Source organism: Geodermatophilus sp. SYSU D00766 (assembly GCF_054049915.1).
The window spans coordinates 1-50,747 of sequence record NZ_JBJGYI010000035.1; the positions used below are offsets into that span (position 1 = coordinate 1).

Annotated in this window: 45 protein-coding genes; 18 read left to right on the forward strand and 27 right to left on the reverse strand. The window is 75.9% G+C overall.

Translation table 11 applies throughout. The annotated features are described in order from the left end of the window. Positions 1–115: 115 nt before the first annotated feature. Both ACI8AD_RS20025 and ACI8AD_RS20030 read left to right on the forward strand, forming a co-directional pair. On the forward strand, positions 116–796 hold the full coding sequence (locus tag ACI8AD_RS20025; protein ID WP_456872281.1) for a hypothetical protein: 681 nt from the start codon (positions 116–118) through the stop codon (positions 794–796). A gap of 28 nt (positions 797–824) precedes the next feature. Further along, the gene (locus tag ACI8AD_RS20030) at positions 825–1,334 is read left to right on the forward strand and encodes a GNAT family N-acetyltransferase (RefSeq protein WP_456872282.1); all 510 of its coding nucleotides are present in this window, start codon (positions 825–827) and stop codon (positions 1,332–1,334) included. Positions 1,335–1,353: 19 nt separating this feature from the next. Here the strand turns inward: ACI8AD_RS20030 and ACI8AD_RS20035 are convergent, their stop codons facing one another. From ACI8AD_RS20035 to ACI8AD_RS20045, 3 genes are all read right to left on the reverse strand, one after another. Next, positions 1,354–1,815: an ester cyclase gene (locus ACI8AD_RS20035; RefSeq protein WP_456872283.1), complete on the reverse strand. Its 462-nt coding sequence runs from the start codon at positions 1,813–1,815 to the stop codon at positions 1,354–1,356. 152 nt (positions 1,816–1,967) lie between these two features. Continuing rightward, positions 1,968–4,187 (reverse strand): catalase/peroxidase HPI, encoded by a 2,220-nt coding sequence (gene katG / locus ACI8AD_RS20040; protein ID WP_456872284.1) that lies wholly within the window; start codon positions 4,185–4,187, stop codon positions 1,968–1,970. Next, positions 4,184–4,657: a Fur family transcriptional regulator gene (locus ACI8AD_RS20045; RefSeq protein ID WP_456872285.1), complete on the reverse strand. Its 474-nt coding sequence runs from the start codon at positions 4,655–4,657 to the stop codon at positions 4,184–4,186. Before ACI8AD_RS20045 ends, katG begins: the two co-directional genes overlap by 4 nt. A gap of 81 nt (positions 4,658–4,738) precedes the next feature. Between ACI8AD_RS20045 and ACI8AD_RS20050 the strand changes: the two genes are divergently transcribed. Next, on the forward strand, positions 4,739–5,485 hold the full coding sequence (locus ACI8AD_RS20050; protein WP_456872286.1) for an arginase family protein: 747 nt from the start codon (positions 4,739–4,741) through the stop codon (positions 5,483–5,485). Between the two features lie 26 nt (positions 5,486–5,511). On the opposite strand, the gene dapB is transcribed toward ACI8AD_RS20050, so the two are convergent. The 4 genes from dapB to ACI8AD_RS20070 are packed head-to-tail and all read right to left on the reverse strand — an operon-like array spanning position 5,512 to position 9,533. Further along, entirely contained in the window at positions 5,512–6,315 is an 804-nt protein-coding gene (gene dapB / locus ACI8AD_RS20055) for a 4-hydroxy-tetrahydrodipicolinate reductase (RefSeq protein WP_456872287.1), read from the reverse strand. A gap of 11 nt (positions 6,316–6,326) precedes the next feature. After that, on the reverse strand, positions 6,327–7,226 hold the full coding sequence (locus tag ACI8AD_RS20060; protein ID WP_456872288.1) for a carbohydrate ABC transporter permease: 900 nt from the start codon (positions 7,224–7,226) through the stop codon (positions 6,327–6,329). 14 nt (positions 7,227–7,240) lie between these two features. Then, complete coding sequence (locus tag ACI8AD_RS20065; RefSeq protein ID WP_456872289.1) at positions 7,241–8,191, reverse strand: carbohydrate ABC transporter permease; 951 nt, start codon at positions 8,189–8,191, stop codon at positions 7,241–7,243. Positions 8,192–8,204: 13 nt separating this feature from the next. Further along, the gene (locus ACI8AD_RS20070; RefSeq protein ID WP_456872290.1) at positions 8,205–9,533 is read right to left on the reverse strand and encodes a substrate-binding domain-containing protein; all 1,329 of its coding nucleotides are present in this window, start codon (positions 9,531–9,533) and stop codon (positions 8,205–8,207) included. 241 nt (positions 9,534–9,774) lie between these two features. Here ACI8AD_RS20070 and ACI8AD_RS20075 point away from each other — a divergent pair, with 241 nt between their 5' ends. Further along, positions 9,775–11,646, forward strand: a complete 1,872-nt coding sequence (locus ACI8AD_RS20075) for a glycoside hydrolase family 2 protein (protein WP_456872291.1) — start codon at positions 9,775–9,777, stop codon at positions 11,644–11,646. Between the two features lie 37 nt (positions 11,647–11,683). After that, positions 11,684–12,877: an NAD(P)/FAD-dependent oxidoreductase gene (locus ACI8AD_RS20080; protein ID WP_456872292.1), complete on the forward strand. Its 1,194-nt coding sequence runs from the start codon at positions 11,684–11,686 to the stop codon at positions 12,875–12,877. 21 nt (positions 12,878–12,898) lie between these two features. Here the strand turns inward: ACI8AD_RS20080 and ACI8AD_RS20085 are convergent, their stop codons facing one another. After that, positions 12,899–13,651 carry an SDR family oxidoreductase gene (locus ACI8AD_RS20085; protein WP_456872293.1) on the reverse strand — a complete coding sequence of 251 codons (753 nt, stop codon included), beginning with the start codon at positions 13,649–13,651 and terminating at the stop codon, positions 12,899–12,901. A 150-nt stretch (positions 13,652–13,801) separates the two neighbouring features. Beyond that, the gene (bla, locus tag ACI8AD_RS20090) at positions 13,802–14,716 is read right to left on the reverse strand and encodes a class A beta-lactamase (RefSeq protein WP_456872325.1); all 915 of its coding nucleotides are present in this window, start codon (positions 14,714–14,716) and stop codon (positions 13,802–13,804) included. Between the two features lie 242 nt (positions 14,717–14,958). Between bla and ACI8AD_RS20095 the strand changes: the two genes are divergently transcribed. After that, positions 14,959–15,969, forward strand: a complete 1,011-nt coding sequence (locus ACI8AD_RS20095; protein ID WP_456872294.1) for an aldo/keto reductase — start codon at positions 14,959–14,961, stop codon at positions 15,967–15,969. A 19-nt stretch (positions 15,970–15,988) separates the two neighbouring features. Then, positions 15,989–16,888, forward strand: coding sequence for an LLM class flavin-dependent oxidoreductase (locus ACI8AD_RS20100; protein ID WP_456872295.1), 900 nt, complete (start codon positions 15,989–15,991; stop codon positions 16,886–16,888). 21 nt (positions 16,889–16,909) lie between these two features. On the opposite strand, the gene ACI8AD_RS20105 is transcribed toward ACI8AD_RS20100, so the two are convergent. Next, complete coding sequence (locus tag ACI8AD_RS20105; protein ID WP_456872296.1) at positions 16,910–18,115, reverse strand: MFS transporter; 1,206 nt, start codon at positions 18,113–18,115, stop codon at positions 16,910–16,912. A gap of 29 nt (positions 18,116–18,144) precedes the next feature. After that, positions 18,145–18,708 (reverse strand): TetR/AcrR family transcriptional regulator, encoded by a 564-nt coding sequence (locus ACI8AD_RS20110; RefSeq protein ID WP_456872297.1) that lies wholly within the window; start codon positions 18,706–18,708, stop codon positions 18,145–18,147. 194 nt (positions 18,709–18,902) lie between these two features. On the opposite strand from ACI8AD_RS20110, the gene ACI8AD_RS20115 reads away from it, so the two are divergent. The 3 genes from ACI8AD_RS20115 to amaB all read left to right on the forward strand — a co-directional run bounded on the left by ACI8AD_RS20115 (position 18,903) and on the right by amaB (position 22,351). Next, positions 18,903–19,544 (forward strand): isochorismatase family cysteine hydrolase, encoded by a 642-nt coding sequence (locus ACI8AD_RS20115; protein ID WP_456872298.1) that lies wholly within the window; start codon positions 18,903–18,905, stop codon positions 19,542–19,544. A gap of 76 nt (positions 19,545–19,620) precedes the next feature. After that, positions 19,621–20,787 (forward strand): NAD(P)/FAD-dependent oxidoreductase, encoded by a 1,167-nt coding sequence (locus tag ACI8AD_RS20120; protein WP_456872299.1) that lies wholly within the window; start codon positions 19,621–19,623, stop codon positions 20,785–20,787. Between the two features lie 34 nt (positions 20,788–20,821). Beyond that, entirely contained in the window at positions 20,822–22,351 is a 1,530-nt protein-coding gene (gene amaB / locus ACI8AD_RS20125) for an L-piperidine-6-carboxylate dehydrogenase (RefSeq protein WP_456872300.1), read from the forward strand. Positions 22,352–22,399: 48 nt separating this feature from the next. Here the strand turns inward: amaB and ACI8AD_RS20130 are convergent, their stop codons facing one another. Genes ACI8AD_RS20130 through ACI8AD_RS20140 form a run of 3 tightly spaced genes read right to left on the reverse strand, consistent with a single transcriptional unit; the run spans position 22,400 to position 27,202 of the window. Further along, positions 22,400–23,551, reverse strand: a complete 1,152-nt coding sequence (locus ACI8AD_RS20130; protein WP_456872301.1) for an acyl-CoA dehydrogenase family protein — start codon at positions 23,549–23,551, stop codon at positions 22,400–22,402. A 1-nt stretch (position 23,552) separates the two neighbouring features. After that, positions 23,553–25,547, reverse strand: a complete 1,995-nt coding sequence (locus tag ACI8AD_RS20135) for an ATP-binding protein (RefSeq protein WP_456872302.1) — start codon at positions 25,545–25,547, stop codon at positions 23,553–23,555. A gap of 2 nt (positions 25,548–25,549) precedes the next feature. After that, positions 25,550–27,202 carry a carboxyl transferase domain-containing protein gene (locus ACI8AD_RS20140; protein WP_456872303.1) on the reverse strand — a complete coding sequence of 551 codons (1,653 nt, stop codon included), beginning with the start codon at positions 27,200–27,202 and terminating at the stop codon, positions 25,550–25,552. A 45-nt stretch (positions 27,203–27,247) separates the two neighbouring features. Here ACI8AD_RS20140 and ACI8AD_RS20145 point away from each other — a divergent pair, with 45 nt between their 5' ends. Then, positions 27,248–27,859: an SACE_7040 family transcriptional regulator gene (locus tag ACI8AD_RS20145; RefSeq protein WP_456872304.1), complete on the forward strand. Its 612-nt coding sequence runs from the start codon at positions 27,248–27,250 to the stop codon at positions 27,857–27,859. Positions 27,860–28,083: 224 nt separating this feature from the next. Here ACI8AD_RS20145 and ACI8AD_RS20150 read toward each other — a convergent pair whose 3' ends face one another. The 4 genes from ACI8AD_RS20150 to ACI8AD_RS20165 form a co-directional block, all read right to left on the reverse strand. Beyond that, positions 28,084–29,757, reverse strand: a complete 1,674-nt coding sequence (locus ACI8AD_RS20150) for an AMP-binding protein (protein ID WP_456872305.1) — start codon at positions 29,755–29,757, stop codon at positions 28,084–28,086. A gap of 91 nt (positions 29,758–29,848) precedes the next feature. After that, the gene (locus tag ACI8AD_RS20155; protein WP_456872306.1) at positions 29,849–30,712 is read right to left on the reverse strand and encodes a PhzF family phenazine biosynthesis protein; all 864 of its coding nucleotides are present in this window, start codon (positions 30,710–30,712) and stop codon (positions 29,849–29,851) included. Positions 30,713–30,774: 62 nt separating this feature from the next. Beyond that, positions 30,775–32,961: an MMPL family transporter gene (locus ACI8AD_RS20160; RefSeq protein ID WP_456872307.1), complete on the reverse strand. Its 2,187-nt coding sequence runs from the start codon at positions 32,959–32,961 to the stop codon at positions 30,775–30,777. A gap of 6 nt (positions 32,962–32,967) precedes the next feature. Further along, positions 32,968–33,570: a TetR/AcrR family transcriptional regulator gene (locus ACI8AD_RS20165; protein WP_456872308.1), complete on the reverse strand. Its 603-nt coding sequence runs from the start codon at positions 33,568–33,570 to the stop codon at positions 32,968–32,970. Between the two features lie 131 nt (positions 33,571–33,701). On the opposite strand from ACI8AD_RS20165, the gene ACI8AD_RS20170 reads away from it, so the two are divergent. Together ACI8AD_RS20170 and ACI8AD_RS20175 are read left to right on the forward strand one after the other, a co-directional pair. Beyond that, positions 33,702–34,538, forward strand: a complete 837-nt coding sequence (locus ACI8AD_RS20170) for an HpcH/HpaI aldolase/citrate lyase family protein (protein ID WP_456872309.1) — start codon at positions 33,702–33,704, stop codon at positions 34,536–34,538. 167 nt (positions 34,539–34,705) lie between these two features. Beyond that, complete coding sequence (locus tag ACI8AD_RS20175; protein WP_456872310.1) at positions 34,706–35,902, forward strand: NADH-ubiquinone oxidoreductase-F iron-sulfur binding region domain-containing protein; 1,197 nt, start codon at positions 34,706–34,708, stop codon at positions 35,900–35,902. 72 nt (positions 35,903–35,974) lie between these two features. On the opposite strand, the gene ACI8AD_RS20180 is transcribed toward ACI8AD_RS20175, so the two are convergent. Next, positions 35,975–36,694: a class I SAM-dependent methyltransferase gene (locus ACI8AD_RS20180; protein WP_456872311.1), complete on the reverse strand. Its 720-nt coding sequence runs from the start codon at positions 36,692–36,694 to the stop codon at positions 35,975–35,977. Between the two features lie 94 nt (positions 36,695–36,788). Between ACI8AD_RS20180 and ACI8AD_RS20185 the strand changes: the two genes are divergently transcribed. The 3 genes from ACI8AD_RS20185 (at position 36,789) to ACI8AD_RS20195 (ending at position 40,385) form a co-directional block, all read left to right on the forward strand. Then, entirely contained in the window at positions 36,789–37,802 is a 1,014-nt protein-coding gene (locus ACI8AD_RS20185) for an AAA family ATPase (RefSeq protein ID WP_456872312.1), read from the forward strand. Between the two features lie 24 nt (positions 37,803–37,826). Further along, complete coding sequence (locus ACI8AD_RS20190; RefSeq protein WP_456872313.1) at positions 37,827–38,789, forward strand: vWA domain-containing protein; 963 nt, start codon at positions 37,827–37,829, stop codon at positions 38,787–38,789. A gap of 480 nt (positions 38,790–39,269) precedes the next feature. Then, positions 39,270–40,385 carry a hypothetical protein gene (locus ACI8AD_RS20195; protein WP_456872314.1) on the forward strand — a complete coding sequence of 372 codons (1,116 nt, stop codon included), beginning with the start codon at positions 39,270–39,272 and terminating at the stop codon, positions 40,383–40,385. Between the two features lie 99 nt (positions 40,386–40,484). Here the strand turns inward: ACI8AD_RS20195 and ACI8AD_RS20200 are convergent, their stop codons facing one another. The 3 genes from ACI8AD_RS20200 to ACI8AD_RS20210 all read right to left on the reverse strand — a co-directional run bounded on the left by ACI8AD_RS20200 (position 40,485) and on the right by ACI8AD_RS20210 (position 44,496). Then, the gene (locus tag ACI8AD_RS20200) at positions 40,485–41,987 is read right to left on the reverse strand and encodes a diguanylate cyclase domain-containing protein (protein ID WP_456872315.1); all 1,503 of its coding nucleotides are present in this window, start codon (positions 41,985–41,987) and stop codon (positions 40,485–40,487) included. A gap of 115 nt (positions 41,988–42,102) precedes the next feature. Further along, on the reverse strand, positions 42,103–42,528 hold the full coding sequence (locus ACI8AD_RS20205) for a nuclear transport factor 2 family protein (protein ID WP_456872316.1): 426 nt from the start codon (positions 42,526–42,528) through the stop codon (positions 42,103–42,105). An 18-nt stretch (positions 42,529–42,546) separates the two neighbouring features. Continuing rightward, the gene (locus ACI8AD_RS20210; protein ID WP_456872317.1) at positions 42,547–44,496 is read right to left on the reverse strand and encodes an alpha-amylase family protein; all 1,950 of its coding nucleotides are present in this window, start codon (positions 44,494–44,496) and stop codon (positions 42,547–42,549) included. A gap of 110 nt (positions 44,497–44,606) precedes the next feature. Between ACI8AD_RS20210 and ACI8AD_RS20215 the strand changes: the two genes are divergently transcribed. Continuing rightward, positions 44,607–45,449 (forward strand): patatin-like phospholipase family protein, encoded by an 843-nt coding sequence (locus ACI8AD_RS20215; RefSeq protein ID WP_456872318.1) that lies wholly within the window; start codon positions 44,607–44,609, stop codon positions 45,447–45,449. A gap of 11 nt (positions 45,450–45,460) precedes the next feature. Here the strand turns inward: ACI8AD_RS20215 and ACI8AD_RS20220 are convergent, their stop codons facing one another. From ACI8AD_RS20220 to ACI8AD_RS20230, 3 genes are all read right to left on the reverse strand, one after another. Further along, positions 45,461–46,759, reverse strand: a complete 1,299-nt coding sequence (locus tag ACI8AD_RS20220; RefSeq protein WP_456872319.1) for a PP2C family protein-serine/threonine phosphatase — start codon at positions 46,757–46,759, stop codon at positions 45,461–45,463. Positions 46,760–46,863: 104 nt separating this feature from the next. After that, positions 46,864–47,313: a DUF5313 family protein gene (locus ACI8AD_RS20225; protein ID WP_456872320.1), complete on the reverse strand. Its 450-nt coding sequence runs from the start codon at positions 47,311–47,313 to the stop codon at positions 46,864–46,866. Positions 47,314–47,363: 50 nt separating this feature from the next. Further along, complete coding sequence (locus ACI8AD_RS20230) at positions 47,364–47,858, reverse strand: MarR family winged helix-turn-helix transcriptional regulator (protein WP_456872321.1); 495 nt, start codon at positions 47,856–47,858, stop codon at positions 47,364–47,366. Positions 47,859–47,959: 101 nt separating this feature from the next. Here ACI8AD_RS20230 and ACI8AD_RS20235 point away from each other — a divergent pair, with 101 nt between their 5' ends. Beyond that, positions 47,960–48,322 (forward strand): thioredoxin family protein, encoded by a 363-nt coding sequence (locus tag ACI8AD_RS20235; RefSeq protein WP_456872322.1) that lies wholly within the window; start codon positions 47,960–47,962, stop codon positions 48,320–48,322. Positions 48,323–48,481: 159 nt separating this feature from the next. On the opposite strand, the gene ACI8AD_RS20240 is transcribed toward ACI8AD_RS20235, so the two are convergent. Continuing rightward, a complete protein-coding gene (locus tag ACI8AD_RS20240; RefSeq protein WP_456872323.1) occupies positions 48,482–49,102 on the reverse strand; it encodes a LutC/YkgG family protein in 621 nt (206 codons plus the stop codon). Next, positions 49,099–50,634 (reverse strand): LutB/LldF family L-lactate oxidation iron-sulfur protein, encoded by a 1,536-nt coding sequence (locus ACI8AD_RS20245; RefSeq protein ID WP_456872324.1) that lies wholly within the window; start codon positions 50,632–50,634, stop codon positions 49,099–49,101. The genes ACI8AD_RS20240 and ACI8AD_RS20245 overlap by 4 nt, the downstream gene beginning before the upstream one ends. Positions 50,635–50,747: the final 113 nt, after the last annotated feature.

Genomic DNA, 50,747 nt, shown 5'->3' on the forward strand with positions numbered 1-50,747 from the left:
CGGTTCGGTTGGGGGGCCCGTTTTTTGGGGCGCCGGGGCGGGGGGGGGGGTGCCCGCCCGGCCCCTCCCGCCCTGCCCCCTCCCGCCCTGCCCACGCCACCGAGACGGAGTTCTCGTGACCACCACCAGCCCCTCCCGGGCCCGGGTCCTCGCCGCCCTCGCCCTCACCACCGCCGCCGTCCTGGCTGCCGGCTGCACCGTCGAGGTCTCCGGGCCCGACGACGTCCCCGGCCCCGGTGCACGGGAGGACGGGCCGCTGCTGCGCGCGGACGACGTCGGCCCGGACCACCGGGTGGACCCCGACCCGGCCGCGGACGACGACCTCACCCGGGCCGGCTGCCTGTCCGCCGTCGACGCGCTCGGCGCCGGCGCCACCGAGCGGTGGTCGGTGACGTTCACGACCGACGACGCGCTCGGCGGCGTCGTCGTCGCGCACACCGTCCTCGGCTTCGACGACCCCGCCGCCGCGGCCGGCGCGCTGGACGGCTGGCGGGGGACGGCGACGTCCTGCCACGCTGTCGAGCACGTCGAGCAGGACGCCACCCTGCGCCTCGACGTCACCACGGACACCGAGCCGCACGGGCGGGCGGTCACCGAGGAGGTGAACCTGGTCGCCACCGGTGAGGTGGACTCGGGCCCGGTGGACGTCGGCGTCAGCCAGTGGGTCTCCGTGGCCCGCGTCGAGGACCACCTGTCGGTGGTGCGGGTGCTCGACCTCGTCGACGACGACGCCGCCGACGAGGGCCGGCGCCTGGCGCGGATCGGCGCCGACCGGCTCGACGCCTGGGCCCGCTGACGCCGCCGGCACGCAGGAGGGAGGGAGCGTGGCCCCGCAGCACACGGTCGTCGAACCGCTCACGCTGGACCGCGCCGAGGCGCTGCTCGAGGGGAGCGAGGTCTTCACCCGCCGGTACGGCCGGGACGTGGCGGAGGGGTACCTGCCCTTCCCCGAGGCGCTCCCGGAGACGGTCCGGGTGCTGCGCGGGGGCGCCGACCCGGAGTGGTGGAGCCACCTGGTCGTCGACGGGGCGACCGGCACGGTCGTCGGCCTGGGTGGCTTCACCGGTCCGCCGGTCGACGGCGCCGTCGAGATCGGCTACGGCATCGCCCCGGCCCACCGCGGACGGGGCCACGCCACCGAGGCCGCCTGGCAGTGGGTCGACGCCGCGACCGCCCGCGGCGTGACGCTGGTGCGGGCGCACACGCTGGCCGGGGAGAACGCCTCGACCGCGGTCCTGCGGCGGCTGGGGTTCCGGCGCACCGCCGAGCTGACCGACCCCGAGGCCGGCGCCGTCTGGCGGTGGGAGCTGGCGACCGGCGCGGCGGGGCCCTGACGCTGTCCGGGCCGGGGGCTCAGGCGGCGGCGCCCGGCATCGGCGGCAGCACACCGGCCCGGGTCAGCCAGCCGAGCCAGTCCCCGAGGTGCCAGGCCTCGGACACCGCGTCCCCCGACCAGTGCAGGACGTGGGCGCCCTCGGCGGTGGTGCGGTTGCCGGTCGGCTCCACCCCCGGCAGCAGCGGCGTGGTCCCGGAGAACACGGCCTCGGCCGTCCAGCGGTGCACCGAGGTGTTCCCGTCGACGGCGTGCTCGTGCAGCTGGACGTGGATCTCGGAGAACCCGGCGCGGAACCCGGTGATGAAGTCCCGCACCTCGGTGCGGCCCATGTCGGGGAACGGGGGCCCGTGGTAGACGAGGGTGTCGGCGAAGACCTCGTCCACGGCCGACACGTCGCCCTGCTCCCAGGCGGCGATGAAGCGCGTCATCGCCTCGCGTGCCCGTTCCCTCGAGATCGTCGGACCCGTGGTCTGCGTCATGGCAGGACTCCTCCCGCGATGTGCTCGGTGGGGCGTCGTCCATGGTGCTCGCCCGCTCGGGGCGGACCAGGGTCGTCGGGCCCTCGGCCGGCCGCGGACGCGCGGACGCCCCGGCCCGCGGGTGCGGGCCGGGGCGTCCGGAGGGGGGAGGACTACCGCAGGTCGAAGCGGTCGAGCTCCATGACCTTGGTCCAGGCGGCGACGAAGTCGCGCACGAACTTCTCCTGCGCGTCGTCGGCCGAGTAGACCTCGACGATGCCGCGGAGGATGGAGTTCGAGCCGAACACCAGGTCGGCCGCGGTGGCGGTGCGCACCACGGTGCCGTCGGCGTCCGTGCCCTCGTAGACGCCCTCGGCCTCGGCCGACGTCCGCCACGAGACGCCCAGGTCGAGCAGGTTGCGGAAGAAGTCCTGCGAGAGCACGCCCGGGCGGTCGGTGAAGACGCCGTGCTGGACGCCGCCGGTGTTGGCGCCGAGCACCCGGAGGCCGCCGACGAGGAGCGTCGTCTCCTTGGCCGTCAGGCCGAGCATGTAGGCCTTGTCGACCAGCAGGGTCTCCGGGGAGATCTTGCTGCCCGGGGCGATCCAGTTGCGGAAGCCGTCGGCCCGCGTCTCGAGCCAGCGGAAGTTGTCGACGTCGGTCTGCTCCTGCGAGGCGTCGGTGCGGCCGGGGGAGAACGGCACGGTCACCTGCACGCCGGCGTCGGCGGCGGCCTTCTCGACCGCGGCGCTGCCGCCGAGGACGATCAGGTCGGCCAGCGAGACCCGCTTGCCGGTCTGCTGCTCGAACTCGCCCTTGACGCGCTCGAGCACCGGCAGCACGTCGCGGACGCCCTCGTTGGCCGCCCAGCCGATCTGCGGCTCGAGGCGGATCCGCGCGCCGTTGGCGCCGCCGCGGTTGTCGGTGCTGCGGAAGGACGCGGCGGCCGACCAGGCCGTGTGCACCAGCTGCGACACGGTGAGCCCGGAGGACAGCAGGCGCTGCTTGAGGTCGGCGATCTCCGCCTCACCCACGAGCTCGTGGTCGACCGGCGGGACGGGGTCCTGCCAGATGAGGTCCTCGGCCGGGACGTCGGGGCCGAGGTAGCGGCTCTTCGGGCCCATGTCGCGGTGCAGCAGCTTGAACCAGGCACGGGCGTAGGAGTCGGCGAAGTACTCCGGGTCGTCCCGGAAGCGCTCGGCGTAGGCCCGCAGCTCCGGGTCGACCCGCAGCGCCATGTCGGCGGTGGACATCATCGGCGGGTTCTTCTTGCCCGGGATGTGCGCGTCCGGGACCAGCTCCTGCGCCTCGGGGTTCTTCGGCTGCCACTGCTTGGCACCGGCCGGGCTGGTGACGAGCTCCCAGTCCCAGCCGAACAGGGTCTCCCAGTAGGAGTTGTCCCACTGGGTCGGCGTCGGGGTCCAGGCGCCCTCGAGGCCGCTGGTGATGGTGTCGGCGCCCTTACCGGTGCCCTGCGGGTTGTGCCAGCCGAGCCCGTTGCCGTGCACGGGGCAGCCCTCGGGCTCCGGGCCGAGCAGGGACGGGTCGCCGTTGCCGTGCGTCTTGCCGAAGGTGTGGCCGCCGGCGATCAGCGCGACGGTCTCCTCGTCGGTCATGCCCATCCGGCGGAAGGTCTGCTTGATGTCGTGCCCGGAGCCCATCGGGTCGGGCTGGCCCTTGGGGCCCTCGGGGTTGACGTAGATCAGGCCCATGGTGACGTTGGCCAGTGGACCCTCGTCCAGGTTGAGCGGCTCGTCACCCGCGTAGCGCTCGTCGCCGAGCCAGGTGTCCTCGGGGCCCCAGAAGACCTCCTCGGGCTGCCAGGTGTCCTCGCGGCCGAAGGCGAAGCCGAACGTCGGCAGGCCCATGTCGTCGTGCGCGACGTTGCCGGCCAGCACGAGCAGGTCGGCCCAGGAGAGCTTGCGGCCGTACTTCTGCTTGATCGGCAGCAGCAGGCGGCGGGCCTTGTCGAGGCTGGCGTTGTCCGGCCAGCTGTTGAGCGGCGCGAAGCGCTGGGCGCCCTGCCCGCCGCCACCGCGGCCGTCGGCGATGCGGTAGGTGCCGGCCGCGTGCCAGGACATGCGGATGAAGAGCGGGCCGTAGTGGCCCCAGTCGGCCGGCCACCAGTCCTGCGAGGTGCGCATCAGCTCGCGCAGGTCGCGCTTGAGCTCCTCGACGTCGAGCTCGGCGAAGGCTGCCTTGTAGTCGAAGTCCTCGCCCAGCGGGTCGGAGTCCCTCGAGGGCTTGTTCAGCACCGACAGGTCGACCTGGTTGGGCCACCAGTCGCGGTTGGTGCGCGGCCGGTGGTCGGTGTGCGCCTCCGGCGACGGGATCGCCGGGTTCTCGCTCTCGCTGGTGCTCTCGGTCGTCACCTTGTTGCGCTCGTCCTTCACGGTGTCCCTCTCTGTGCTGCTGTGGGGCGGTCGGGTGGGACGGGGGGCCGGCCGGCCGCGCAGGCCGGGCAGCGTCCCCAGTAGAGGACCTCGGCCTCGTCGACGACGAAGCCACGGGGGTCGGCGGGGGTCAGGCAGGGCGCGCTGCCGGTGGCGCAGTCGACGTCGACGATCGTGCCGCAGGACCGGCAGACCAGGTGGTGGTGGTTGTCGCCGACCCGCGCCTCGTAGCGCGCGACCGAGCCCTCCGGCTGGATGCGCCGCACCAGCCCGTGGTCGGTCAGCACCCGCAGCACGTCGTAGACGGCCTGGTGGGACACCGCACCGACGCGGGCCCGGGCGGCGCCGATCAGCGTCTCGGTGTCGACGTGGGGGTGGGCGTGCACGGCGTCGAGCACCGCCAGCCGCGGGCGGGTGACCCGCAGACCCGCCGCGCGCAGCGCGCGCTCGAGGTCTGCGGTGTCCGGCACGGCCCCATCCTCGCGGCCTGTCTTGAATCAGTCAAGAACAGGGCGGCGCGTCGGCGACCCGGCCGCGAGAGGATCCCGCGCATGACGACGTTCGTGGTGCCCTACCACCTCGACGAGCGGCTGCCCGGCCTGGTCACCGGCTTCCCGGTCGACCGCGAGCTGACCGCGCAGCTGCCGCCCGGGACGCCCTGGCAGCGCATGGCGGTCCTCTACGGGCACGTGGCCGAGGAGGTGGCTGCCGCCCCCACCCGGCCGCTGGTCGTCTCCGGGGACTGCACCACGGGCCTGGGGGTGCTCACCGGGCTGCAGCGCGCCGGCCGCGACCCCGGGATCGTCTGGTTCGACGCGCACGCCGACTTCCACACCGAGGCCACCACGACCTCCGGCTACCTGGGCGGCATGCCGCTCGCGCTGGCCGCGGGCGTGGGGACGCCGACCCTCCCGGACGCCCTCGGGCTGCGCCCGGTACCGCCGTCGCGCGTGGTGCTCGTCGACGCCCGGGACACCGACCCGCCCGAGCACGCCCTGCTGGAGCGGGCCGGTGTCCGCCGTCGTCCGGTGGCCGGCCTCGGAGCCGCCGACCTCCCCGACGGGGAGCTGTACCTGCACGTCGACCTGGACGTGTGCGACCCCGCCGACGTCCCGGACCTGCTGTTCCCCGCCTCCGGCGGCCCGCCGCTCGACGACGTCCTCGCCGCGGTCGGCCGAGTCCTGGGGACCGGGCGGGTCGCCGCGGTCGGCCTCGCCGCGACCTGGCGGGACCGCGACCGGCCGGCGCCCGCCCACGAGCGGGTCCTCGCGGCGGTGCGGGAGCTGGCCGGCAGCTGAGGCCGTCCGCCTCAGCGGCCGTCGGGTCAGCGGCCGTCGAAGAGCAGGGAGCCCAGCCCGCGGCGCAGCCCGGGGACCTCCGCCACCCTCCGCACCGCCAGCAGCGTGCCCTCGACGTAGACGTCGGGGGAGTCCCCGGCGTCGTGCCGCACCACCAGCCGCTCCCCGGCGCCGCCGAAGACGACCTCGGTCGAGACGACGAAGCCCGGCAGGCGCACCGAGTGCACGCGGGTCCCCGAGATCTCCGCCCCCCGGGCCTCGACCGGCCCGTGCAGGTCCGCGAGCGGCACGGCCGACGCCGGACGGCGCACCTCGGCGAGCAGCTCGGCCACCTCCCGGGCGGTGCCGCTGGGGACGTCCGGCTTCCCGGCGCCCGCGTAGTCGATGACCTCCCAGTGCGACAGCGTGCCGGCGGCCACCGCCGCGGCGTGCGCGAGGACGGCGGCCACGACCGAGAAGTTGCCCGCCGCGACCACCCCGACGCCGGCGTCGCGGGCCATCCGGTCGAGCCCGGCGAGGTCGTCGCCGGTGAGCCCGCTGGTGCCGACGACGGCGTGCACCCCGGCCCGGACGGCGGCCTGCACGTGCCCGGCGACGGCGGCCGGGCTGGTGTAGTCGACGAGGACGTCGACCTGCTCGGCGGCGAGCGCGTCGTCGACGCTCCCGTACACCCGGCCGTCGCTGGGGGAGGCGGTGACCTCCGACAGCGGCCGGCCCGCCGCCGAGCGGGCCACCCCCGCGGTGAGCGTCAGGTCGTCGGCGGCGTCGATCGCGGCCAGGATCGGCGGCGCCGTCCAGCCGGTCGCGCCGGCGAAGCAGACCCGGATCACCGCTCGACCGGCTACTTGATGCCGGTGCTCGCGACCCCCTGGGCGATCTGGCGCTGCAGGACCAGGAAGACGGCGAGCAGGGGCAGGATGCCGAGGACGGCCGACGCCATGGTCTCGGCGTACTGGATCGCGGAACCGCCGACCAGGCTGCTGAGCCCGACCGGGATCGTCTGCGACTTGGTCTGGGTGAGGACGAGCAGCGGCCAGAGGAAGGCGTTCCAGGACGTGATGAACGTCAGGATGGCGACCGCGGAGATCGCCGGCCTGGACAGCGGCATGACGATCCGGGAGTAGATCCGCCACCAGCTGGCACCGTCGAGCCGGGCGGCCTCGATGAGGGCCACGGGGATGGCCTTGATGAAGGAGTGGAAGACGAAGAGGGCCACGGGGAGGGCGATCGAGGGCAGGACGACCGCCCAGTAGGTCCCCAGGAGGCGGAGAGCGCGGAACTCGAGGAACTGCGGCAGGACGAGCGCCTCCACGGGCACCATCAGGCCGGCCAGGATCAGCCCGAACAAGACGTACTTGCCGCGGAAGTTGAGGTTCGCGAGGGCGAAGGCGGCCATCGAGCAGACCACCACGGTGAAGACCACCGTGAGGGTGGAGATGATGAAGCTGTTGACGTACCACCAGCCCAGCGGGCTCGAGTTCCACGCGGAGCTGTAGGCGTCGAGGTTCCAGCTGCTGCCCCAGAAGTTGGTGGGGTTCGCCGCGATCTCCTCGTTGGGCCGCAGCGACGTGATCAGGGCCCACAGGAACGGGACCAGCCAGATCAGGGCGAAGAGCGTCACGCACGTGGCGGCGAGCCGGTTGAACAGCTTCCCGCCCTGGTCCTGCTCGCCGCCCCGGCGCCGGCGTCGGGGGGCGGAGGCGGGGGTGCCGTCGGCAGGGGCGGCCATCACGGTCGACATCGTCGGGATCCCCCTCAGGCGTTCGCGGAGTTGTTGCGCCGCCGGACCAGGAACCAGCCGACGCTGACGACGACCAGGACCACGAAGTAGACCATCGTCGCGGCGGCCGCGTAGCCGCCCCGGTAGTTGGAGAACCCGGTGTCGAAGATGTACTGGATGACCGGACGCGTCGAGTAGTTCGGGCCACCGGCCAGCAGGATGTAGATCTGGTCGAACACCTTCAGCGACGACAGGACCTGCAGGACCAGCACCAGGCCGATGGTCGAGCGCAGCAGGGGGACGGTGATCAGCCGGATCTGCTGCCACGGCGAGGCGCCGTCGAGCGTCGCGGCCTCGTAGACCTCCTCCGAGATCTCCTGGATGGCCGCGGTGTAGAGGATGAAGTTGAAGCCGAACGTCCACCACACGGTGAGCAGGGTCACGGCGAACCAGGCGCCCGAGGTGCTGCCGAAGAAGTCCGGGGCGGTCAGCCCGAACCAGCCGAAGACGTTGGTGATGAGCCCGGTCTCGGGCGTGTACATGAACGCGAAGATGAGGCACACCGCGGCCGAGGGCACGACGTACGGGGCGAAGAAGGCCAGCCGGTAGAACCCCTGGCCGCGGGAGAGCCGCGAGACGAGGACGGCGAACAGCAGCGGCAGCAGCACCAGGATCGGCGTGGTCAGCAGCGTGAACAGCGCCGAGTGCCACATCGAGGCCCAGAAGTCGGCGTTGGTCAGGACGTCGGCGTAGTTGGAGAAGCCGACCCAGTCGCCGATGCCCGCTCTCACCGTCGTGGTGTTGAACAGGCTGATCAGCAGGCCGATGACGACCGGGCCGATGAGGAAGGCGAGGTAGAGGACCAGGAACGGGGTGGCGAACAGCCAGCCCGCCCGGTTCTCCGGGCGTGGGGGCCTGCCCGCGGCGGCGGCGCGGTCCCTGACCTCGACCCCGCTCGTGGGCGCGGGGAGAGCGGTGGCGGTCATGTCGGTCTCCGTCCTACACGGGTGGCCGGGCGGTGGAGAACGTCTGCAGGCTGCTGGTCAGGCTCTCGACGCCGCCGGCGGGGTCGGTGGCGCCGGTCAGCACGCTGGCGACGACCGAGCCCATCGCGGTCTGGAAGTCCGAGCCCGCCCCGGTGTACCAACCCGGCGGGTCGTAGACCGCGTTGAAGGCCGCCTCCGTGTAGTTGCTCTGCGGCTGCAGCTCCTGGAACTCCTCGCTCTCCTGCACCGGCAGCCAGGCGGGGACGTGTCCGCCGTCCGCCCAGGTCAGGCTCTGGTCCAGCAGGCCCCGGACGAAGCGCACGGCGTCCTCGGTCCGCGCGTCCGAGCGTCCGGGGCTGCTCGGCAGGACGAGGGCGTGCGAGTCGGCGTAGGCGACCGGCTCGGGGCCGAGGAGGGCGGGGAAGGGCACGACGTTGAAGTCGAGGCCCTCGACGTCCCGGTACGTCGGGATCTGCCAGACGCCGTCGAAGAGGAAGCCGACCTCGCCGTTGCTGAAGAGGGTCGACGACGTCGTCGACGTGGCGGTGCGCGGCATCAGCGCCAGGTCCCCGGTGAGGCTCTGCAGGAAGGCGAAGGACTCCTCCATCGCGGCGCGGTCGATCGTGACCCGGGTCCCGAGATCCTCGACGATCGGTCCGGCCAGACCGGAGTAGGTCATCAGGAACAGGCGCCAGCAGGTCGAGGGGTCGACCGTGATCGAGGCGACGGCCGCGTACTCGCTGCCGGTCGAGTCCTTCATCGTCTGCAGCGCCGCGACGAAGTCGTCGCTGTTCCGCATGGGCCGCAGGTTCTCGCCGGTCTCGTCGAGCAGGCCGGCCTGCTCCGCCAGGGCGGTGTTGTAGTAGAGGACGAACGGGTGGGTGTCGAGCGGCACCGCGTAGGTGGTGCCGTCGACCGTGGCCTTCTCCCAGGCGGCCGGCGTGAACTGGTTCTCGGTGATCCCCGCCGCGGCGAACTGGTCCGCGACGGGCGTGAGCAGCCCTGCCTGCGCCAGGAGGGGGATCCGGGACAGGTGCGCGACGGTCACGTCCGGCGGTCGGCCGCTCGACGTCGAGAGCGCCAGCTTGGTGTAGAAGGGGTTGCCCCAGGAGAGCAGCGCGGCCTCCACCGACCTGCCGGACTCCTCGCGATAGGTGTCCAGCATGGTCGCCATGTTCTCGCCGTCGCCGCCGCCGAACAGGTGCCAGAAGATGACGTCGGCCGTCCTCGGCTGCGCTCCGGTGAGGCTGCTGGCGATCGGTGACGAGCACCCCGCCAGCGCGGCGGCGAGCGAGACACCGCCCCCGGCAGCGAGGAACTGACGACGCGAGAAACCGGTCATGGATTACGTCCAGTCGTAGCCCGAAATGCCGGACGGGAGGACTGTTGCACGGTCTCGTGACGACCGGCAAGCGCTGGGTCACACGGGGCTCGACGTCCCCGACCGGACGCCGGTGTCCGGCTGCTGCCGGCACCTGTCAGCATCGACGGACCGGTGCGACGTGACCACCGACGCGGTCGTCCGCGGCGTCCCGCGCCCGGACCCCCCGACCCGCTCGTCGACCCCGACCCGAGGAGTGACCATGCCCGCACGCGCGTCCGCACAGGACGGCACCCACCCCCGCCCGCAGCTGCAGCGGGAGGAGTGGACGGACCTCTGCGGGACGTGGCAGCTGGCCTTCGACGACGACCGCACCGGGGGCGGCGGGGGCTGGGCGGACCTGACCGACCTCGGCGACCGCGCCGTCTTCGACCGCGACGTCACGGTGCCCTTCCCGCCCGAGTCCGAGGCGTCGGGGGTCGCCGACCCCGGCCCGCACCCGGTGTTCTGGTACCGGCGGTCGCTGCGGCTGGCCGACGTCGCCGGTGCCGACGCGGTGCGCGAGCGCGGCCACCGCGTCGTCCTGCGGTTCGCCGCGGTGGACTACGCCGCGCGGGTGTGGCTGGACGGCACGCTGCTCGGGGAGCACGAGGGCGGCCAGACGCCGTTCTCCTTCGACGTCACCGCGCTGCTCGCGGCCGGCGGTGCCGACGCCGATGTCGACGCCGAGCACGTCCTGGTGGTGCGCGCGGAGGACGACCCGCGCGACGTCACCCAGCCGCGGGGCAAGCAGGACTGGCTCGACGAGCCGCACAGCATCTGGTACTCGCGGACCAGCGGCATCTGGCAGCCGGTGTGGTGCGAGGTCGTGCCGCCGGTCGCCGTCGAGCACCTGGCCTGGACCCCCGACGTCGCCGGCTCCGCGGTGCACCTGGGCATCACCCTGCGCGAGACGCCGGCCGAGCCGGTGACGGTGGCGGTGCGGCTGGAGCTCGACGGACAGCTGCTGGCCGAGCACCGGGTCCGCGTGGCCGAGCAGCGCACCCGCACCACCGTGGCCGTCCCCGCGCTGCAGAACGGGCAGGCCCGCCAGGACATGACCTGGTCACCCGAGACGCCCCGGCTGGTCGACGCCGTCGTGCGGGTGCTCGCCGGGGACGGCGACGGCGAGGTGCTCGACGAGGTCGGCAGCTACCTGGGGCTGCGCACCGCCGGCGTGGGGGGCCGCGCCTTCCTGCTCAACGGCCTGCCCTACTACGTGCGCTCGGTGCTGGGCCAGGGGTACTGGCCGACCTCGCACCTGGCCGCGCCGGACGCCGGGGCGCTGCGCCGCGAGGTGGAGCTGATCAAGGAACTCGGCTTCAACGCCGTGCGCGTGCACCAGAAGGTCGAGGACCCCCGCTTCCTGTACTGGTGCGACCGGCTCGGCGTCCTGGTGTGGGGCGAGACGGCCAACGCCTTCGCCTTCAGCCCCGAGGCGGTGCGCCGGCTGACCACCGAGTGGCTCGACGTCGTGCACCGCGACGTCAGCCACCCCTGCATCGTCACCTGGGTGCCGATGAACGAGAGCTGGGGCGTGCACGACGTCGCCACCGACCCCGCCCAGCAGGCCTACACCGTCGCGCTGGCCGCGCTGACCCGGGCGGTCGACCCCAGCCGGCCCGTGGTCAGCAACGACGGCTGGGAGCACACCGACAGCGACGTGTGGACGGTGCACGACTACGCCGACACCGGCGCGGTCCTCGCCGAGCGGTACGGGTCGGCGGAGCTGCTGACGGCGCTGGAGGAGTTCTGGCCGGCCGGTCGCCGCGTGCTGCTGCCCGGGGCCGTGGACCGCGAGCAGCCGCTGATGCTCACCGAGTTCGGCGGCGTGCGGTTCACCCCGGTGCCGCCGCACGAGGTGCCCGAGGAGCGCACGTGGGGGTACTCGACGGCCACCGACGCCGAGGACTTCGCCCGGCGGCTGGAGGACCTGCTCTCGGCCGTGCACGCCTCCCCGGTGCTGGCCGGGTTCTGCTACACCCAGCTCACCGACACGATGCAGGAGGCCAACGGCCTGCTCGATGAGTGGCGCGAGCCCAAGCTCCCCGTCGAGCGGCTGCGGGAGATCGTCACCGGCCGGCGTGAGCGCTGAGACCCGGGAGGGCCCGGAGGACACGGGAGGTGCCCACGTGAGCGCTGCCGCGGTGCCGCTGTGGCAGGACGAGCCGTACCGCCCGCGCGCGCCGCTGGCCGGTGAGGTGCGCGCGGACGTGTGCGTGGTCGGCGCCGGCGTCGGCGGGCTGGCGACCGCGCGGCGGCTGCTCGACGCCGGCCTGTCGGTGGTGGTGCTGGAACGGCACGAGGTGGCCTCCGGGGCCAGCGGCCGCAACGGCGGCTTCTTCATCGCCGGCGCGGCGCCGATGTACCACGTGACCCGCACCCTCTGGGGACGCGAGCGGGCGGCGGCGGTCCACCGGGCCACGCTGGAGGCCCAGCGGGAGATGCTCGAGGTGGCCGAGGCCGTCGGCGCCCGCGCGCACTTCCGGCTCGACGGGATGCTGCGGGTCGCCGTCGACGCGGCCGAGGCCGACGACGTCCGGGCGCACGGCGCGGCGCTGGCCGAGGACGGCTTCCCGGCGCAGCCGGTGGCCGGCGAGGACCTCCCCGGCCCGCTCGCCCGGCCGGAGCGGGCCGGGCTGTTCTTCCCGCACGACGGGTCGGTGCACCCGGTCCGCTGGCTGCGGGCGCTCGCCGCCGCCCTGGAGGCGCGCGGGGCGCGCGTCTTCGAGCGCTCGCCGGTGACCGCGCCGCCGGCCGTCGACGGCGACGGCGTCCGCGTGCCGACCGCCTCCGGCGTCATGCGCTGCGACCGGGCCGTGGTGGCCGTGGACGGCGACCTGGCGGCGCTGGTGCCGGCCGCGGCGGCGGTCCGCCCGCGGCGGCTGAACATGCTCGCCACGGCACCGCTGGGGCGCACGGTCCTGCCGTGCCCGGTGTACGCCCGCGACGGGCACGAGTACGTGCACCAGACCGCCGACGGCCGGATCGCGCTCGGCGGCTTCTCCGACCTCGACGGGGACGCGAGCTGGACCGACCGGGCCGAGGTCTCCGGGCCGGTGCAGGAGCGGCTGGACCGGTGGCTGGCGGAGGAGCTGCAGGTGCGCGCGGAGGTGACGCACCGGTGGGCCGGCGTCGTGGGCTTCGCGCAGGACCCGGTGCCCCGCTGCGGGCCGGTGCCGGGCACCGACGGGCGGGTGCTGGCGCTGGGCGGCTACAACGGCACCGGTCACGTGCAGGCGTGGGTGGCCTCCCGTGTGGTGGCCGACCTCGTGGTCACGGGGGCGAGCGCGTCGGCCGGGCTGTACGAGGCCGTCGACGCCTGACAGCCGACGCGCCGCGGCGCCTCAGACGAGCTGCTCGACGCCGTCCACGTCGTAGGTGACCCCGGTCAGCGCGGGGTTGACCATGACGTGGACGGCGAGCGCCGGCACGTCGGCCGGCCGGACGACGTGCCCGATCGCGAGGGTGGCGCGCAGCTCCTCGTGCCGGTCCAGGGTGGTGCCGAGCAGCCGCGCCGACAGCGGCCGGTCCACGTAGCCGGCGCCGATGAGGTTGACCCGGACGGGGGCGACCTCGACGGCGAGGTCGGCGATCAGGACCGGCCGGGCGGCGGTGAGCGCGCCGGTGAGGCCGAGCCCGGCGCCCCGGCGGCGGCCGGCCGTGCCGCCGACGAACAGGAGCGTCCCCCCGGGGCGCACCGTGCCCACGGCCGCCCGGGCCACCCGCACCGGCAGCCAGAGGTACTCGTCGACGTCGCGCTGCGCCCGGGCGAAGTCGAACTCCGCCAGCGGCGCCCGGTAGGGCCGCTCGCCGGTCACCACGACGTGGTCGACCGGCTGCGGCAGCTCCCGCAGGAACCGGTCGAGGGCAGCGGGGTCGGTGGCGTCGAGGACCGCGGTGGCCGGCGTGCCGACCTCGCCGGCGGCGCGCCGCAGCCGGTCGGGGTCGCGGCCGGTGAGGACGACGTCGGCCCCGGCGGCCCGCGCGAGCCGGGCGGTGTCGAGCCCCGCGCCCTCGGTCCCGCTGATGACGACGACCCGCTGCCCGGTCAGGTCGGGCCGGCGGCGGGTCCCGGTCGGCGACTGCTGCACCGTCATGACGCCTCCGGGGGAGGGAGACCGGCCCGCGGGGTCCCGCGGGCCGGCGGCTGCTCGTGGCCCCACCCTCGTCCGGTCCGGCCCGGGTCGCCCCAGGGAGACCCACTGGTCCTCGGCCCGCGGCTGCCGACGTCGCGCCGGACCGGCGCCTCAGCCCAGGGCGTCGGCGACCACGCCGGCCGCGGCCGCGATCAGCGCGTCGTCGTGCGCGGCGTCCCGCTCGGCCCGGCTCGACATCACCGCGAGCACGATCGGCGCCCGCCCGGGCGGGGTGAGGACGGCGACGTCGTTGCGGGTGCCGTAGGCGCCGGTGCCGGTCTTGTCGCCCACCTCCCAGTCGCCGGGGACGCCGGCCCGGATCAGCGCGTCCCCGGTGGTGTTGCGCCGGAGCCAGTCGGCGAGCAGCAGCCGGTCCTCCACCGCGACGCCCGCGCCGTCCACAGCGTAGGCGCGCAGCGTCGTGGCCAGCGCGCGCGGGGTGGTGGTGTCGCGCCGGTCCCCGGGCACCGCGGTGTTGAGCGCGGGCTCGGTCCGGGACACCTCGGTGACGTGGTCGCCGACCCGCTCCAGCGCCGCGTCGAGGCCGGCCGGGCCGCCGAGCTCGCGCAGCAGCAGGTTGAGCGCGGTGTTGTCGCTGTACCGCACGGCGGCGTCGCACAGCTGCTCGAGCGTCAGGCTCCCGCCGACCGCGGCCTCGGTGACCGGCGAGTGGGCGGGGGCCAGGTCGGCCCGGGAGATCGGCACGCTCCGCTGCAGGTCCGCCGGGGAGGTCTGCGCCAGCAGCGCGCCGGCGGCCAGCGCCTTGACCGTGCTGGCGTGGGCGAACCGCTCGTCGGCCCGGTGGGCGATCGTCCGGCCCGAGCCGGTGTCGACCGCGAAGACGCCGAGGCGGGCGTCGTACCGCTCCTCCAGCGCCGCCAGCGAGGCGGCCGCGGCCGGGCCGGGGTCCGGGGGAGCGGCCGACGTCGAGGAGGGGGCCGGTGCCGCCCGCGCGGGTGCCGCCTCCGGCGACGAGCACGACGCGGTGCCGAGCAGCAGCAGCGACGCCACCGCGCACCGGCGCAGGGCGCCCCTCCTCCTCGCCGGGCCGTGCACCGCGTGCCCCGTCCTGCGCACTCCCGCTCGCCCCTCCTCGCCCCGCACGTCGCCGCGCAGCGTGCCACGGGACCGGCCCGCCGGCCGCCGGGACCGGCCGGCGCGGCCATGCGCGCGGGCTATGGCGGCGGGCATTGGACGCCCGCGGGGCCGGTCGGTGGACTGGCCGTGCAGCGCGGGTGCCGGGCCCGCCGGGACCGGGGGGAGCGCCGATGACCGAGCGGCCCGCCGACGCCGCCGTCGTGCCGCGCCGGCGGCTGGGGGAGCTGGAGGTCTCCGCCGTCGGCTACGGCGCGATGGTGCTCATGGGCCTCTACGGGGACACCACCGACCGGGACGCCGCCGACGTCGTCGCGCGGGCCCTCGACAGCGGGGTCACCTTCCTCGACACCGCCGACGCCTACGGCGCCGACGGGTTGTCCGAGCGCCGGCTGGCCCCGGCGGTGGCCGGGCGGCGCGACCGGGTGCAGCTGGCCACCAAGTGGGGGATCGCCACCGACCCGGCGGGCCCGGCCCGGCGGCGCCCGGACACCAAGTGGGACAACGAGGTGCTCGTCGACGCCCGGCCCGAGCGCGCCCGGGCGGCGCTGGAGGGGAGCCTCACCCGGCTCGGGGTGGACCACGTCGACCTCTGGTACCTGCACTGGACCGACCCCGGCGTGCCGGTCGAGGACAGCATCGGGGCCATGTCCGAGCTGGTCGCCGCCGGCAAGGCGCGGTACCTCGGCATCTGCAACGCGACCCCGGACGAGCTGCGCCGCGCGCACGCCACCCACCCGATGACGGCGGTGCAGAGCGAGTGGTCGCTGTGGACCCGCGGCATCGAGGCCGACGTGCTGCCCCTCGCCCGGGAGCTCGGCGTCGGCGTGGTCCCCTGGGCGCCGCTGGGCAGCGGGTTCCTCACCGGCACCGTCGCGCAGGTGGCCGACGGGGACTTCCGCCGCCACCACCCGCGCTTCCAGGGCGAGAACCTGCGCCGCAACCAGGAGCGCTTCGCGCCCCTGGCCGACCTGGCCGCGGCCGAGGGCGTGACCATGGCGCAGCTGGCGCTGGCCTGGCTGCTGCACCAGGGGCCCGACGTCGTCCCGATCCCCGGCACCCGCGACCCCGGCCGGATCGCCGAGAACGCCGCGGCCGCCACCGTCGTCCTGTCCGACGACGAGCTGCGCCGGATCGAGGAGATCGCCGCACCGGGGGCCGCGGTGGGCGCGGCCCTGCTCTGACCCGCGGGAGGGGACCGCCGTGCCCGACCGTGGCCGCCGTCCGGAGTTCGGCCTGTTCGTCGACCCCCGCGCCGCCCGCTACCCCGCGACCGTGCAGCAGGTCCGCGCCGCCGACCGGCTGGGCCTGGACCTCGCGGGGCTGCAGGACCACCCGTACCTGCCCGAGCACCTGGACATGTGGACGCTGCTGGTCGACCTCGCGGCGCGGACCGGCCGCATCCGGCTGTTCCCCGACGTCGCGAACGTGCCGCTGCGGCCCCCGGCCGTGCTGGCCAAGGCGGCGGCGTCCCTCGACGTCATCAGCGGCGGGCGGGTCGACCTCGGGCTGGGCGCCGGCGGCTCCTGGGACGCCATCGCGGCCATGGGCGGGCCGCGCCGGTCACCCGGGGAGGCGGTCACCGCGCTGGCCGAGGCGATCGAGGTCGTGCGCGCCTGCTGGTCGGGGGAGCGGGACGTGCGGGCCGGCGGCGGGACGTACGCGCTGTCCGGCGTCTCCACCGGCCCGGTCCCCGGCCGGCGCATCGAGATCTGGATCGGCGCGCTGGGCCCGCGCATGCTCGACCTCACCGGGCGGTCGGCCGACGGCTGGCTGCCCTCGTCGGCGTACGTCCCGCCGGCCGACCTCGCCGGGCGCAACGCGCGCATCGACGACGCCGCCGCGGACGCCGGCCGCGACCCCGCGGACGTGCGGCGGCTCTACAACGTCTCCGGGTCGATCACCGACGGCGCGAGCCGCGGCTTCCTCCAGGGGCCGGCCGACCAGTGGGTCGAGGAGCTCACCGACCTCGTCCTCACCGAGGGGATGGACACCGTCGTCCTCTGGGCGCGCGGCGACGTCGACCGGCAGCTGCACCGCTGGGCCGAGGAGGTCGTGCCCGCCGTGCGCGAGGAGGTGGCACGGGCGCGCCGTCCCCGCTGACCGGCCCGTGCCCGGCCGGCGTCAGCCCGCCGAGCGGGACACCGACCGGGCGAGCACCCGCCCGAGCACCATCGTGACCAGCCCGGCGACGACGACCGCCGTGAGCGCCACCCGCAGGCTGCTCGCGTCGGCCACCGCGCCGATCAGCGGCGGCGAGGCGAGGAACCCCACCCGCAGCAGCCAGTTGACCACCGTCAGGCCGACGCCGTGGCGCAGCCCGGGCAGCTCGTCGGCGGCCTTGTAGACGGCCGGGACCAGCGTGGCCACGCCCAGCCCGGCGAGGGCGAACCCGACCAGCGTGGTGCCCAGCGAGGGCAGCGCCAGGGCCAGCCCCATGCCGAGGGCGATCAGCGCGCCGCCGACCCGGGCCACCCGCCGCTGCCCGAACCGGTCGACGACGCGGTCACCGGTCAGCCGGCCCACGGTCATGGCCGTCTGCAGCGCGACGAAGCCCAGCCCCGCGGTGGCCGCGCCGACGCCGATCTCGCCGCGCAGGTACAGCGCCGCCCACGACGCCCCGGCGTCCTCGACGAAGGCCCCCGCCGTGGCCAGCACGCCGAGCGCGGCCAGGGCGGGCAGCGCCGCGCGCACCGCGCCCCCGCCGGCCTGTTCGGGGGCGGCGGCGGTGCCCTCGTCGTCGTGGTCCGGGCCGGGCAGCATGCGGCGGTGGGCGAGCAGCGACAGCGCCGCGAACACCACCGCCACGATGCCCAGGTGCAGCCCCAGCGGGAGGCCCAGCCCGGCCGCGACCGAGCCGAGCAGGCCGCCGGCCACCGCGCCGATGCTCCAGACGCCGTGGAAGGCGTTGAGGATCGACCGGTCGTAGGCGCGCTGCACCCGCAGCCCGTGGGCGTTCTGCGCGACGTCGACGACGGCGTCGAGCGCGCCGGCCACGAACAGCGCCCCCGCGAGCAGCCACCACGACGGCGCCACGCCGGCGCACCAGACCGCGGCGGCGAGTGCGACCAGCCCCCACGAGGCCACCCGCGCCGAGCCGAACCGGCGCATCAGCGCGGCCGAGGCCAGGGCCGAGACCAGGGAGCCCAGCGGCAGTGCGGCCAGCGCCGCGCCCAAGGTGGCGTTGGTCAGGTCCAGCCGGTCCTTCACCTCCGGCAGCCGCGGCACGAGGTTGGCGTAGAGCACGGCGTTGGTGAAGAAGCACGCCGCGACGGCGGCGCGGGCGGCGCGCAGCCGTGCGGGAACGGTCGCCGGGAGGGTGTCCGACACGGGGTCCTGTCCTGGTGTGGGGGAGGGGGTCAGCGGGCGAAGCGGTGGACGGCGGCGCGGATCTGGCCGGCGTCCATGGGGTCGGTCGAGAGGGCGCTGTGCAGCACCAGTCCCTCGACCAGGGCGTCGAGCTCGCGGGCGGTCACCGCGTCGAAGTGCCGCTCGAGGCTGCGCCGGCTGCGCTGCATCCAGTCCTGCGTCACCGCGCGCAGGGCCGGCCGGCGGGCGGCGGCCACGTACAGCTCCACGGCGAGGACGAGGTCGCGGTCGGAGCCGAGCAGGTCGCCGGTGAGGTGGCCGACCAGCGCCTCCAGCGCCTCCCCGACCCCGGCGGCCGCGCGCATGCGCTCGTCGAAGCGGGGCGCGACCTCGTCGACGTGGCGGGTGAACGCGGCGGCGTGCAGCTCGTCGAGGGAGGAGAAGTGGTAGGTCAGCGAGCCGAGCGGGACGTCGGCGGCGCGGGCGATGGCGCGGTGCGTGGCGGCGGTGACACCGACGTCGGCGATGACGTCGAGCGCGGTCGCCACCAGCCGTTCACGGCGCCCGGGGTCGTGCCGGCGCGGCCGCCGCGCGGGCGCCGGGGCGGTGCTCACCCGCGCTCCGGCGTCCAGGCCCCAGCAGGCGTCGAGGTCATGCGGACGAGCGTACGCATCGGGCCTCCCGCGGTGGTGCGGGCCCTCCTGCGGTGCCGCACCACCGCAGGGGTGCGAGGAGCACCGCAGGAGCCGGAGGGTGCCGGGGTTCCTCGCGCCTGGTGACGGCGGCCACCCGCTGGGAGGCTCCGGGCATGCAGCGCGCCTTCGGTGTGGACGTCCCCGAGACCGTCGCCGAGATGTGCCGCCCGGGTGCGGCGGCCGTCCTGGTCTACGACGCACAGGTGGGCATCCTGCGCCACGTCCGCGACCGCGACGGCCTCGTCGAGCGGATCCGGCGGGTGCTCGACGCCGCCCGCGCCGCCGCGGTCCCCGTCGTCTACGTGCGGCACGTGTCCCTCCCGCCGACCCACATGGGCGTCGCCGCGCTGCGCACCGCCATGGCCTGGCAGCGCCTCGACCGCGCCGACGAGGTCCGCTCCACGTTCCCGCCCGGCGCCGAGCACACCGCCATCACCCCGGAGCTCGCGCCGGCCGACGGCGAGCCGGTGTTCGACAAGCTCGGGATGTCGGCGCTGGTGGGCACGCCGCTGGAGGCGGTGCTGCGCGACCGCGGCGTCACCACGCTCGTGCTGGTCGGCGCGGTGCTGGAGATCGGCATCGAGCCCACCGCCCGGCACGCCGCCGACCTCGGGTTCCTGCCCGTCGTCGTCGACGACGCCTGCGGGGTGGTCGACGACGACGCCGCGCAGCGGTCGCTGGCGAGCCTGGACTACAGCCTGCTCAGCCACCGCGCCACCACCGGCGAGGTGGTCGCGGCCCTCGGCGGCGGCTGACCGCGGCGCGGGGGATGGTGCGGCGCGGGGTCCTCGCTCAGGATGGGGTCCCCGCCCCGCGACCCGGAGGACCTCCATGACCGCACCGTCCCGGCAGCTACCGCCGACCGCCTCCGTGGTCGTCATCGGCGGAGGCGTCATGGGGCTGGCCACGGCCTACGAGCTGGCCCGGGCGGGGGTGCGCGACGTCGTCCTGGTCGACCGGGACGCCTTCGGTGCCGGCTCGACGAGCCGGGCGGCCGGTGGGGTGCGGGCGATGTTCTCCGACCCGGTCAACATCACCCTCGGCGCCCGCAGCCTGGAGACCTTCCGCGACTTCCCGGCGCGCTTCGGCCAGGACATCGACTTCGCCGAGGTCGGCTACCTGTTCCTGCTGTCCACGCCCGACGCCGTCGCCGCCTTCGAGGCCGCCGTCGCGCTGCAGAACGACCTCGGCGTCCCCAGCCGCGTGATCGACGTCGCCGAGGCGCGCAAGCTCTCGCCGCTGATCTCCCCCGAGGGCCTCCTGGCCGCCGCGTGGTCCCCGACCGACGGGCACTGCACGCCGGAGTCGGTGGTGCTCGGCTACGCGTCGGCCGCCCGCCGCGCCGGCGCCACGCTGCTGCCCCACTGCCCGGCCACCGGCATCGAGGTCACCGACGGCCGGGTGAGCGCCGTGCACACCGCCGCCGGGACCGTGCGCACCGACACCGTCGTCTGCGCGGCGGGCGCGTGGTCGGCCGAGGTCGGCGCCTGGGCCGGGGTGGAGCTGCCGGTCAGCCCGCTGCGCCGGCAGGTGCTGGTCACCGAGCCGGTGCCCGACCTCGACCCGCACACCCCCTTCACCATCGACTTCGACACCTCCTTCTACTTCCACCGCGAGGGCCGCGGGCTGCTCATGGGCATGTCCGACCCCGACGAGACGCCGGGCTTCCGGCTCACCCGCTCCGACGACTGGCTGCCCCGGCTGGGCGAGGCCATCGAGCGGCGGGCGCCCGCGCTGGCCGGCGTCGGCGTCGCCAGCGGCTGGGCGGGGCTGTACGAGATGACGCCGGACCACAACGCGCTCATCGGCCGGGCCGACGAGGTGGAGGGGTTCCTGTACGCCACCGGCTTCTCCGGCCACGGCTTCCTCATGGGGCCGGCCGTCGGCGAGGTGGTGCGCGACCTGTACCTGGGCCGGGAGACCCTCGTCGACGTCTCCGGGCTGGGTGCGGCACGCTTCCGGGGGGCGGGCGCCCGCCCCGAGCTCAACGTGGTCTGACGACCACACCCGCTTCCGAAGGAGAACCGTTCCTGTGACCAGCCTGCCCACCGCCGAGGAGCTCCGCCGACTGGCCGAGGACGCCGCCCGCCGCTGCGGGGTCGACCTCGACGCCGTCGCCGGTGACCACCCGGTGACCTCCCCGGTGAACGGGGAGCGGCTGCTGTCGGTCCGCCGGCAGACCGCGGCCGACGTCGAGGCCGCCGTCGCGCGGGCCGGGGAGGCGTTCCGCCAGTGGCGCACCGTCCCGGCGCCGGTGCGCGGCGCGCTCGTGCGCCGCCTCGGCGAGCTGCTGCGCGAGCACAAGGCCGACCTCGCCACCCTGGTGAGCATCGAGGTCGGGAAGATCACCTCCGAGGCGGCCGGCGAGGTCCAGGAGATGATCGACATCTGCGAGTTCGCCGTGGGCCTGTCCCGGCAGCTCTACGGGAAGACGATCAGCTCCGAGCGGCCCGGCCACCGGCTCATGGAGACCTGGCACCCGCTGGGCGTCGTCGGGGTCATCAGCGCGTTCAACTTCCCGGTCGCCGTCTGGTCGTGGAACACCGCCATCGCCCTCGTCTGCGGCGACCCGGTGGTGTGGAAGCCCTCGGAGCTCGCCCCGCTGTCCGCGCTGGCCTCGGCGGCTCTGCTGGACCGCGCGATCGCCGAGACCGGCGCGCCGGAGGGGCTCAGCCAGGTGCTCATCGGCGGCGCCGACGTCGGCGAGGCGCTGGTCGACTCGCCCGGCATCGCGCTGCTGAGCGCCACCGGGTCCACCCGGATGGGCCGCGCGGTGGGCCCGCGGGTGGCCGACCGCTTCGGCCGCTCGCTGCTCGAGCTCGGCGGAAACAACGCCGCCATCGTCACGCCCTCTGCCGACCTCGACCTCACCACCCGCGGCGTCGTCTTCTCCGCCGCCGGCACCGCCGGGCAGCGCTGCACCACGATGCGCCGGGTCATCGCGCACGTCGACGTCGTCGACGCCCTCGCGGAGCGGGTCGCCGCCGCCTACCGCAACCTGCCGATCGGCTCGCCCCTGGAGGGCGGCACGCTCGTCGGCCCGCTGATCCACGACGCCGCCTACAAGGGCATGCAGGACGCGCTGGAGGCGGCGCGGCAGCAGGGCGGCGAGGTCGTCGCCGGCGGCGGCCGGCGGCTGGCCGACGAGGCGCCGGACGCCTGGTACGTCGAGCCCGCGCTGGTGCGGATGCCGGGGCAGACCGACATCGTGCGGCAGGAGACCTTCGCCCCGGTGCTCTACGTGCTGCCCTACCGCACGCTGGAGGAGGCGATCGCGCTCAACAACGACGTCCCCCAGGGGCTGTCGTCGACGATCTTCACCTCCGACCACGCCGAGGCCGAGCGGTTCCTGGCCGCCGACGGGTCCGACTGCGGCATCGCCAACGTCAACATCGGCACCTCCGGCGCGGAGATCGGCGGCGCCTTCGGCGGGGAGAAGCACACCGGCGGCGGGCGGGAGTCCGGCTCCGACGCGTGGAAGGGCTACATGCGCCGGGCCACGAACACGATCAACTACTCCGGCGAGCTGCCGCTGGCGCAGGGCGTCGAGTTCCCCATCTGAGACACGCGAACGGCCCCCGACCGGCAGGTCGGGGGCCGTTCGCCGTCCTCAGAGCCCGAGCTGGCGGGCGATGAGCATCAGCTGCACCTCGGTGGTGCCCTCGCCGACCTCGAGGATCTTCGAGTCGCGGTAGTGCCGGGACACGAGGTACTCGTTCATGAACCCGTAGCCGCCGTGCACCTGGGTGGCGTCGCGCGCGTTGTCCATCGCGGCCTCGCCGGCGACGAGCTTGGCCACCGCCGCCTCCTTCTTGAACGGCAGGCCGGCGAGCATCTTGGCCGCGGCGTCGTAGTAGGCCGCGCGCGCGGCCATCACCCGCGCCTCCATCCGGGCGATCTTGAACGCGATGGCCTGGTTCTGGGCGATCGGGCGGCCGAACGCCGAGCGCTCCCGGGCGTACCGCACGCTCTCGTCCACGCACCCCTGCGCCGCGCCGACGGCGAGGGCGGCGATGGCGATGCGGCCCTCGTCGAGGATGGACAGGAAGTTCGCGTAGCCGCGCCCCCGCGTGCCCAGCAGGTTCTCCTCGGGCACCCGCACGTCGTCGAAGGACAGCGGGTGGGTGTCGCTGGCGTGCCAGCCGACCTTGTCGTACGCGGGCTCGGCGGTGAAGCCCGGCGTGGGCACCGGCACGAGGATCGAGCTGATCTCCTTGCGGCCGTCGGCGAGCTGCCCGGTGACGGCGGTGACGGTGACCAGCCGGGTGATGTCGGTGCCGGAGTTGGTGATGAACGCCTTGCTGCCGTTGATCACCCACTGCCCGTCGGAGAGCACCGCCGTGGTGCGGGTGCCGCCGGCGTCGCTGCCCGCGCCGGCCTCGGTCAGGCCGAACGCCCCGAGCGCCTCCCCGCTGGTCAGCAGCGGCAGCCACTCCTGCTTCTGCGCCTCCGAGCCGAACCGGTACACCGGCATCGCGCCCAGCGAGCAGCCGGCCTCGAGGGTGATCGCGACGCTCTGGTCCACCCGGGCGAGCTCCTCGATGGCCAGGCACAGGGCGAAGTAGTCCCCGCCCATGCCGCCGTACTCCTCGGGGAAGGGCAGCCCGAACAGGCCCATCTCGGCCATGCCGCGGACCACCTCGTACGGGAAGGTCTCGTCGCGGTCGTGCTGGTAGGAGACCGGCGCGACGACCTCGCGGGCGAACTCCTCGACGGTCTTGCGCAGCTGCTGCTGCTCGTCGGTCAGGCGGGTGTCGAGCACGTCAGGACTCCTCGGGCACGGTGCTGTCGGTGGTGCGGGGGTGGACGACGGCGAGTTCCTGGTCGAGGGCGACCTGGTCACCGACGCGGACGGAGAGGTCGACGGTGCCGTCGGCGGGCGCGGTGAGGGTGTGCTCCATCTTCATGGCCTCGACGACGACGAGCGGGGCGTCCTGCGCGACCTCGGCGCCGGACGCGACGTGCACGGCGACCACCGTGCCGGGCAGCGGGCTGCGCACCGTGCGGTCGGCGGTGTCGGCGCCGGCGTGCAGGCGGGCCGGCGGCAGCTCGGTGAGCGGGTACGTCGCGCCGTCGACGTGCACCCACGTGGTGGCGCCGTCGACGGCGGTGCGCGCGGACAGGGTGCGCCCGTCGACGGTGAGCAGCAGGCCGCCGTCGACGACCTCGCCGGACACCTCGTGCTCGTCGCCGTCGCCGACGCGCAGCCGGGTGCCGCCGGTCAGGGTGACCGTCAACCGCGACCCGCCGGGCCCGGCGAGGTCCCAGCGCAGCGGCGCGCGGCGGCCGCCGGGACGCCAGCCGCTGGGCACGTCCCAGGGATCGACGACGGCGCCGGCCGGCTGCAGCGCGGCCAGCCGCGACAGCGCGAACGCGGCGTGGGCCTCGACCGGCACGGCCGACACGGTCAGGACGTCGAGCTCGCGCTCGACCAGGCCGGTGTCGAGCCGGCCGGCGCGGACGTCGGGGGAGGCGAGCAGCGCGCGCAGGAACCCGGTGTTGGTGCCGACGCCGAGGACGACGGTGTGCGCCAGCGCGCGGTCGAGCCGGGACAGCGCGGCGGCCCGGTCGGGGCCGTGCGCGATCACCTTGGCGAGCATCGGGTCGTAGCTGGTGCCGACGACCTGCCCCTCGAGCAGGCCGCTGTCGACCCGCACGCCCGGTCCGCCCGGCTCGGCCAGCACCAGCGCGGTGCCGCCGGTGGGGAGGAAGCCGCGCGCGGGGTCCTCGGCGTAGAGCCGGGCCTCGACGGCGTGGCCGGTCAGCGCGACGTCGTCCTGGCCGAAGCCGAGCCGCTCGCCGGCCGCCACCCGCAGCTGCTGCTCGACCAGGTCGACGCCGGTGACCAGCTCGGTGACCGGGTGCTCGACCTGCAGCCGGGTGTTCATCTCCATGAAGAACGGCTCGTCGGGGGCGCCGCCCGCGACGATGAACTCCACGGTGCCGGCGCCGGTGTAGTCGACGGCGCGGGCGACCTCGCAGGCCAGCGCCCCGTAGCGGGCCCGCTGCTCCGGCGTGAGCAGCGGGGAGGGCGCCTCCTCGACGATCTTCTGGTGCCGCCGCTGCAGGGAGCACTCGCGCTCGCCCAGGTGCAGCACGGTGCCGTGGGTGTCGGCGAGCACCTGCACCTCGACGTGCCGCGGGTCGGTGACGAACCGCTCGAGGAACAGCGTGTCGTCGCCGAAGCTCGCCGCGGCCTCGCGGCGGGCGGAGACCAGCGCGGCGGGCAGGTCGGCGGCGGTCTGCACCAGCCGCATGCCCTTGCCGCCGCCACCGGCCGAGGGCTTGACCAGCACCGGGTAGCCGACCTCCGCGGCCGCGGCCACGAGGTCGTCGTCGGTCATGCCGAGGTCGGTGCGCCCAGGGACGACGGGGACGCCCGCGGCGCTGACGGTCTGCTTGGCGCGGATCTTGTCGCCCATGACCTCCACCGCCTTCGCCGGCGGCCCGACGAAGACCAGCCCGGCGTCGGCACAGGCCTGCGCGAAGGCGGTGTTCTCCGACAGGAACCCGTAGCCGGGGTGCACGGCCTGCGCGCCGGTGCGGGCCGCGGCGTCGAGCAGCCGCTCGATCGACAGGTAGGACTGCGCGGCGGGGGCGGGGCCCAGCCGCACGGCGACGTCGGCCTCGCGGACGTGCCGGGCCCCGGCGTCGGCGTCGGAGAAGACGGCGACGCTGCGGATGCCCAGCCGGCGGAGGGTCGCGATGACGCGGACGGCGATCTCGCCGCGGTTGGCGACGAGGACGGTGTCGAACACGGTCACATCCTGAAGACGCCGTAGGAGACCGGCGCGAGCGGCGCGTTCGCGCACGCCGACAGCGCCAGGCCGAGGACGGTGCGGGTGTCGAGGGGGTCGATGACCCCGTCGTCCCAGAGGCGCGCGGTGGCATACCAGGCGTTGCCCTGCCGCTCGTACTGCGCGCGGATCGGCTCCTTGAACGCCTCCTCGTCCTCGGCGCTCCAGGCGTCACCCAGCTGGTCGCGGCGGACGGTGGCGAGCACCGAGGCCGCCTGCTCACCGCCCATGACCGAGATGCGGGCGCCGGGCCAGGTGAACAGGAAGCGGGGGGAGTAGGCCCGGCCGCACATCGAGTAGTTGCCGGCGCCGAACGAGCCGCCGATGACGACGGTCAGCTTGGGCACCCGGGCGCAGGCCACCGCGGTGACCATCTTGGCGCCGTGCTTGGCGATGCCGCCGGCCTCGTAGTCGCGGCCGACCATGAAGCCGGTGATGTTCTGCAGGAACAGCAGCGGGATCGACCGCTGGTCGCACAGCTCGACGAAGTGCGCGCCCTTGAGCGCCGACTCGCCGAACAGCACCCCGTTGTTGGCGACGATGCCGACCGGGTGCCCCTGGATGTGCGCGAACCCGGTCACCAGCGAGGAGCCGTAGAGCGCCTTGAACTCGCTGAACCGGCTGCCGTCGACGATGCGGGCGATGACCTCGCGGACGTCGTAGGGCGTGCGCGGGTCGGCCGGGACGACGCCGGGCAGCTCCGCGGGGTCGAGGGCCGGCTCCTCGGCGGGCCGCACCTGCCACGGGCGGGGGCTGCGCGGGCCGAGCTCGGCCACGATGCCGCGGACGATCCGCAGCGCGTGCGCGTCGTCGTCGGCCAGGTGGTCGGTGACGCCGGAGGTGCGGCTGTGCAGCAGCCCGCCGCCGAGGTCCTCGGCGCTGACGACCTCACCGGTGGCGGCCTTCACCAGCGGCGGGCCGCCCAGGAAGATCGTGCCCTGGTCGCGGACGATGACCGCCTCGTCGGCCATCGCCGGCACGTACGCGCCGCCGGCGGTGCACGAGCCGAGCACCGCGGCGATCTGCGGGATGCCCTGGGCACTCATCGTGGCCTGGTTGAAGAAGATCCGGCCGAAGTGCTCGCGGTCGGGGAAGACCTCGTCCTGCATCGGCAGGAAGGCGCCGCCGGAGTCGACGAGGTAGACGCACGGCAGGCGGTTCTGCAGCGCCACCTCCTGGGCGCGCAGGTGCTTCTTCACCGTCATCGGGTAGTAGGTGCCGCCCTTGACGGTGGCGTCGTTGGCCACGACGACGACCTCGCGGCCGCTGACCCGCCCGACGCCGGTGATGATGCCCGCGCCCGGCGCGTCCTCGTCGTACATGCCGTCGGCGGCCAGCGGGGACAGCTCGAGGAACGGGCTGCCGGGGTCGAGGAAGGTGTCGACCCGCTCGCGGGGGAGCAGCTTACCGCGCGCCACGTGCCGCTCGCGGGTGCGCTCCGGGCCGCCGAGCGCCGCGGCCGCGAGCTTCTCGTGCAACTCGGCGCGCAGCTCCTGCTGGGCGGCGGCGTTGCGGGCGAAGGCGTCGCCGCGGGGGTCGGCCTTCGTGCCGAGGACCGTGCCGGTGTCGGGCACCTGGGGTGCTCGACCCGGCGAGTTAACCGGGGTTAACGTCACGGCGTGAGGTTAACCGACGTTCACTCCCGGCGCTACCATCCGGGCATGACCGGGGCGGCGACCGGCGGTGAGGTCGACACCGCGCTCTCGGCCGACGCCGCCCGCCCGTCGCGGCGCGAGCAGATCCTGCGGGCGGCGGCACAGCTGTTCGCCGAGCGCGGCTCGCGGTCGGTGGGGGTCGACGACGTCGGGGCCGCCGTCGGGGTGACCGGCCCGGCCATCTACCGGCACTTCGCCAGCAAGGACGCGATGCTGGCCGAGATGCTCGAGGGCATCAGCCGGCGGCTGCTCGACGGCGGGCGGGAGCGGGTCGCCGCGGCCGGGCCCGACCCGGTCGCCCAGCTGCGCGCGCTCATCGCCTTCCAGGTGGACTTCGCGCTGGACAACCCGGCGCTGATCACCGTGCAGGACCGCGACCTCGGCTCGCTGGCCGACGACGACGCCGCGCGGGTGCGCCGGCTGCAGCGCCGCTACGTCGAGGTGTGGGTCGAGGTGCTCGCCCGGCTCCGCCCGCAGGAGGGCACCGCGGCCAGCCGGGCCCGCGCGCACGCCGTCTTCGGGCTGGTCAACTCCACCCCGCACAGCGCCGGCCGGGTCTCCCGCCCGCAGATGGCGGGCCTGCTGGCCGCGATGGCCGAGGCCGCCGCCACCGCCTGAGGCGCGTCAGGGCATCGGAAGCTCTCCGCACGTCCGGGCCGCTCAGACGTGCGGAGAGCTTCCGATGCCTCGTGGTCAGGGCGACAGCGTGCGCGGGTGTGCAGCTCCGGGGCCCCGGGCCGCACCTCCGCGCACGCCGTCGTCGTCCGGACGCCGACGGTGGGCGCTGACGCGGCGTTCCCCCCGGCGGAATGCGGCGTCAGCGCCCACCGTCGGGCTGGGGGTCAGGCGTTCTTCACCGCGGCGGCCGACTGCAGGCCGAGCTCCTCCACCGACACCTGCCGCATCTCGACCTTGCGGACCTTGCCGGTCACCGTCATCGGGAAGGACTCGACCACCTTCACGTACCGCGGGACCTTGTAGTGGGCGAGCTTGCCCGCGCAGAACGCGCGCAGCGCCTCGGGGGTGAGCGGCTCGGCGCCCTCGCGCAGCCGCACCCAGGCCATGAGCTCCTCGCCGTAGCGCTCGTCGGGGACGCCGATGACCTGGGCGTCGACGACGTCGGGGTGGGTGTAGAGGAACTCCTCGATCTCCCGCGGGTACACGTTCTCCCCGCCGCGGATGACCATGTCCTTGATCCGGCCGACGATGTTGAGGTAGCCCTCGGCGTCCATCACCGCGAGGTCGCCGGTGTGCATCCAGCGGGCGCGGTCGATGACCTCGGCGGTCTTCTCCGGCTCGTTCCAGTAGCCGAGCATCACCGAATAGCCGCGGGTGCAGAACTCACCCGGGGTGCCGCGCGGCACGGTCAGCCCGGTCTCCGGGTCGACGATCTTCACCTCCAGGTGCGGGTGCACCCGGCCCACGGTGGAGGTGCGGCGGTCGAGGTCGTCGTCGGCACCGGTCTGGGTGGACACCGGCGAGGTCTCGGTCATGCCGTAGCAGATGGTCACCTCCTGCATGCCCATCTCGTTGACCACCCGCTTCATCACCTCCACCGGGCACGGGGAGCCGGCCATGATCCCGGTCCGCAGCGACGACAGGTCGTAGGAGGCGAAGTCGGGCAGCGCGAGCTCGGCGATGAACATCGTGGGGACGCCGTAGAGCGAGGTGCACCGCTCGTCCTGGACGGCGCGCAGCGTCAGCGCGGGGTCGAAGCCGGGCGCGGGGATGACCATCGTCGAGCCGTGGCTGGTGGAGGCCAGGTTGCCCATGCCCATGCCGAAGCAGTGGTAGTAGGGCACCGGGATGCACACCCGGTCGGCCTCGGTGTACCCGCAGCCCTCGCCCACGAAGAAGCCGTTGTTGAGCAGGTTGTGGTGGGTGAGCGTGGCGCCCTTCGGGAAGCCGGTGGTGCCCGACGTGTACTGGATGTTGATCGGGTCGTCGGCCGACAGCTGCGTCTCCCGCTGCGCGAGCAGCCCGCGGTCCCCGGCGCGGCCGGTCTCCATCAGCCGCTCCCACTCGGGGTCGCCGAGGAAGAGCACCTCGCGCAGGTCGGGGCAGTCCCCGCGCACCTCGGCCACCATCGCCCGGTAGTCGCTGGTCTTGAACTCCGGCGCGCTCACCAGCACCGAGATGCCGGCCTGCTTGAGCACGTAGGACAGCTCGTGCGTGCGGTAGGCCGGGTTGATGTTCACCAGGACGGCGCCGAGCTTGGCGGTCCCGTACTGCACGAACACCCACTCGGCGCAGTTGGGCGCCCAGATGCCGACCCGGTCGCCCTTGGCCACCCCGAGCGCGTCGAGGCCCAGCGCGCAGGCGTCGACGTCGGCGACCAGCTGCGGATAGGTCCACCGGCGGCCGGTCGCGCACTCCACCAGCGCCTCGTGGTCCTCGGCCACCCGAGCCGCCGTCCGGTCCAGGTTGGCCCCGATGGTGTCCCCGAGCAGGGGCACCGTGGACGTCCCGCTCGCGTAGGACGGCAGGGCGGGGCTGGTCGGGATCGACTGGGTCACTGCTGGTCCTCTCCTCCGGGAGTGCTCGGGAGCACTGTGACCCCTCCGAGGGGGGAACGGCACCCCCGATCGGAGGGAGCCGGGACCGGGCTCAGCCGGGGATCGCGACGGCGCGGCCGCTGACCTCGATGCCGCTGCCGGGCCCCTCCGGGACGTACACCGACAGCGTGCTGGGCCGCCCCATGTCCGCCCCCTGCAGGACGGTGAGCCGCGACGGCGCCGGGACGTGCCCGCCCTCGCGCAGGTAGCCGCCCAGCGCCGCGGCCGCCGCGCCCGTGGCCGGGTCCTCCACGACGCCGCCGGGCGGGAACGGGTTGCGGGCGACGAAGGTGACCGGGTCCTGCCGCCACACCAGCGCCACCGTCGTCCAGTCGCGGTCGGCCATCAGCCGGCCGAGCCCGCTCATGTCGTAGTCGAGGACGGCCAGCCGCGCGCGCGAGGCCAGCGGCAGCACCGGGTGCCAGGCACCGGCGTAGGCCACCCGCGGCGGCAGCGCCGGGTCGAGGTCGTCGCGGGTCGTCCGCAGCAGCGCCAGCAACAGGTCCAGGTCGTCCTCGGACAGCGCGGCGGTACGGGGCGGGACGCTGGTGAGGGTCGCCGTCCACGCGCCGTCGGGCGTGCGCTCGGTGCGCACCGGCACCTCGCCGGCGGGGGTGCGCAGGTGCAGCGTCCCCTCGCCGTGCCGCTCGGCGTGGGCGACGGCGGTGGCGATCGTCGCGTGCCCGCAGAAGCTCACCTCGGCCAGCGGGCTGAAGTAGCGCGCGTCGAGGCCGTCGGGGCGGGGGAGGAGGAAGGCGGTCTCGGAGAAGCCGACCTCCGCGGCGATCGCCAGCATGCGCTCGTCGCTCAGGCCGGTGGCGTCCAGGACGACGCCGGCCGGGTTGCCGCCGGAGGGGTCGTCGCTGAAGGCGACGTAGCGCAGGACCTGGGGACGGGTGACCGGAGGCGTGACCACCCCGACATGAGACAGCACGGCCCGCCTCCCCGGGAGGGAGGCGGGCCGTGAGGGCGGCGAGGTCAGCGCGGGTCGCCGACCAGCTCCGGCGCCCGGTCGGCGGGGCGCTCCCGCGTCAGGGCGGCGCCCTCCACGTCGAGCACCGGCAGCCAGCGCAGCCAGCGCGGCAGCCACCAGGCCCGCTCGCCGAGCATCGCCAGCGCCGCCGGGACGAGCACCATCCGGACGACGAAGGCGTCGACCAGGATGCCGACGGCCAGGGCGAAGGCGATCGAGGTGATCGTCGGCTCGGCGCCCGGCACGAAGCCGGCGAACACCGAGAACATGATCAGCGCGGCCGCGACGACGACCGGCGCGGCCTGCCGGAAGCCGGTGCGGACGGCCTCGGTGGACGGCGTCCCGGAGCTGTGCGCCTCGTGCATCCGCGACACCAGGAACACCTGGTAGTCCATGGCCAGGCCGAACAGGATCCCGATGACCAGGATCGGCGTGAGGCTCAGCAGCGGGCCGGTGGCGCCGAGGTCGACCGCGCCGGCCAGCCAGCCCCACTGGAACACCGCGACGGTGGCGCCGAGCGCCGCGCCGATGGTGAGCAGGAAGCCGAGCACGCCGACCAGCGGCACCAGCAGCGACCGGAAGACCAGGACCAGCAGCACCAGCGCCAGCCCGACGACGAGCAGCAGGTACACCGGCAGCGCCCGGTCGAGGCTGTGGGCGACGTCGACGCTGACCGCCGTCGCCCCGGTGACGGAGGCCTCGACGCCGTCGGCGTCGGCGAGCAGGGCGCGCAGGTCGGTGACGAGCTGCTCGGTGGCCTCGCTGGACGGGCTGGACTGCGGGACGACCGTCAGCAGCGCCGCGGTGCCGTCGGCGTCGGGGACCGGCGGGGTGACCAGGGCGACGTCGTCGAGCGCGGAGACCTCCGGGATGAGCCGGGCGGCCGCCTCGGTCGGCTGCTCGCCCTCGAACAGGACGGTGATCGGGCCGCTGGAGCCCTCGCCGAAGCCCGCGGCGAGCAGGGCCTCGGCGCGGGCGGCGGTGGTGTCCTCGGCCGGGGTCTGGATGAGCGTGGTCCGCATCGAGGCGACCGGCACGGCGACCAGGCCGAGCGCGACGACGGCGACCAGCAGCGAGGCGACCCGCCGGGTGGTGACGGTGGTGACCCAGCCGGCGAGGAACCCGCGGCCGCGGGCGTGGGTCGCCGGACCCCCGGTCGCCGCGGCGCGCTGCCGCCTCGGCAGCACCCGGTGCCCGAGCAGGGCGAGCACCGCCGGCACCAGGGTGAGCGCGATGAGCACCGCGACGACGATCGTGCCGGCCGCCGCCAGGCCCATCTGGGTCAGGAACGGGATGCCGGCGACGAAGAGCCCGGCGAGCGCGATGACGACGGTCAGCCCGGCGGTGACCACCGCGGAGCCGGCGGTGCCGACGGCCAGGCCGATCGAGGTGTGCACGTCGGTGCCGCGCAGCAGCTCCTGCCGGTGGCGGGTGACGATGAACAGCGTGTAGTCGATGCCGACGGCCAGGCCGAGCATGGCGGCGAGGATCGGCGTGGTCGACGACAGCTCGGTGAAGCCGGTGGCGATCGTGATGCCGAGGACGCCGATGCCCACGCCGACGAGGGCGGTGAGCAGGTTCATCCCGGCGACGGCCAGCGAGCCGTAGGTGACGGCCAGCACCAGCAGGGCCACGACGACGCCGACCACCTCCGACGGGCCGCCGACGGCCGGCACCTCCTCGACGGCCTGGCCGGTGACCTCGACGGTCAGCCCGGTGTCGCGCCCGGCGTCCTGGACCGCGGCCAGCAGCGCCTCGCGCTCCTCCGGGGAGACCCCGCCCTCGGCGTCGTAGCTGACCGTGCTGTAGCCGGTGTCCTGGGCGGCGTTGACGCCCGGCGCGGCCGGGTCCAGCGGGTTGCTCGCCGCGGTGACGCCCGGCAGCCCGGCCAGGGTGGCGACCAGCTCGGTCACCGCGGCGGCGTTCTCCGGGTCGGTGGTGAGCTGCTCGCCCTCGGGGGCGGCGACCACGACCCGGGCGCTCACCCCGCCGGCGGCCCCGCCGAACTCCTCGTCGATGCGCTCGAGCGCGGTCGTGGACTCCTGGCCGGGGATGGCGAACTCGGTCGAGGTCTCACCCGCGAGGGTGGCCGCGCCGACGCCGCCCGCCACGAGGACGAGCAGCCACACGGCGAGGACGGCGAACCGGTGCCGCGCGGAGGAGGTCCCGAGACGGGACAACAGGACTGCCATGGACGATCAGGCCTCCGCCTGGGTGGGGTGGGAAGGGAGCGCGCGCGGACGGCGGTGTCCGAGCGCGTCGAGGCACGTGGCGACGACCAGCGGCCGCCACGCGGTGGTCCGGTCCGCCTGGTGGGCGGTCAGGGTGAGGACGGCCAGCGCCGCGACGGCCCCGATCACCCGCACCAGGCGCTCGGCGTCGGCGCCGTCGTCGCCGGGGTCGACGCCGAAGGCCTCGAAGACGGCGTCGGCCGGGCCGCCGGGCTCGTGCTCCCCGCCGTCGGGCAGCTCGGTGACCGGGGCCAGCAGCAGCGCGACGAAGCCGGGGTGGCCGAGCGCGAGGTCGACGATGACCTCGACGGCCCGCTGGTCGCGCGCCCGGCCCGGCGGGAGGTGCCGCACGCCGTCGAGGACCCGCCGGCCCAGCGCGTCGGCGTGCGCGAGGACGGCCTCGTGCAGCGCGTCCTTGCTGGGGAAGTGGTGCAGCAGGCCGGCCTTGGACAGGCCGACGGCGCCGGCGACGTCCTGGATCGAGGTCTTGGCGTACCCGCGGCGGGCGAACAGGCCGGCGGCGCGGTCGAGGATGCCCTCGTCGATCTGCTGCCGGAACGGTCGTACCACGGGACGGGACGGTACGCCACGACCGACCGATTCGGTCGGCCGACCGTCCGATCCGGTCGGGTGGGGTGCATCACGTCCCGCCGGCCGGGAGTCGCCGAGGGATCGGCGGCGCGCCGCGCGAGGATGACGTCATGACGACACGCACGAGGGTCGGGCCGGCGGACGCGCGGTCGTGGCTGCTGGTCAACGGCGCCCGGCCGGACCTCTTCGACGAGCGCTACGCCTCCCGCGCCGACCAGGTGGTCCTCGACATCGAGGACGCCGTCGACCCGGCCCGCAAGGACGAGGCCCGCGACGGCGTCGTCGCCTGGCTCGGGACCGCCGACCGCCACGCGTGGGTGCGCATCAACGACCGCTCGACGCCGTGGTGGGAGCGCGACGTCGCCGCCCTCGCCGGCCTGCCCGGGCTGGCCGGTGTGGTGCTGGCCAAGACCGAGGCCGCCGAGCACGTCACCGAGACCTTCGACCGGCTCGGCGGCGCCACCCCGGTGCTGGCCCTCGTGGAGTCGGCGCTGGGCATCGAGGAGGCCGTGGACATCGCCCGGGCCCGCGGCACGTTCCGGCTGGCGTTCGGCAGCGGCGACTACCGCCGCGACACCGGCACCAGCGCCGACGACCTGGCGATGGCCTACCCGCGGTCGCGGCTGGTGGTGGCCAGTCGCATCGGTGACCTGCCCGGGCCCATCGACGGGCCGACGGTGAGCACCAGCCACCCGGTGCTGCGCGAGCAGTCGGCCGTCACCGTCTCCCTCGGCCTGACCGGGAAGCTGTGCCTGGACCCCGACCAGGCGCCGGTCATCAACGAGGTCATCAGCCCCGCCCCGTCCGACGTCGCCTGGGCGCAGGCCTTCCTCGCCGACTTCGAGGCCCGCGGCCAGGTCATCCGGGACGGCAGCGACCTGCCCCGGCTCGGCCGCGCCCGCAAGATCGAGCGGCTGGCCCGCACCTTCGGCGTCCATCCCGCCTGAGGCTCCCAGCCAATTCCCAGGTGACCCCCGGGGGGACGGCAGGTCCGGCCCCCAGCCTCCGCGTGACGCCACGAGGAGGAACCGATGCCCGCACCCCCCGTCCGCCGGACCGGCCCGGGTCCGCACGGCGACGGCGGCCCCGGCCCGGTCCCGGGACGGCGGGCCCGGTGACCGCCCTCGCCGCCCCCGGCCTGCTCGCCGCCCCCGGGCCGTCGCTCGCCGACCACCTGGCCACCCACGGGCCGCAGCCGCGGGCCGACGCCGCCGCGCTCGCCGAGGCGGCCGCGCTGACCGGCCGCGGCGGTGCGGCCTTCCCGACGGCGGTCAAGGTGCGGGCGGTCGCGGAGGCCGCGCGCCGGACGCGCCGGGCCCCGGTCGTGGTCGCCAACGGTGCCGACAGCGAGCCGACCGCGCTCAAGGACCGGGCGCTGCTGACCGGCGCGCCGCACCTGGTCCTCGACGGTCTGGTGCTCGCCGGCCGCACCCTCGGGGCGACCACCCTGGTCCTGGCGGCCACCCCGGCCAGGCTGCCCGCCGTCGCCCGGGCGCTGGCCGAGCGGGGCGAGGCGGTGCGGCTGCACCCCGTGGCGCCGTCGCTGGTGGCGGGGGAGGAGTCGGTGCTGGTCGCAGGCCTGGGGGGCCGGCCGGCACCGCCGCGGGCGGAGGAGCCGCCGGTCCGCGTCCGCGGGGTGGGCGGCCGCCCGACGCTGGTGCTCAACGTCGAGACCCTGGCCCGGCTGGCGCTGCTGGCGCGCGGGGTCCCCGAGGCGGCCGGCCGCGCGCTGGTCACCCGGCGCTGGGAGGCCGCGGGGGTGCCGCACGCCGACGTCGTCGACGTCGGCACCGACGCGGGCAGCCGGCTGGCTGACCTGCTGCCGCTGGGCGGGGCGCGGGCGGTCCTCGTCGGCGGCTACCACGGCAGCTGGGTGTCGGCAGCCGCCGCGCGGGCGCTGACCCTCGACGCGGCACACCTCGCCGTCGCCGGTGCGCGCCTGGGCTCCGGTGTGCTCGCCGTGCTGCCCGGCGACCGCTGCGGGCTGCTGGAGACCGCCCGCGTGGTCGAGCGGGTGACCCGCGACTGCGCCCGCCGGTGCCGGCCGTGCCTGGACGCGCTGCCCCGCGTGGCGGCGGCGCTGGCCGTCCTCGCCGCGCCGGCGGCCCCGCCGCCCGGGCTGCTCGACGAGGTGACCCGCTGGTGCGGGCCGGGAACCGGGCGCGGCGCGTGCGGGCACCCCGACGGCACGCTGCGGCTGGTGGCCAGCGCGCTGGAGCTGTTCACCTGCGAGCTGACCGCCCACCGCTACGGCTCGTGCACCGCGACGTCGTGGGCGCCGTTCCTGCCCGCGCCTCCGCATGCCGGGTGAGCGGCTGGAACGGCCCTCCTGCAGGGGCCCGCGCCGAGCGGAGCGAGGGGTGGGGGGCAGGAGGGGCCTTCGTCAGACGGCGACCGCGGTGACGAAGGTGCAGACGCCGTCGCCGGAGGTGGCGCGCTGGCGGATGCCGGCCAGCCACAGCAGCCCCATCTCCACGCGGTAGGCCGCCCGCATCGGCCCCTGGTAGAGGGTGTCGCCGGCGGTGGTGACCTCGATCCGGTCGAACCCGGCCAGCCGGACGTGCTCGGTGAGCATCCAGTCGGGCAGCAGCGTGATGTGCCCGGGGGAGTGGTAGTGGCGCGGGCCGAAGATGTAGGGCGCGCCGCGCAGCAGCGTGAGCAGCCGCGAGTGCGGGTGCGTGACGTTGGGCGTGCTCACCAGCAGCTGCCCGCCGGGGCGCAGCAGGGCGCGGATCGAGCGCAGCACCTGCCGCGGGTTCTCGACGTGCTCGAGGGTCTCCACGCAGACGACGAGGTCGAACGGGCCGCGGGTCTCGTCGGTCCACTCGGGGTCGTCGAGGTCGAGCCGGTGGATCCACTCGTGCGGCGGGTCGAGGTCGGTGGGGACGACGTCGATGCCGGCGTCGCGCAGCCGCAGCGCCAGGGCGCCGCACCCCGACCCGACCTCCAGCACCCGCCCGCCGTCGGGCAGCGCGGCGCGGACGAGGTCGGCGGCGTACTCGTGCACCCCCGGGGCGGCGTGGATGCCGTGCCCCCGGTAGGTGCGGACGGCCTCCGTGCGCCGGCCGTCCCGGTGCGCCACGTCCCTCGCGGTGTCTGCCACCGGCCCAGCCTCGCACCCGCCCGCCGCACCCGCAGACGGCACCCGGGGCGGCTGCGGTTGCTGCGCGCGACGCGGTGTCACTAGCGTCCGGCGGGTGCCGTCCCCGCCCCCGGCCGACCTCCCCGGCGCCGGCCCCGACGACGACCCGGTGGTGACCGGCCTGCGCGTCCGGCACGACGCCGGCGCGTCGGTGCGGGAGGTCCGCCGCCGCGTCGCCGCCCACCTCGTCGGCCGCGAGCGCGAGCTCGACCTGCTGCTGGCCGCGGTCGCCGCCGGCCGCGACGTCGTCCTGGAGGGGCCGCCGGGCACGTCGAAGTCGACGCTGCTGCGGGCGATCACCGCCGAGTGGGGCGTGCCGCTGGTCTTCGTCGAGGGCAACGCCGACCTCACCCCGACCCGGCTGGTCGGGCACCACGACCCCGCCCGGGTGCTGCGCGAGGACTACCGGCCGGAGAATTTCGTCCCGGGCCCGCTGGTGCAGGCGATGCGCGGCGGCGGGTTCCTCTACCTGGAGGAGTTCAACCGGGCACCCGAGGACACGCTCAACACGCTGCTCACCGCGATGGCCGAGCGGCGGCTGGCCGTGCCGCACGTGGGCACCGTGGAGGCGCGCGCCACCTTCCGCGTCGTCGCCTCGATGAACCCCTTCGACGCCATCGGCACCACCCGGCTGTCGGCCTCGATCTCCGACCGGCTGGTGCGGCTGGCCGTGGGCTACCAGGACGCCGACGCCGAGCGGGGGATCGTCGCCCGCCGCACCGGCATCGCCTCACCGCGGCTGGTGGCCGACGCCGTCGCGCTGACCCGGGCCACCCGCGAGCGCGAGGACCTGCGCCAGGGCAGCAGCGTCCGCGGCGCGATCGACCTCGCCCTGGTGGCCGCCCAGCTCGCCGACATGCGCGACGTCGCGCTGCCCGACGAGCCGTCACTGGAGCCGCCGCGCGGGCTGCCGGAGGACTACACGGCGACGGTGCTCGACGCGCTGCTGCTGGCGCTGTCGGGACGCATCGCCGTGGACGAGACGGTGGAGTCCACGCCGGAGGCGGTGCTCCGGGAGATCTGGGAGGACCACTTCCTGCTCGCCCCTGCGGCGGCCGGCCCCGGTTGAAGGACGGTTGCGGCCGACTCCCCGGTGACCCGCCGGGGCCGCGGCGGCGCCCCGCGCGGGACCCGGCCGGCGCGCCGCCGGCCCAAGCAGCTCACCGAGCAGCCCTCGCTGTACCGGCCGGTCCCCGGCGGGGCCGGGCTGGCGCTGTCCTCCGGCGACCGGCGGCGCACCCGCAGCGGCGGGCCGGGCGGGGGCAGCGCCCCGGGCACCACCGACGAGCCGGCCGAGCTGGTGCCGCTGGCCGACCTCGGCACCGGCGGCGCCGACGCGGAGACCCGGCGCCGCGCCCGGGCGATCGCCCGGTGGCTGGCGGTGCCGCGCCCGCCGGTCGACCGGCGGCCCCGCCGCGGGGTGGGGGAGCTGCGCACCCTGCCGTGGAACGGCGGCTCCGACGAGCTCGACCTCGAGCGCACCCTCGACGCGGTCGCCGGCAACCCCTACCCGGGGGAGCGGGACGTGCTGGTGCGCGAGCGGGTGCGGCAGCGGCGCTCGGTCGTGCTCGTCGTCGACGTGTCCGGGTCGATGCGCGGGGAGCGGGTGCGGACGGCGGCCGCGGCGGTGGGCGCGCTGGCCGGCGAGCTGGCCCGCGACCGGGTCGGCGTCGTCGCGTTCTGGTCCGACGCCGCGGTGCTGGTCCGGCCCGGGGAGACCGTGCCCCCGCCCGCCGTCCTGGACCTGCTGCTGCGGGTGCCCACCCAGGGGCTGACCAACGTGGCCTTCGCGCTGGAGACGGCGGGCCGGCAGCTGGCGGGCGCGCCGGCCCGCGACGCGCGGGTGCTGCTGCTCAGTGACTGCGTGCACAACGCCGGGCCCGACCCGCGCGCGGTGGCGGCGCGGCTGCCGCGGCTGGACGTGCTGCTCGACGTCTCCGGGGAGCGCGACGTCGACCTCGGCCGCGACCTGGCCCGGCTCGGCCGCGGCCGGCTGCGGCTGGTCCGCGGCTCCGGTGACGTCGCCGCCGCGCTCGGCGCGTTCTTCGCCGACTGAGCGCCACAGCCGGGTCCGGGGAGCCGGGACCGCGGCGAAGGCGCTCGGGGCCGGTCGGTGACGCGGTGGGGACGGTGACGGTCCGTTGACGGTCCTGTGACGGCGTCGACGGAGGATGCGACCCGATCGGCGCCGGAACCCGCCCGTCCGAACCGGGAGGGCGGGGGGAACGAACCGACGAGAAGGCGTCGCCGCTCCCCGGAGCCGACCGGCCAGCACGGCGAGCCAGATCCACGCGCCCGTGCACCGGCCACGGCCCTCCCTCGCCCGTGGACGGTGCCGTGGGGCGAACCCGTACCGAGGTGTGACATGGACCTCCGACCAAGGAACCACGCCCGTCCCCCGAGGCGCGCGGTGGCCACCGCGATACCACCGGCGCCGGCAGGGGACGCTGCCACGACCACCGCGACGACGCCGGGACCGCGCCCCGGAGCCGATCTCCCGGACCTCAATCTGCCCCCGGTCGGGGGGCCTGTCTGGGTGGCGTGGCGCGAGGGCACCCTGACGCGGGCCGCGGAGCTGGAAGCGCTGTGTGCATGGGTCCAGCGGAGCAACCCGCGCAGCGACGACGAGGCCCTGGTGCTGGCCATCCGACGTCATCTCACGGCGGCGAGAGAGGCAGCTCGGGTTGCGAGGCTCAACCCGCACAGACGCTTCCGGCTGTTCCGGAACGGCCCGCTCATCGAGCGGGCGACCAGCAACCTCGACGCTGCCGAGGCCCACCTCCTGAACCTCCTGCCGCCCGCGTACGTCCTGGGTCAGATGCCGTGCCTGCTCCGGCACGTGCAGTGCCACCTACCCCCGACGGACCCGCGGCGTCAGGAGTTCGAGGCCATCACCGGGAGGCTGGGGATACGGGATCCGGACCATCCGCAGCTCCAGGACTCGGTGGTTCCGACCCCCGAGGCGAAGCTGCGGATCGTGGACGATGAGCGCCGCAAGATCGTGACGATCGTGAGAGGCGCCAGCTCGGCTGCGCTCCGCGAGCACGTGCGCCTGCGGAGCTTCCGCAACGTGGTGGTGGCGACCACCGTCTTCATGACCGTCCTCGCGGTCGCCGTCGCGGTGACGGGCTTCCTCTACCAGACCCTGTTCCCCGTGTGCTTCGCCCCCGAGGAAGCGGGCATCGCGACGGTCGTGTGCCCGACGAACCAGTCCGGACCCTTCATCCCGCTGGGAGGCCAGCCGCAGCCGGGCATACCGCTGCGCGACATCGACGACGTGACGGCGGAGACGGCGCGGCCGCAGGACCTCATCGTGGTCGAGCTCGTCGGGCTCACCGCAGCAGCGATCGCGAGTGCTGCGGCCATCCGCCGCATGAAGGGATCGTCCGAGCGGTACGGCTTGCCCGTTGCACTCGCTGCGCTCAAGCTGCCGACCGGCGCTGTCACCGCGTTCCTCGGACTCCTCCTCATGCGCGGCCAGTTCATCCCCGGCCTCAGCGCGCTGGACACGTCCGCGCAGATCCTGGCCTGGGCACTGGTCTTCGGGTACGCGCAGCAGCTGTTCACCCGTCTGGTCGATCAGCAGGGGCAGACCGTGCTCGACAGCGTCCGGGGCGCGGACAGGCCCCAGCCCGGTCCCGGTCCGGTGTGAGTCCGGAATCGCCCGGCGGCGGCAGGACGGAGCCACGGCGGACCCCTGACATGCCGGCCCGCGGCCGAGCACGGTGCACGGGCGGCCGGCGCGGCGGTTCTAGGCCGGCACGCCGTGGTGGACCACGCGGCCCTTGCCGGTGCGCTTGGCCGTGTACATCGCCGCGTCGGCGCGGGCCATGAGCTCGTCGGCGCCCACCGCCGCGTCGCCGGCGCCGAGGGCGACCACGCCCGTGCTGGCCCCCACCGCGCGGGTCCGGCCGGCGACGGTGAACGGCACGTCCATCGCCGCCGCGATCCGCGCGGCGGCCTCCATCGGGTCCCCGCCGTCCTCCAGCAGCGCGGCGAACTCGTCCCCTCCGAGCCGGGCCACCGTGTCGCCGCCGCGCAGCGCGCCGGTGAGCCGCTCGGCGACCCGCAGCAGCAGCTCGTCGCCGGCCGCGTGGCCAAGGGTGTCGTTGACCGACTTGAAGTCGTCGAGGTCGAGGAACACGACGGCGACGGGCCGCATGTCCCGGGCGTGCAGCGCCAGGGCGTGCTGCAGCCGGTCGAGGAACAGCGACCGGTTGGCCAGGCCGGTGAGCGGGTCGGAGAAGGCCAGGTGCCGCAGCTGCGTCTCGCGGGCGGCGAGGTCGGCGGCGAGGCGGACGTTCTCCCGGACGGTCATGTACTGCCGGGCGATGAGCGCGGCGATGACCGCGGTGGCCGCCACCATCTCCCCGCGCGAGAGCGGCGTCCCGGCCAGGCTCAGCGCCAGGGTGGTGGCCAGCGCGGTGGTGACCGGCGCGTAGGGCAGCAGGGAGGCCGCCGCGCCGGCCCGGCCGACCCTGCGGTCCGCGGTCGTGGTGCCGGCCGGCCGGCCCGGGCGGCACAGCCCGGCGACGGCGAGCAGCACGAAGGCCACCGTCCAGCCGGCGTCGGCGGTGCCGCCGTCGTAGCTGCTGGTGGCGGCCAGGTAGGTGAAGGCGCTGTCGGCGACGGCGAGGGCGGTGACCCCCGCGGCCACGAGGTTGAGCGGCCGGCGGTCACCGGAGGTCCGGGTGACCAGGAGGACGGCGAGCACGACGAGGGCGACGTCGGCGACCGGGTAGGCGGCCAGCAGCAGCCGGACGACGACGTCGTGGCCGGTGTCCTCGCGCAGCACCGCGCCCAGCGCCGTCTGCCAGCTGACCAGGCCCACGGCGCCGGCGGTCATCAGCGCGTCGAGGAACCGCTGCCACAGGCCGGTGCGCCCGCCGCCGGCCGGGTGCACGACCAGCGCGAGCACGGCGAGGACGGCGAACCCGAGGAAGCCGACGTCGGCCAGCGACGGGAACGGCGCCGCGCCGCGCAGCGCGAGCACCGTCCAGTACGCCTGCCCCGCGGACCAGGCCGCGCAGGCGCCCGCCAGCAGCCACCAGGCCGCCCGCGCCCGCCGGCCGCCGCACCGGGCGGCGTGCGTGGCGGTGGCCGCCGCGGCAGCGGCGGAGGCCAGCGCCTGGGTGAGGTCGGAGACCAGTGCGGCGCCCGCCGGGGGCAGCAGCGCGGTGGTGAGCACGCCGGCCGTGCAGACGCCGACGAGCAGCGCGCCCAGGGTGCGGGCTGCGGGGGTGCGCGGGGCCATGCCGGTCTGCTTCCGTCGGGCGGGCGGTGTCACCCGTCTGATCGACCCGGCGGCGTCGCGGGTGGATGCCCCCTCCGGGTGAGACCCCGGCGGCCCGTGCGGGGTGCGGCGGGTCCTACGTCGCGCGGGACGCGTCCGGCGGCACGCCGTCCCACAGCTCGTCGAACGCGATGCTGTCGTAGAAGGCGGTGCCGTCGACCACCCGGCCGTCGCGCATCGTCAGGAACCACGCGTAGGTGTTGCGGTAGGTCGTGCCCGCCGTGGTGGTGCCCTCGCCGTCCCACAGCACGACGACCACGTCGCCGTCGGCGTAGACGCCGCGGACGGTGACCGGCCGGAACGGCGCCTCCGGCCGGAACCGCGCGCCGAAGGGGTGCAGGACCTCGTCGCTGAACTCCCGGGCGCTGCCGTACCTGCCCGCCGCCCGCGACCGGCCGACGATCTCCCAGGTCATGTCCTCGGCGAAGATGCTCGCCACGTACCGCTCGCCGCGGGACCACGCCGCGAAGGCGTCGGCCACGATCTCCCGGTTGGTGTCCACCCGTCGGACCCTCCCTGCTCAGGGCTCGGCGAACCAGGCGAAACCCAGGGCCGGCACCACGACCCGGCCGTCCTCCACCCCGAGCGGGCCGTCGCTGCCGTGGACGAAGGCGAAGGTGCCGAACCCGGTGACGGTGTCGGCGTCGACCGTCCGCGGGGTGGACGCGACGTTGGCCAGCCCGACGAAGGTGCCGTGCCGGGGGTGGCGGCGCCGCCACACCAGGACGGCGTCGTCGCCGGCGTCGAGGACCTCGGTGTCGGTGCCGCCGTCGAGGGCGGGCAGCGCCCGCCGGGCGTCGCCGAGCCGGCGCAGCGCGGTGGCGACGCGGCCCTCGAGGGTGCCGGGGTCGGCGGCGCGGGCGGCCGCGGCCCAGTCCATCGGCGGGCGGTGCATCCACCGGTTGTCGGGGGCCCGCCGCGGGTCCTCGAGGTAGCCGGTGTCGTTGCGCAGCGCCAGCTCGTCGCCCATGTAGAGCAGCGGGATGCCGCCGAAGCCGTAGGCCACCGCGTAGAGCAGCACCAGCCGGCGCAGCCCGGCCTCCAGGGCCGTCTCGTCCCCGCGGTCGAGGGCGTCCTCGATGCCGCACAGCGAGGCGGCCGACCCGGAGATGCGCGCGTCGCCGGTGGTCTCGTTCTCCTGGAACAGCGCGCCGCGGGCGAAGGAGCCGGGGAAGCGGCCGGAGTAGAAGTCGTTGAGGAAGCGCCGGTGGGCGAAGCCGTCCAGGCCGACGGCGGCGGCGTCGGTGTCGGTGACCGCCCAGCCGATGTCGTCGTGGCCGCGCACGTAGGTGACCCACGTGGTGCTCGGCGGGATCGGCTTCATGCGGCCCAGCGCCTGGCGGGCCAGCCGGACCTCGCCGGTGGCCACGCTGCTCCACATCAGCACCATGAGCGAGTTGTGGTACGCCAGCTCGCACTCCGGGCGGTGCCGCTCGTGCGCGCCGAGGTAGGGCACCAGGTCGTCGGGGGCCACGATCGCCTCGGCCTTGAAGACGACGCCCGGGGCGGCCACCCGGGTCAGCGCGTGCAGCAGCTGCAGCAGCGTGTGACCCTCGGGCTGGTTCTGGCAGGTGGTGCCCAGCCGCTTCCACATGAACGGCACGGCGTCCATCCGGAAGACGTCGACGCCGCGGTTGGCCAGCCAGGTGATCTCGCCGAGCATCGCGAGGGTCACCTCGGGGTTGGTGTAGTCGAGGTCCCACTGGTAGGGCCAGAACGTCGTCCAGACCCAGCCGCCGTCCCCGCCGCGGGCCTCGGGCACCCACGTGAACGACCCCGGCGCCCGGTCGGGGAAGACCTCCGGGATGGTCGCGTCGTAGGCGTCGGGCATCGTCCGGTCGGGGAAGGCGGTGTAGAAGCCGGCGTGGGCGGGGTCGCCGGCCAGCCAGCCCTGCGCCCACGGGTGCTCGCGGGCGGTGTGGTTGAGCACGAGGTCGATGCACAGGCTCATCCCGCGCCCGTGCAGCGCGGCCGCGACCGCCTCGAGGTCGGCCATGGTGCCCAGCCGCGGGTCGACGGCGCGGTAGTCGGCCACCGCGTACCCGCCGTCGTTCTCGCCCTCGCGCGGCCGCAACAGCGGCATCAGGTGCAGGTAGGTGGTGCCGAACGAGGCCAGGTGGTCGAGGTGGTCGGGCAGCCGGTCGAGCGTGCCGCAGAACCGGTCGACGTAGCAGACGTAGCCCTGCACCCGGGACCGCAGGAACCAGCCGGGGTCGATCTCGCGGCGGCGGTCCAGGCGGCGCAGCGGCTCGGGCCGCTGCGCGGCGGCCTGCAGCGCGATCCGCAGCCCGCGGTCGAGCAGCTCACCGGCCCGGTCGCCGTAGAGGACGGCCAGCGCCCCGGTGACGTCGGGCAGCGCCAGCTCCACCCGGGCCAGGAACGCGTCGGCCTCCGCCTCGCCCAGCGCGGCCACCGCCTCGCCGACCAGCCGCTCCGGCAGTGCGCCCGTGGTCGTGCCCTCCCGGCTCATGCGTCCTGACTATCGCGTCCGGGCTCCGTGTGCACACTGGCCCGCATGACCGACCCCCTCCCGCCGGTCGCCGGCGCCCCGCACCCACGCCCCCGCCACGGAGCCGCGAGGTGAGCCGCGCGCTCGTCCTCGGCGGCGGGGGGATCGCCGGCATCGGCTGGGAGATCGGACTGCTGTCCGGACTGGCCGCGGCCGGCGTCGACGCCGGCGCCGCCGACCTCGTCGTCGGCACCTCGGCCGGCTCGGTCGTCGGCGCGCTGCTGCGCACCGGCGCCGACCTGCAGGAGGCCCACGCCGCGCAGCTCGGCCCGGTGCCGGCCGGCGAGCGGGCGGTGCCCTTCGACGGCGGGTCCTTCCTCTCCGCCCTCGCCGAGGCACTGGCCGGGGCGACCGGGGAGCAGGACGCCCGGGCCCGGGTCGGCGCGCTGGCGCTGCGCGCGCGGACGATGCCGGAGTCCGAGCGGCGGGCGGTGATCGCTGCCCGCATCGGGTCGGCCGGCTGGCCCGCGGCCCGGCTGGTGGTCACCGCGATCGACACCGCCGACGGGGGGTTCCTGGCCGTCGACCGCGACACCGGCTGGCCGCTGGTCGACGCCGTCGCCGCCTCGTGCGCCGTGCCCGGCGTCTACCCGCCGATCACCGTCGGCGGCCGCCGGTTCATGGACGGCGGCCTGCGCTCGCCCACCAACGCCGACCTCGCCGCCGGCTGCGACCGCGTGCTGGTGGTGGCGCCGATGGGCGGGTTCCCGGGCAGCCCGCTGGGGCCCTCCCTCGACGACGAGCTGGCCACCCTCCGCCGCGACGGCGAGGTGCACCTCCTCCTCGCCGACGAGGCGTCGCGGGCGGCGTTCGGCGCGAACCCGCTCGACCCCGCCACCCGCGCGCCCGCCGCCCGGGCCGGCCGGGCGCAGGCCGAGCGGGTCGCCGGGGAGGTCCGCGCGTTCTGGGGGTGAGCGGGCGCCGGTCAGCCGGGCAGCACGCGGACGGCGAGCACCGCGACGTCGTCGTCGGTGCGGTCGGGCAGCACCCGGCTCAGCAGCCGGTCGCAGAGTGCGTCGGCCGACAGGCCCGCCAGGCCGCCCAGCGCGCCGGCGACCCGGGCCAGCCCCTCGTCGATGCCGCGGCGCCCGGCCTCGACCAGCCCGTCGGTGACCAGCAGCAGCGTCTCGCCCGGTCCGAGGGCGGTGACGTGGTCGGTGCGGTCGCCGGGCCGGTCGGTGCCGAGCATGCGCTGCGGCGGGGTGGCCAGCAGCCGCACCCCGCCGTCGGCGGCCAGCAGCAGCGGCGGCAGGTGCCCGGCCGACGACCAGCGCAGCGGGCGGGTCGCCGTCCCGTCGGTGGCCGCCTCGAGCCGGGCGACGAGCGCGGTGGCCAGCGTGCCGACGTGCAGCCCGGCCAGCACGCGGTCGACCCGGTCGAGGGTCCCGGCCGGCCCGTCGGGGGAGTCGTAGGCCAGCGTGCGGACGGCGCTGCGCAGCTGGGCCATCGCCGCGGCGGCCTCCACGCCGTGGCCGGTGACGTCGCCGATGACCAGCAGCGTGGCGCCGTCGGGCAGGACGACGGTGTCGTACCAGTCGCCGCCGACGAGGTCCTGCGACACCGCGGGCCGGTAGCGGACGGCGACCTCGAGACCGGGCGGCTGCGGCGGTGGGGTCAGCAGGCTGTGCTGCAGCGTCTCGGCCACCCGCACCTGCCGGCCGTAGAGGCGGGCGTTGTCCAGCGCCAGCGCCGCGCAGCGGGCGACCTCGACGGCGAGCGCGACGTCGTCGGGCCCGGCCGGCGGGCGGTCCCCGCAGCGCACCAGCGACAGGACGCCCACCGCCGAGCCGCGGGCGTGCAGCGGGACGAACAGGCTCGAGCGCGGGTCCAGCCGCTGCCAGGCGCCGCGCACCTCGCCGTCGGGCAGCGACCCCGGCCCGAGCTCCGGCTCGACCCGGGTGAGGTGCACCGGCTCGGTCCCGTACATCGCGGCCGCGAGCTGGGCCTGGTCGCGCGGCGCGGCGACCCGGCCGGCGAGGTAGGTGTCGACGTCGGCGAGGCGGGCCGGGTCGTGGTGGGCGCGGGCGACGGTGCCGGGCGCGCCGTCGCCGGCGACGACGGTGACCGTGGCCCAGTCGGCCAGCCGCGGCACCACCAGGCGGGCGAGCCGGTCGGCGGCCGTGGCGGTGTCGAGGCTCTCGGCGAGGGACCAGGTGACCTCGGCCAGGAACCGGTAGCGGTCGCCCCCGGTGGCGGGTGCGTCGTCCCGGGTGGGTCCACTCACCTCGGCTCCGTCCCGGCCCGGGGTCTCCTCCGGGCGTCGGGGACGCAGCGTACGTGAGCGGGCACCGTCGGCACCCCGTCCGACGCTCCGCCTCGCGGGACGGGTCAGCCGCCGCGGCGCTCGCGGTAGCGGGCCGCCCGCTTCGCGGCCGCGGCCCGGCGGCGCTCGGAGTCGCGCGCGTCGCGGTCCCGGCCCGCCAGGTCGCGGACGGCCTGCGCCGAGCCGGGGGCGTACCCGGCCTTCTTCACCCGGTTCTCCACCGCCTCGGTCATGTAGGCCAGGGAGAACGCCATGCCGAGGATCAGCCCGCCGAGCGCGGACAGCCCGCGGATCCAGAAGGCGCCCGGCACGAGGACCAGCACCAGCGCGATCGGGACGGCCAGCTGCACGAGCGTGCGCGCCACGTGCCGCAGCACCCAGGTGCGCGTCGTCGTGTCGTACAGCACCCAGGTGCGGTGCCGCTCGGGCAGCCCGGCCCCCATCGCGTACGCCACCCACCGCAGCACGCCGGGGCGCACGCGGGGCGGAGGCGCGGGGTCCGTCTCGGGCGGCATGTCTCCTGTGTACGCCGTCATGGTGTGTGCACCAATGGTTGGGGCACCAACTAACGTGTGGTGTCGGTCTCCAGGGCGCGCTGGGAGGCGTCGATCACCCGGGTCAGGGCCCCGTGCAGGCTCTGCAGCTCGTCGAGCGGCATACCCAGGTTCGCCACGATGCCGGCCGGGATGGCCTCCGCCCGCGCCCGCAGCTCCCGGCCCCGGTCGGTGAGGGCGATGGCCAGCGCCCGCTCGTCGCGCGGGTCGCGGTCGCGGCGCACCAGGCCCGCGGCCTCCAGGCGCTTGACGAGCGGGGAGAGGGTGCCGGGGTCGAGCTGCAGCCGCCGGGAGAGGTCCTTGACCGCCAGCGGCCCGTGCTGCCAGAGGGCGAGCATCACCAGGTACTGGGGATGGGTCAGGCCCATCGGCTCGAGGAAGCGGCGGTAGACGGCGACGACGTTGCGCGCGGCGACCGACAGCGCGAAGCACACCTGCTGCTCGAGGGCGAGGGGGTCGGCGGCATCCGAGCGGTCCTGGGCGGGAGCCGCGTCGACGGACTGCATCCCCCGATGCTAATCACGCCCGGGACCGGCCACCCGGGGCGCCGGGCGGCTGCCCCGGCCCGGCCCCGGGGGTCACACTGGTCGGCGGACGGGAGGTGCGCATGGGGACCATCCAGCTCACCGGGGCCGACTTCGCCGCCGCGGTGTCGGCGCCGGGCATCGTGCTGGTCGACTTCCGCACGCCGCGGTCGGGGTCGAGCCGGGCCTTCGCCGCCGTGTTCGACGCCGCCGCCGAGCGCCACCCCGACCTGCTCTTCGCCGCCGTCGACGCCGACGCCGAGGTGGCGCTGGCCGTGGAGCTGCGGGTGCGCTCGGCGCCCACCCTGATGGTCTACCGCGACGGCGTGCTGGTGTTCGCCGAGCCGGGCTGGCTGCCCGAGGACTCCCTCGACCTGCTCGTCGCCACGGTCCGCGCCCTCGACATGCCCGCCGTGCGCGCGACCTTTCCCGAACCCATCGATTGACGGACCCCCTGGCCCCCACCGCTCGCGAGCTCGCGGCGGGCCCCTGCGAGGGGGCCGTTCCAGTACGCCACCACGGTCGGCGCCGGTGTCGACGTGGTGCTGTCTCGGGGGGGCGGGAGACGACGGCCGGTCGACACTGGGCGCCCCGCCGGGCGGGCGTCAGCCGGCGAGGACGACCACGAGCGTGCGCGGGCCGTGCACGCCCTCGACCCGCTGCAGCTCGATGTCCGACGTCGCCGAGGGGCCGCTGACCATCGTCAGCGGGGCGAGCGGGTCCAGCCGGGCCAGCGCGTCGGGCACGTCGGGCACCACCTGCGCGGTCTCCACCACGCACACCAGGACGTCGGGCAGCAGCGACAGCGCCCGCCGGCCCGACCGCGGCGACCCGTCGAGGACCAGCGTGCCGGTCTCGGCGATCGCCGTCGCCACCCCGGTCAGCGTCGCGGCGAACGCGGCCAGGCCCACCGCGGGCCGGCCGTCGTCCTCAGGAGCGCCGGCGGGCCGCCAGGCGGCCGGCACCCCCGGGGCGACGACGACGCCGGCGGGGTCCCACCCCGCGCCCAGTGCCTGGTCGAGGCCGCGGAGCACGGTCGCCGGGACGTCGGCGGGCGCGCAGCGCAGCACGGTGGCCCGGTAGTCCTCGACGCGTTCGGCGAGCAGGTCGAGCAGCTCGGCCGGTGGCAGCGAGCGCGGCCCCGGGACCGGCGGGACCTCGACGACCGGGCGGTGCCCGCCGAGCGCCGTCCGGATGCGGCCGAGCACCTCCTCGCGCGCACTCACGAGCGGTGCTCCTCCGTCCACTGCTGCACGAACGTCCTCCCGGGCGGGGCGGGCAGGTCGCGGGTGCGGGTCCAGGCGCTGGCCGGCGGCGGCAGCGCGGCCGGCAGCGTCGGCCGGCCTCGGGCGAGGAACCGGCCGAGCCCGGCGGCGCGCTGGGCCAGGCGCCACAGCCGCGGGGTGCTCATCACCCGGGACAGCCCGCGGAAGGCGACCGCCTCGGCGGTGGGCCGCTCCCTGTCTCTGGCGACCGCCTCGACGTGCTCGGCGCGCAGGTGCACGAGGATCGAGGGGATGTCGATGGCCACCGGGCAGACGTCGTAGCAGGCCCCGCACAGCGACGAGGCGTAGGGCAGCGAGGCGTTGTCCTCGACGCCGGTCAGCTGCGGGGAGAGCACCGCGCCGATCGGGCCGGGGTAGACCGAGCCGTAGGCGTGCCCGCCGGTGCGCTCGTAGACGGGGCAGACGTTGAGGCAGGCCGAGCAGCGGATGCAGTGCAGCGCCTCGCGGCCCACCTCGTCGGCGAGCACCGCCGTCCGGCCGTTGTCGAGCAGCACCAGGTGGAACTCGGCCGGCCCGTCGCCGGGGGTGACCCCGGTCCACAGCGAGGTGTAGGGGTTCATCCGCTCGCCGGTGGAGGAGCGGGGGAGCAGCTGCAGGAAGACGCCGAGGTCGGCCCACCGCGGCACGACCTTCTCGATGCCCATGACGGTGATCAGCGTCTGCGGCAGCGTCAGGCACATCCGGCCGTTGCCCTCGCTCTCGACGACGGCGAGCGTGCCGGTCTCGGCGACGGCGAAGTTGGCCCCGCTGACGGCGACCCGGGCGCGCAGGAACCGCTCGCGCAGGTGCGCGCGGGCGGCCATCGCCAGCTGCCGGGGGTCGTCGGTGAGGGCGGGGTCGACGCCGGGGATGGTGCGGCGGAAGATCTCGCGGATCTCGGCGCGGTTCTTGTGGATGGCCGGCACGAGGATGTGGCTGGGGGCGTCCTCACCGAGCTGCACGATCAGCTCGGCGAGGTCGGTCTCGACGGCGCTGATCCCGGCGGTCTCCAGCGCCTCGTTGAGGCCGATCTCCTGGGTGGCCATCGACTTGACCTTGACCACCTCGTCGCTGCCGGTGGCCCGCACCAGCCCGGTGACGATGCGGTTGGCCTCGGCGGCGTCGCGGGCCCAGTGCACGACCCCGCCGCGGGCGCTGACCTGGCGCTCGAGCTCCTCGAGGTGCTCGTCCAGGCGCGCCATGGTGGCGGCCTTGAGCGCCCTACCGGCCTGCCGCAGCTGCTCCCAGTGCGGCACCTCGGAGACGACGGCGGCGCGCTTGCCGCGGATCGTCGTCGTCGCCCGGCCGAGGTTGGCCCGCAGCTGCCCGTCGCGCAGTGCCGTGCGGGCAGCGTCGGGGAAGGGCTGCTCGCCGCGCAGGTGACCCACCCCGCGGGGCGCGGTGGGCAGGCCGAGGAACGTCGTCCCCGAGCGGGGGGCGCCCGGCGCGAGCGGCGTCGGGTCGGTGCGGGCGTCCTGCGGCGTCGTCGTCACGCGGCTCTCCTCCGTGGGGGGGGGGGGGGGGGGGGGGGGGGGGGGGGGGGGGGGGGGGGGGGGGGGGGGGGGGGGGGGGGGGGGGGGGGGGGCGGGGGGGGGGGGGGGGGGGG

Excerpts from the sequence above, each read along its gene's own strand:
- ACI8AD_RS20065 (WP_456872289.1), bottom strand. The coding sequence starts at position 8,191 with ATGACCGCCACCGCTCTCCCCGCGCCCACGAGCGGGGTCGAGGTCAGG.
- ACI8AD_RS20035 (WP_456872283.1), bottom strand. The coding sequence starts at position 1,815 with ATGACGCAGACCACGGGTCCGACGATCTCGAGGGAACGGGCACGCGAG.
- ACI8AD_RS20200 (WP_456872315.1), bottom strand. The coding sequence starts at position 41,987 with ATGGCCCCGCGCACCCCCGCAGCCCGCACCCTGGGCGCGCTGCTCGTC.
- ACI8AD_RS20095 (WP_456872294.1), top strand. The coding sequence starts at position 14,959 with ATGACCGAGCGGCCCGCCGACGCCGCCGTCGTGCCGCGCCGGCGGCTG.
- ACI8AD_RS20230 (WP_456872321.1), bottom strand. The coding sequence starts at position 47,858 with ATGCAGTCCGTCGACGCGGCTCCCGCCCAGGACCGCTCGGATGCCGCC.
- ACI8AD_RS20050 (WP_456872286.1), top strand. The coding sequence starts at position 4,739 with ATGACGACGTTCGTGGTGCCCTACCACCTCGACGAGCGGCTGCCCGGC.
- ACI8AD_RS20235 (WP_456872322.1), top strand. The coding sequence starts at position 47,960 with ATGGGGACCATCCAGCTCACCGGGGCCGACTTCGCCGCCGCGGTGTCG.
- ACI8AD_RS20120 (WP_456872299.1), top strand. The coding sequence starts at position 19,621 with ATGACCGCACCGTCCCGGCAGCTACCGCCGACCGCCTCCGTGGTCGTC.
- ACI8AD_RS20160 (WP_456872307.1), bottom strand. The coding sequence starts at position 32,961 with ATGGCAGTCCTGTTGTCCCGTCTCGGGACCTCCTCCGCGCGGCACCGG.
- ACI8AD_RS20115 (WP_456872298.1), top strand. The coding sequence starts at position 18,903 with ATGCAGCGCGCCTTCGGTGTGGACGTCCCCGAGACCGTCGCCGAGATG.
- ACI8AD_RS20075 (WP_456872291.1), top strand. The coding sequence starts at position 9,775 with ATGCCCGCACGCGCGTCCGCACAGGACGGCACCCACCCCCGCCCGCAG.
- ACI8AD_RS20225 (WP_456872320.1), bottom strand. The coding sequence starts at position 47,313 with ATGCCGCCCGAGACGGACCCCGCGCCTCCGCCCCGCGTGCGCCCCGGC.
- ACI8AD_RS20060 (WP_456872288.1), bottom strand. The coding sequence starts at position 7,226 with ATGTCGACCGTGATGGCCGCCCCTGCCGACGGCACCCCCGCCTCCGCC.
- ACI8AD_RS20170 (WP_456872309.1), top strand. The coding sequence starts at position 33,702 with ATGACGACACGCACGAGGGTCGGGCCGGCGGACGCGCGGTCGTGGCTG.
- ACI8AD_RS20210 (WP_456872317.1), bottom strand. The coding sequence starts at position 44,496 with ATGAGCCGGGAGGGCACGACCACGGGCGCACTGCCGGAGCGGCTGGTC.
- ACI8AD_RS20085 (WP_456872293.1), bottom strand. The coding sequence starts at position 13,651 with ATGACGGTGCAGCAGTCGCCGACCGGGACCCGCCGCCGGCCCGACCTG.
- ACI8AD_RS20070 (WP_456872290.1), bottom strand. The coding sequence starts at position 9,533 with ATGACCGGTTTCTCGCGTCGTCAGTTCCTCGCTGCCGGGGGCGGTGTC.
- ACI8AD_RS20145 (WP_456872304.1), top strand. The coding sequence starts at position 27,248 with ATGACCGGGGCGGCGACCGGCGGTGAGGTCGACACCGCGCTCTCGGCC.